The 56,833-nt window shown below is 44.2% G+C and carries 44 protein-coding genes, 1 tRNA gene and 1 rRNA gene; 31 read left to right on the top strand and 15 right to left on the bottom strand.

All coding sequences use genetic code 11. The features are described from left to right. Positions 1-1,186, bottom strand: a 16S ribosomal RNA gene (locus NZ952_01415); the annotation flags it as partial. 355 nt (positions 1,187-1,541) lie between these two features. Between NZ952_01415 and NZ952_01410 the strand changes: the two genes are divergently transcribed. The 4 genes from NZ952_01410 to NZ952_01395 all read left to right on the top strand — a co-directional run bounded on the left by NZ952_01410 (position 1,542) and on the right by NZ952_01395 (position 6,231). Beyond that, on the top strand, positions 1,542-1,883 hold the full coding sequence (locus tag NZ952_01410; protein ID MCS7119855.1) for a hypothetical protein: 342 nt from the start codon (positions 1,542-1,544) through the stop codon (positions 1,881-1,883). 49 nt (positions 1,884-1,932) lie between these two features. After that, complete coding sequence (locus NZ952_01405) at positions 1,933-2,685, top strand: nucleotidyltransferase family protein (protein ID MCS7119854.1); 753 nt, start codon at positions 1,933-1,935, stop codon at positions 2,683-2,685. Positions 2,686-2,753: 68 nt separating this feature from the next. Continuing rightward, complete coding sequence (locus NZ952_01400; GenBank protein ID MCS7119853.1) at positions 2,754-4,379, top strand: hypothetical protein; 1,626 nt, start codon at positions 2,754-2,756, stop codon at positions 4,377-4,379. A 91-nt stretch (positions 4,380-4,470) separates the two neighbouring features. Then, entirely contained in the window at positions 4,471-6,231 is a 1,761-nt protein-coding gene (locus NZ952_01395) for a hypothetical protein (GenBank protein MCS7119852.1), read from the top strand. A gap of 1 nt (position 6,232) precedes the next feature. Here the strand turns inward: NZ952_01395 and NZ952_01390 are convergent, their stop codons facing one another. Continuing rightward, positions 6,233-6,685 (bottom strand): DUF1893 domain-containing protein, encoded by a 453-nt coding sequence (locus NZ952_01390; GenBank protein ID MCS7119851.1) that lies wholly within the window; start codon positions 6,683-6,685, stop codon positions 6,233-6,235. Between the two features lie 60 nt (positions 6,686-6,745). Here NZ952_01390 and NZ952_01385 point away from each other — a divergent pair, with 60 nt between their 5' ends. Together NZ952_01385 and NZ952_01380 are read left to right on the top strand one after the other, a co-directional pair. Further along, positions 6,746-7,315, top strand: coding sequence for a nitroreductase family protein (locus NZ952_01385; GenBank protein ID MCS7119850.1), 570 nt, complete (start codon positions 6,746-6,748; stop codon positions 7,313-7,315). 94 nt (positions 7,316-7,409) lie between these two features. After that, positions 7,410-8,474: a Xaa-Pro peptidase family protein gene (locus tag NZ952_01380; protein ID MCS7119849.1), complete on the top strand. Its 1,065-nt coding sequence runs from the start codon at positions 7,410-7,412 to the stop codon at positions 8,472-8,474. Positions 8,475-8,501: 27 nt separating this feature from the next. Here the strand turns inward: NZ952_01380 and NZ952_01375 are convergent, their stop codons facing one another. From NZ952_01375 to hypE, 4 genes are all read right to left on the bottom strand, one after another. Then, entirely contained in the window at positions 8,502-9,188 is a 687-nt protein-coding gene (locus NZ952_01375) for a TIGR00296 family protein (GenBank protein MCS7119848.1), read from the bottom strand. 26 nt (positions 9,189-9,214) lie between these two features. Continuing rightward, the gene (gene psmB / locus NZ952_01370) at positions 9,215-9,829 is read right to left on the bottom strand and encodes an archaeal proteasome endopeptidase complex subunit beta (GenBank protein MCS7119847.1); all 615 of its coding nucleotides are present in this window, start codon (positions 9,827-9,829) and stop codon (positions 9,215-9,217) included. A gap of 115 nt (positions 9,830-9,944) precedes the next feature. Then, the gene (locus NZ952_01365) at positions 9,945-10,283 is read right to left on the bottom strand and encodes an MGMT family protein (protein MCS7119846.1); all 339 of its coding nucleotides are present in this window, start codon (positions 10,281-10,283) and stop codon (positions 9,945-9,947) included. Positions 10,284-10,333: 50 nt separating this feature from the next. After that, on the bottom strand, positions 10,334-11,416 hold the full coding sequence (gene hypE, locus NZ952_01360; GenBank protein MCS7119845.1) for a hydrogenase expression/formation protein HypE: 1,083 nt from the start codon (positions 11,414-11,416) through the stop codon (positions 10,334-10,336). 145 nt (positions 11,417-11,561) lie between these two features. Here hypE and hypA point away from each other — a divergent pair, with 145 nt between their 5' ends. Both hypA and NZ952_01350 read left to right on the top strand, forming a co-directional pair. Continuing rightward, positions 11,562-11,975: a hydrogenase nickel incorporation protein HypA gene (hypA, locus tag NZ952_01355; protein MCS7119844.1), complete on the top strand. Its 414-nt coding sequence runs from the start codon at positions 11,562-11,564 to the stop codon at positions 11,973-11,975. Further along, a complete protein-coding gene (locus tag NZ952_01350) occupies positions 11,968-12,696 on the top strand; it encodes a P-loop NTPase (GenBank protein MCS7119843.1) in 729 nt (242 codons plus the stop codon). The genes hypA and NZ952_01350 overlap by 8 nt, the downstream gene beginning before the upstream one ends. Before the next feature lie 35 nt (positions 12,697-12,731). On the opposite strand, the gene NZ952_01345 is transcribed toward NZ952_01350, so the two are convergent. Further along, complete coding sequence (locus NZ952_01345; GenBank protein MCS7119842.1) at positions 12,732-14,225, bottom strand: L-fucose/L-arabinose isomerase family protein; 1,494 nt, start codon at positions 14,223-14,225, stop codon at positions 12,732-12,734. A gap of 121 nt (positions 14,226-14,346) precedes the next feature. Here NZ952_01345 and NZ952_01340 point away from each other — a divergent pair, with 121 nt between their 5' ends. From NZ952_01340 to NZ952_01320, 5 genes are all read left to right on the top strand, one after another. Then, complete coding sequence (locus tag NZ952_01340) at positions 14,347-14,496, top strand: hypothetical protein (GenBank protein MCS7119841.1); 150 nt, start codon at positions 14,347-14,349, stop codon at positions 14,494-14,496. A gap of 20 nt (positions 14,497-14,516) precedes the next feature. Next, a complete protein-coding gene (locus NZ952_01335; GenBank protein MCS7119840.1) occupies positions 14,517-14,984 on the top strand; it encodes a hypothetical protein in 468 nt (155 codons plus the stop codon). A gap of 114 nt (positions 14,985-15,098) precedes the next feature. Further along, positions 15,099-16,403 (top strand): asparagine--tRNA ligase, encoded by a 1,305-nt coding sequence (asnS, locus tag NZ952_01330; GenBank protein MCS7119839.1) that lies wholly within the window; start codon positions 15,099-15,101, stop codon positions 16,401-16,403. Between the two features lie 175 nt (positions 16,404-16,578). Further along, on the top strand, positions 16,579-16,878 hold the full coding sequence (locus NZ952_01325; protein ID MCS7119838.1) for a hypothetical protein: 300 nt from the start codon (positions 16,579-16,581) through the stop codon (positions 16,876-16,878). A gap of 160 nt (positions 16,879-17,038) precedes the next feature. After that, complete coding sequence (locus NZ952_01320) at positions 17,039-17,929, top strand: hypothetical protein (GenBank protein ID MCS7119837.1); 891 nt, start codon at positions 17,039-17,041, stop codon at positions 17,927-17,929. Between the two features lie 5 nt (positions 17,930-17,934). Here the strand turns inward: NZ952_01320 and NZ952_01315 are convergent, their stop codons facing one another. Further along, positions 17,935-19,059 carry an endo-1,4-beta-xylanase gene (locus tag NZ952_01315; GenBank protein MCS7119836.1) on the bottom strand — a complete coding sequence of 375 codons (1,125 nt, stop codon included), beginning with the start codon at positions 19,057-19,059 and terminating at the stop codon, positions 17,935-17,937. Between the two features lie 438 nt (positions 19,060-19,497). After that, entirely contained in the window at positions 19,498-19,992 is a 495-nt protein-coding gene (locus tag NZ952_01310; GenBank protein ID MCS7119835.1) for a hypothetical protein, read from the bottom strand. Between the two features lie 253 nt (positions 19,993-20,245). Here NZ952_01310 and NZ952_01305 point away from each other — a divergent pair, with 253 nt between their 5' ends. The 4 genes from NZ952_01305 (at position 20,246) to NZ952_01290 (ending at position 29,904) form a co-directional block, all read left to right on the top strand. Further along, a complete protein-coding gene (locus NZ952_01305) occupies positions 20,246-22,363 on the top strand; it encodes a hypothetical protein (protein ID MCS7119834.1) in 2,118 nt (705 codons plus the stop codon). Between the two features lie 83 nt (positions 22,364-22,446). Beyond that, entirely contained in the window at positions 22,447-23,136 is a 690-nt protein-coding gene (locus NZ952_01300) for a hypothetical protein (GenBank protein ID MCS7119833.1), read from the top strand. Between the two features lie 259 nt (positions 23,137-23,395). Further along, positions 23,396-27,970, top strand: a complete 4,575-nt coding sequence (locus NZ952_01295) for a M28 family peptidase (GenBank protein ID MCS7119832.1) — start codon at positions 23,396-23,398, stop codon at positions 27,968-27,970. Then, positions 27,967-29,904, top strand: a complete 1,938-nt coding sequence (locus NZ952_01290; protein ID MCS7119831.1) for a hypothetical protein — start codon at positions 27,967-27,969, stop codon at positions 29,902-29,904. Before NZ952_01295 ends, NZ952_01290 begins: the two co-directional genes overlap by 4 nt. Before the next feature lie 54 nt (positions 29,905-29,958). Here the strand turns inward: NZ952_01290 and NZ952_01285 are convergent, their stop codons facing one another. Further along, the gene (locus NZ952_01285) at positions 29,959-31,977 is read right to left on the bottom strand and encodes a beta-galactosidase (protein MCS7119830.1); all 2,019 of its coding nucleotides are present in this window, start codon (positions 31,975-31,977) and stop codon (positions 29,959-29,961) included. Between the two features lie 390 nt (positions 31,978-32,367). Between NZ952_01285 and NZ952_01280 the strand changes: the two genes are divergently transcribed. The 3 genes from NZ952_01280 (at position 32,368) to NZ952_01270 (ending at position 36,085) form a co-directional block, all read left to right on the top strand. Next, positions 32,368-33,768: a glycosyl hydrolase gene (locus tag NZ952_01280; protein MCS7119829.1), complete on the top strand. Its 1,401-nt coding sequence runs from the start codon at positions 32,368-32,370 to the stop codon at positions 33,766-33,768. Positions 33,769-33,897: 129 nt separating this feature from the next. Beyond that, complete coding sequence (locus tag NZ952_01275) at positions 33,898-34,326, top strand: 4Fe-4S binding protein (protein ID MCS7119828.1); 429 nt, start codon at positions 33,898-33,900, stop codon at positions 34,324-34,326. Between the two features lies 1 nt (position 34,327). Then, positions 34,328-36,085 (top strand): aldehyde:ferredoxin oxidoreductase, encoded by a 1,758-nt coding sequence (locus NZ952_01270; protein MCS7119827.1) that lies wholly within the window; start codon positions 34,328-34,330, stop codon positions 36,083-36,085. 295 nt (positions 36,086-36,380) lie between these two features. On the opposite strand, the gene NZ952_01265 is transcribed toward NZ952_01270, so the two are convergent. Next, a tRNA-Asp gene (locus NZ952_01265) sits at positions 36,381-36,487 on the bottom strand. 524 nt (positions 36,488-37,011) lie between these two features. On the opposite strand from NZ952_01265, the gene NZ952_01260 reads away from it, so the two are divergent. The 5 genes from NZ952_01260 to NZ952_01240 all read left to right on the top strand — a co-directional run bounded on the left by NZ952_01260 (position 37,012) and on the right by NZ952_01240 (position 45,508). After that, positions 37,012-40,377: a DNA-directed RNA polymerase subunit B gene (locus tag NZ952_01260; GenBank protein ID MCS7119826.1), complete on the top strand. Its 3,366-nt coding sequence runs from the start codon at positions 37,012-37,014 to the stop codon at positions 40,375-40,377. After that, the gene (locus NZ952_01255) at positions 40,378-44,205 is read left to right on the top strand and encodes a DNA-directed RNA polymerase subunit A' (GenBank protein MCS7119825.1); all 3,828 of its coding nucleotides are present in this window, start codon (positions 40,378-40,380) and stop codon (positions 44,203-44,205) included. It abuts the gene before it with no gap. Next, positions 44,205-44,516, top strand: coding sequence for a 50S ribosomal protein L30e (locus NZ952_01250; GenBank protein MCS7119824.1), 312 nt, complete (start codon positions 44,205-44,207; stop codon positions 44,514-44,516). The genes NZ952_01255 and NZ952_01250 overlap by 1 nt, the downstream gene beginning before the upstream one ends. Further along, the gene (locus tag NZ952_01245) at positions 44,509-44,946 is read left to right on the top strand and encodes a NusA-like transcription termination signal-binding factor (protein MCS7119823.1); all 438 of its coding nucleotides are present in this window, start codon (positions 44,509-44,511) and stop codon (positions 44,944-44,946) included. The genes NZ952_01250 and NZ952_01245 overlap by 8 nt, the downstream gene beginning before the upstream one ends. 124 nt (positions 44,947-45,070) lie before the next feature. Then, the gene (locus NZ952_01240) at positions 45,071-45,508 is read left to right on the top strand and encodes a 30S ribosomal protein S12 (GenBank protein ID MCS7119822.1); all 438 of its coding nucleotides are present in this window, start codon (positions 45,071-45,073) and stop codon (positions 45,506-45,508) included. 33 nt (positions 45,509-45,541) lie between these two features. Here NZ952_01240 and NZ952_01235 read toward each other — a convergent pair whose 3' ends face one another. Continuing rightward, entirely contained in the window at positions 45,542-46,006 is a 465-nt protein-coding gene (locus NZ952_01235) for a hypothetical protein (GenBank protein MCS7119821.1), read from the bottom strand. 164 nt (positions 46,007-46,170) lie between these two features. Between NZ952_01235 and NZ952_01230 the strand changes: the two genes are divergently transcribed. Both NZ952_01230 and NZ952_01225 read left to right on the top strand, forming a co-directional pair. After that, positions 46,171-46,716, top strand: coding sequence for a cytidylate kinase-like family protein (locus NZ952_01230; protein ID MCS7119820.1), 546 nt, complete (start codon positions 46,171-46,173; stop codon positions 46,714-46,716). Positions 46,717-46,777: 61 nt separating this feature from the next. Then, a complete protein-coding gene (locus NZ952_01225) occupies positions 46,778-47,527 on the top strand; it encodes a hypothetical protein (protein ID MCS7119819.1) in 750 nt (249 codons plus the stop codon). A gap of 76 nt (positions 47,528-47,603) precedes the next feature. On the opposite strand, the gene NZ952_01220 is transcribed toward NZ952_01225, so the two are convergent. Continuing rightward, positions 47,604-48,611 (bottom strand): radical SAM protein, encoded by a 1,008-nt coding sequence (locus NZ952_01220; GenBank protein MCS7119818.1) that lies wholly within the window; start codon positions 48,609-48,611, stop codon positions 47,604-47,606. 153 nt (positions 48,612-48,764) lie between these two features. Here NZ952_01220 and NZ952_01215 point away from each other — a divergent pair, with 153 nt between their 5' ends. From NZ952_01215 to NZ952_01200, 4 genes are all read left to right on the top strand, one after another. After that, on the top strand, positions 48,765-50,105 hold the full coding sequence (locus tag NZ952_01215; GenBank protein ID MCS7119817.1) for an NAD(P)/FAD-dependent oxidoreductase: 1,341 nt from the start codon (positions 48,765-48,767) through the stop codon (positions 50,103-50,105). 23 nt (positions 50,106-50,128) lie between these two features. Next, the gene (locus tag NZ952_01210) at positions 50,129-50,806 is read left to right on the top strand and encodes a TIGR00289 family protein (protein ID MCS7119816.1); all 678 of its coding nucleotides are present in this window, start codon (positions 50,129-50,131) and stop codon (positions 50,804-50,806) included. A gap of 109 nt (positions 50,807-50,915) precedes the next feature. Beyond that, complete coding sequence (locus NZ952_01205; GenBank protein MCS7119815.1) at positions 50,916-52,301, top strand: TrpB-like pyridoxal phosphate-dependent enzyme; 1,386 nt, start codon at positions 50,916-50,918, stop codon at positions 52,299-52,301. Positions 52,302-52,469: 168 nt separating this feature from the next. Further along, complete coding sequence (locus tag NZ952_01200; GenBank protein MCS7119814.1) at positions 52,470-55,601, top strand: DUF4981 domain-containing protein; 3,132 nt, start codon at positions 52,470-52,472, stop codon at positions 55,599-55,601. 53 nt (positions 55,602-55,654) lie between these two features. On the opposite strand, the gene NZ952_01195 is transcribed toward NZ952_01200, so the two are convergent. Further along, positions 55,655-56,320, bottom strand: a complete 666-nt coding sequence (locus tag NZ952_01195) for a hypothetical protein (protein ID MCS7119813.1) — start codon at positions 56,318-56,320, stop codon at positions 55,655-55,657. A gap of 264 nt (positions 56,321-56,584) precedes the next feature. Beyond that, on the bottom strand, positions 56,585-56,833 hold a 249-nt coding region (locus NZ952_01190), incomplete at its 5' end, for a hypothetical protein (protein ID MCS7119812.1).

Below are 56,833 nucleotides of genomic sequence, written 5' to 3'. Positions count from 1 at the left end.
GGCCCGGGGGATTCGGGGCATACTGACCTGCCGTGGCCCGCTCCTTCCTCCGCCTTATCGGCGGCAGTCCCCCCAGTGTGCCCGGCTCAAGGCCGGTAGCAACAGGGGGTGCGGGTCTCGATCGTTGCCTGACTTAACAGGACACCTCACGGCACGAACTGGCGACGGCCATGCACCTCCTCTCAGCTTGTCTGGCAATACCTTTAATATGGCCTTCATCCTGCTGTCTCTCCCGGTAAGGTTCCCGGTGTTGACTCCAATTGAACCGCAAGCTTCACCCCTTGTGGTGCTCCCCCGCCAATTCCTTTAAGTTTCAGCCTTGCGGCCGTACTTCCCAGGCGGCAGGCTTAACGGCTTCCCTGCGGCACTGGCGTGACCCGTAGTCACGCCAACACCTAGCCTGCATCGTTTACGGCTGGGACTACCCGGGTATCTAATCCGGATCGCTCCCCCAGCTTTCGTCCCTCACCGTCGGGCGTGTTCTAGCTGACCGCCTTCGCCACTGGTGGTCCTCTTGGGATTATAGGATTTCACCCCTACCCCAAGAGTACCGTCAGCTTCTCCCACCCCCTAGCTCTACAGTATCTCCCGCAGCCCAACGATTAGATCGTTGGATTTGACGGGAGACTTGCAGAGCCGGCTACGGACGCTTTAGGCCAAATAATCGTCCCCACCACTCGGGGAGCTGGTATTACCGCGGCGGCTGACACCAGACTTGCCCTCCCCTTATTCCTCCGGCTCGCTACACCGGAGAAAAGCCGTCCTCAGCGGACGGCACTCGGGGTAGCCCCGTCACGCTTGCGCGCATTGCGGAGTTTTCGTAGCTGCTGCGCCCCGTAGGGCCTGGGCCCTTGTCTCAGTGCCCATCTCCGGGCTCCCGCTTTCACGGCCCGTACCGGTTATAGGCTTGGTGAGCCGTTACCTCACCAACTACCTGATCGGCCGTAGCCCCATCCTTAGGCGATGATGGAAGCATGGTCCCATCATCCTTTAGGCGAGAAACCATTCCAGGCCTTCTCGCCTATCGGGTGTTAGCCCCAGTTTCCCGGGGTTATCCCCGTCCTAAGGGCAGGTTAGCTACGTGTTACTGAGCCGTCCGCCGTGCCTTCACCGTGGCTGAAGGCACTGACTTGCATGCCTTAGTCCCACCCCGATAGCAGTGGGGTCCGGCAGGATCAACCGGAGTTAGGACGGTCGCGGTTAGGCTGAAACTGGAAGCACGATGCGCCAAACCCACCTTAGATCTAAGTCTTCCGACTTAGATCCGCATGTCTTGTTCCCGCAACTGGAGGTCAACACATCATTCAGAGGCTGTCCGCCTTTTTCATCCGTGTTGACGCCGCCATTAAGTTGCGGTTGCGAGCTTTAAGCTCGACGTGTTATTTGTATCTTTAGGCTCCTTAATAAATATTTATCTCAACAAGCTGCTGAGCCTTTTTGCAATTTTTTAACTGACCCTGATATTGTCTATTAGTAATGTCGATCTTATAATAAGATTTATAAATAGTGATATTGCTACTTGTTTCTCGTGGTGATAAATTTTGGCAAGTAAGGATCAGGTGATTGGAGCTCTAATATGTGTTGTATGTATTATTCTTATGATTGGATACGCGGTTCTAATATTTGCTCCCAGAGCGGTTTCATGGATGTTTCCGTGGGTATCTGCAGGGGAAATTCCTTTCTGGGCAGTTGCCCTCGTGGTCTTAATAGCGTTTTTTGGTGTGATGTTCATCGGCGCATGGATTGGTTGGACAATGGCAACTACACCTCCGCCTAAACCTATAGAGGAGATAGAGAAGGAGATAGAGGCAGAAACAAAAGAGGAAGAGAAATCTGAAGGTTCAAGTCAAACCGTAACCGGGTCCGATACAAAGAAGGCGTAAATAAACCTTTAGACGTCAATCCTTTAGAGCTTTCATTTGGAGGCAGAGTATGGGGCGAGTGAAAGGAGTAGTTTTATGTGGAGGGGAGGGGAAAAGACTTAGGCCTATCACATACTACTTTCAGAAGACGATGATCCCTATTGGAAGGTCGCAGAGACCGCTCTTAGAGTATGTCCTTCGGCTTTTCAAGTTTCATGGCATTATGGAAGTAATATTGCTTGTTGGATATAAGGCAGAGCAAATCGTGAATTACTTTGAGGATGGTTCAAGGTTCAATATTAACGTGACATATGTCTATGATGATCCGAAAATAAAGGGGACAGCTGGAGCCATAGTTAATGCGTACCGTAAAGGTGCCATAAATAGGGACGACACTCTATTAGTGTATTATGGAGATATTCTTACAAACATGAATCTAACTGATTTCCTAAACTATCATAGAGGGAAGAATGCACAGGCCACTATTGCCCTATCGAGAGGATTCTCGCTTAGGGTTGGAGTTGCAGACTTAGGAAAAGACGGGCGTATCACCAGATTTAAAGAGAAACCGGAGTATGAAAAACCTGTCAGCATCGCAATCGCAGCCCTAGAAGGTGAAACTTTGCAAAGCATGGAGGAGCTAATAAAGAACAAACGAGAACTAGACCTCATGGGGGAAGTGATCCCATATATTATGGAAAAGAAAGATAGGGTATACGGATATATTACAGACGCTTTTTGGTATGATGTTGGAAGCACAGAGGCGTATGAAAAACTCGACGCCGGAACTGTTGATAAAGCCCTTAGCTTCCTATATACTTAGAAAAAGAATTGGATTAGATATGATCCTACCACCATTTAATCGTTGGCACAGTTAGGATGGCTAAACAGATGCAGCAAAGGCTTATTCTACCTTATGCTAGTCTAAAACCCGGAAGAGATAAACCTTTTACAAATGAAATGGAAAAAGCCGCGATCGTATGTCTCTCAGAAGCAAGAAGAAAGAAGACCTCATTTATTGGGACGCCGGAAAAAATAGAGGCCATATCTAAACTTGAATATCCATTATGGCTTATTCCTTGGAAAGAAAACTGTATAATAGTTGATGGTGCAGCACTATGCACAACCGTGCTAGTAAAGGAAGAAGTTCCTAGCATTAAGAGTTTCACAGAGGATTTAATCAAGTCCTCAACATCATTAGAAACATTCAAAGAGACGCTTAACAATAATATTAAGACTTTCGCGGGCTTCGCTTCCCAAAAGACCCAAACGCTGAACTCAGTAATTTATAGCGAACATTTATCCACCTCATTATTAAGCCTCGTGAGGGAAGGATGCGCATCCGAGTGCGGGATGCCAATTTCAAATGTAGATCTTCTCAGAGTTCCTGAGGGTGAAGCGAGGGAGCGAGCATACTTGTACATTCATGAGTTGGAAAGATTGGCGGAAGATGTTGATGCGCTTAAATTCGCGCTCAGAGTACTTGGCGAGCAGACTGAGTATCATAAAGAGAAAATAGCAATAGAGATTGAGCATATATGGAGAGAATACGAGTCAATAATTTCGGAAGCAAGAGAGTTCCTAAATAAAAAGATCGAGATCATGGCTAAGGAGAAGGAAAAAGAGATCAAGAAAGAAAGAGCGCAAGCAGAGGAGAAGTTAAAGAAGCTTCTTCAAGAAGAAGAGAGGATTTCAAAGAGAATTAAGGATGTGGAGCTTGTAGTGGATGGGCTGGAAAAGCGGCGAAAAGAGCAAAAGAAAAAGTATCCAAAAAGAAGTACAAGCCGACTGGATTATAGGATTGAAGTTGAGAAAAAAACGTTGAAGAAACTCGTTGAACACCTAGGTACAATCAAGAAATCAAAGGACAAGATAAAGACCGAATATGAGAAGAGAATAGCTGAAGTAGAAACAAGATATTTGGAAATAACCGCCGAGGAAATCAAGAAAGTGGAGGCTCTGGAAAATTCTCGAAACGAGGAGATTTCAAAGAGACGAGATGAAATCAGCGAAATTGAAAGAAAAGCAGATGTGATAGAATCTCAGATAAAGAGCCTCATAGAAAAAAGAAATAGGAGTATAAAAGATTTTGAAGGGAGGGTATTGCCTTACAAAGCTGAAGATGCATTGCTGATCGAAATACCGTTCTACTTGGTCATATATGAGTCTAAAGAAAAGAAGAGGTTTGATGTTCACCCACCAGTCATGATTGAGAGCTATCGTGGGATTGTGGACAGAATTAAGAAAGCACTTTTTTCGTTCAGTCTTGAATCAAGGATGCATATGCTGCTTTCCCCAAAATCGCCAGAAATAAACTCACTAATCTTTGAAAGCATGAGAAAGAGTTTGGAAAAGGACCCATTATTTAGGGAATATGTCAGAGGAATATGTGAGGCAAAGAATCTACTTAAAATGTCGAGTTTTGGGGAGGAGTTAAGAAAAGGGCTTGATGGGCTTGAAGAGGAGGGCTGGATAACCTCAAAAGAGAAAGATGAAATCTTGAAGCTTTATCTCTGAGAACAGCCTTCAATCTCATGGAATCATGTCTGCTAATAAGTCTTTAGATTGGGAGTTGACATAAAGTGTTTGTCGGGAGAGGCGAGAGGATTTGGGAGAAGAAAAAGAGAAGGTTCTTGAACGCGCCATCCTATTGAAAAGAGCATTTCATATAATAGATCTATACAGGATTGGAAAGAGACTGAAGATTCGTTTTTTCGATCAGTTTCCAAACGGCTGGGTTATAAGAGATGAAGGCGAAGCAGCCCTCGAAATATCTTCCAACATTGATGATGAAGGCTTAAAATCTATATTTAGAGAATTTAACCCCCGAGAGTGGGCTGTTTTTAGAGGGATGTTCTATACGTTGGAGGGTGGTAAGCTAAGCCTAGAGGGTTCATGGAAAAACATTCAGGACAGTATCCAAAAATCCGTGCTGAGAATAGGCACAGAAGCCATTTCAATACTGAAGACAATGATAAAGTTGGGTGGCAGCGCATCCTTCGAAGAATTACGAAAAACTGTAAAGAAGATAGATCTACAAGATGCTTTGAATGAGCTGGAAAGGCTTGGAATAATTGCGCCATTATATAAAGGTGAAAAATACCGAGAATGGCAAATACCGAGAGAGACGCTGCCTATACTTGAGATCGAACTTGGTCTAAAGAGTAGACCTCCTGGAAAGATAACTGAGCAGGTCTACACTACAGGAGAGGCGCAGGAGCGGATTGACTACGTAGAAGAAGAGAAAAAAAGAGTTGAAGCAATGGATCGGGAACTTGATGAATACTTGAACGACCTTCTAAAGAAAAGACTTGAGGAAACTATAAAATTTGGAAAAGAATTCGGCATATCTTCATTATCAGCTTACCTAGAAGACCTATTCGGACCGCTACTGTGCTTTGATAGTCTGCTAAGCATAACACAGCAGTATGGTCTTGCAAATACAGATATTATTCACGAGCGGGGAAAGACAGGGAAAAAAACAGGATGGTCACTTGCGCTTTTTGGCGATCCTGGAACTGGTAAGAGCTTCTCTACAAGGGACATGATACTAGGCAAACCCGACGCGAAAATTGGGGCGCATGGAATACCTGGAAGAAATCGCTACTGCGGCGGAATGACGCCTGCACGTTTCATAAGAATAGGGCAGGCCTATGCTGGGAAGGTCTTCAACTTCATTGTCCCAGAGTTTAACGATTTTTTTAGATATAAGGGGATGGTTGAGCCCCTTAAAATAGCGATGGAGCAGGGTGAGATAAAATATGAGACCCATACTGGGATAATAGGTCCATACCGGTTTTCTTCATTCTTCTCAGTAAATTACAATGTCTCGGTTCAGGATCGTGGATACTTAGTTACAGTTCAAGATCCGAACTTTAACGCAATCGAGGATAGGATGCTCTGCAGACTGCATAGATTGACAAAAGAAAGGTTTATTGAGATAACGCGAAGCCAGATGAAGCTTGCGCTTGGCGCCATAGATATCGAGAAGGGATCTAAGAAGATTCGGGATCACTTGACCCTGGTATATGGAATTCAAACAGGCCATTTTCTAGTGAAGGGTAAATTCCAGCCGAAACCCATCATGGTCACTCCAAAAGTTTTCGACGTTGTATCCAAGGCGAGAGAAGCGATACTGGGAGAGATTCAAGAGGAGATTGTGAAGTTCTCCGCCAGACTAGAAGATAAAATTCTACGATTCGCATGTGCAGCCTCATTAATGGATTACTTTAGGTCCGATTTGGATTTCATACCGGTGAGTGAGGAAGCATTGAAGTTTGCTATCCAATTATATGTGGAAGAGGCTTCGGTTAGGTCAAAAGAAGCGTTTGACCCGAAAGAAGTTTTAAAAAAGATTTATCCCGACTGAATCAGCCATTTGGGGAATCATATATCGGAAAGAGATTAAGATTATCTGCAAACTTTCTTAGCATCTCGAAGGCTTCATCAGGCGAGCTTAATAATGAAGAGAATTTCTCATAGGGGCAAATATCATTCTTATGCTTGTTCAGTATAAATGGAACAAGTCTTCCATACTGTAAGTTAACATTATTCTCCTTCAGAACCTTTAATCCTTCATTGCTCATAATTTCAGCATAAACAAAATCGACGTGAGAACCTGCAAGGAGGAGTGCAGCGGCTTTTCCAACAATTCTATCTGCCACGGAAGATTTATGCATTTTCTCGCCCAATCTTTCTATAGCCGTAAGCAGACCTACAATACCAGTCGCATCTGATCGGAAGATAATTTCACCCTTTTTTACTATTGCGAGCGAAAGATTATCTTTGACCAGTATTTTTTTTGCAATTTCTATGTCGTTCATTTCAATAAATTAGAAGAATGATCTACCCAATTAATATATTTGGCGTCCAATGAGGACTTATTGATCCGGGGCTTCACCAATAGGCTTATAGGAGTCACGATCTCATTCATCTCGGTGGCATATATGGATGTTTTCGATGCTATAAGAACAAGGAGAAGTATAAGGGTATTCGAGCCTAGGCCCGTAGAGCAAGAAAAACTTTTAAGAGTTCTAGAAGCGGCAAGGCTTGCGCCGTCAGCTGGCAACAGACAGCCCTGGCGTTTCATAATTGTAACAGATCAAAAAGTGAAGGAAAGTCTTCGACCGCCTCATCGAAGAGGACCAGTTCTGACGGCTCCAATTATAATCGTCGGATGCGCAATCCCCAGCGAAAGTTTTCCCGGTACAGACTTCTGGAAAATCGATGTGGCAATCGCCCTACAAAACCTTGTTTTAGAAGCGTGGGAACTGGGTCTTGGAACTTGTTGGCTTGGCGTCTTCCATGAAGAAGAGGAGATAAAGAAAGTCCTCGGACTTCCAGAAGGTGCACGCATAGTTGCAATGGTTGAACTCGGCTATCCAGCTGAGAGAAAGGGACCTGTGGTGGATCGAAAACCGCTGGATGAAATTGTACGTTATAATCACTGGTAGCTGAGATAATTTAGACTTGAATTCCAAATACACAACATTATAACTCATTTTATCTGGCTAAGACAGCATGGTATGGTGGCGGAGGAAGACTTGTATGGGAGACCGCATCGAAGCACTAAGAGAGAAATTTTCTTGCAGAAACCTCGATGGTTTCCTGATCATGAATGTTAAGAATATGCAGTATTTTACCAACTTCTCCGGTGGTTCAGCCCTACTTATACCTGAAGACGGAGACTGTATTCTTTTTGTTTATAGCGTAAATTTTGAAGCCGCCAAAGAATACGCAAGGGACGTTTGCGTTGAACTTCTTAGAATCGGCGAAGACTTAGAAGAGATACTGAGCCGCAGAATAATGTCTTTAGGTCTTGAACGTATAGGATTCGACACATTGAGAGCTGACTCGTATCTCAAAATAAAGAAGAGTTTGAAGAAGAGGGCGCTTGAGACAGGAGACAGTATGGTTTGGGATCTACGTAAAGTTAAAGACGAATCTGAATTACAATTTATGATGGAGGCGGCTAAACTCGCATCTCGCGCTATGGAAAAAGCTGTTGAAATCTTGAAACCAGGACTTAGGGAACGTGAAGTGGCTGCTGAGATCGAGTATGAAATGAGAAAAGCAGGCTCAGAAGGCTTCGCTTTCGAATCAATTGTTGCATCCGGTTTGAACTCTTCATTTCCGCATGGAGGATGTGGCGAGAGAAAGATGAAAAACGGTGATCTCGTCGTAATAGATATAGGCGCAAGGGTTCAGGGATACTGTGCAGACCTCACACGGACATTTGTCATTGGAAAGCCAAGTGCGAAACAATCCGAGGTTTACAGGGTTGTAGAAGAGGCACAGCGCATAGCAATTGAGAGGATTCATCCCGGTGTAGAAGCCAAAGAAGTTGATAAAAAAGCTAGATCCTTAATTGAGTCTAAGGGGTATGGTGAATATTTTGTGCATAACCTGGGGCATGGTGTGGGCCTAGATGTTCATGAGCCGCCAACTATCGGGCCTAGAAGCACAGACACACTGTCTTACGGAAATACTATAACAATCGAGCCTGGAATATATATTCCGGGATTCGGTGGCGTGAGAATTGAGGACACGTTAGCGGTACTGAATGGCAAGACGGTGAAATTGACGAAGACACCTATTTTTCCGCTTGTTTGACCTTCCGCCTTTTTTTGTAATATTATTCTACCGCCTAAGAAGCGATTCGAGTTTGGAAGCCCCATTCTTTTCGCGTAGATCCACAACGACGACTCTGCCATTAGGCTCTATCTCCTCTGCAATAATACAAGAGAACTTGTAGATCTTTGTCCCCTTCAGAACCCAGCAATCAGGGGACAGTCCAGCCTTCATGCAGGACTGGCATAGGAACTCTTCTGCGTCCCATCCCCACTCTATCGGCACCTGAGGAAGAAGTAATCCTCTATAGAACCCTCTCTCAACTATAAGCCCATCTGACCCAATATTGATCTTGGATGGATACTCGGTTGGAGAGGAAACAGATATTAACTCTGGATTTGTGAGCACGCTTATCTCAAACAGTGTACTGTCCAGCTCGGAAATAGAGACAGGGGGGAAACGGGGGTCTCTAGTTGCAGACTCTACTGCTGCCTCTATAACCGCGCGGACAAGCGGATATGTGGGGTAGGGAAATCCTATGCATCCCCTAAGACTCTTCTGCCCGTTTGAAATACTATTTAAGGTTACAAATACGCCTCTTGGCTCCTGAAACTTTTCAGGGGTGTCTGGAGGCGGAGAAATGATCTCACCATATCTGAGGGTCTTGTCTACAGCCATTCTGGCCAGTTTTACTAGAAACTCACCTTCTGAATCTGAAAGGTTGAATGGTTCAGTCATCTGCTTCGAGGTCTCCATTCAAGGCATAAAGTAGCTCACTGAGACTAGAACTTGATGGATTCCTCTTGAATACCGTCCTTTGTTATGATTAGAAAGTCTATGCCGTCTCCGCTCATTGCATCTCGGCTTATTGCTGATTTGATTGCGCGTGTTACTAAGTCTTTCCCCTCTTCAACTGTTAGGTCATCTCTGTAGCCATCCTCAAGCGTCCCCATAGCTATCTCTGCTCCTGAACCCACAGCCGTATACTTATCCTGAATATTTGAACCGAGAACGTCGAGCACGTACATGGATGGTCCTTCATCATCTACTCCCGCAACGATCGTCTCAGTTATTAATGGGAAGAGTCTACGGTTGAAAAGAAGGTTCGAAACCATTTTTGCTGCGGACTTCACCGATATTTGACGACCGGACTCGAGTCTATAAAGATTTGCATAGGCGCCTACCTCGCGTATGAGGATCTGCATGTCGGATACTAGACCAGCGCAAGCTGCGCCGATGCTTTCCGTTATTTTGAAGACTTTTTTCCCAGACTTACTCATAACGAAAGATCCGTATGAAACCCTCTTCTCCGAAGCGAGAACTACTCCATCCTTACAGACGACTCCAACCGTAGTTGCACCTGGAACATAAAGATACTGAGTTTGATCTCCACTCAATATAACTTCCCGCTCCTTCGAATCTTAATTCAAGCATCTTTTAATAGGCATCTAATTAACCAGACGTGGGATTATTAAAACTTTATTGCTTTCCGCACAGATTATCATCTTGGCGTCAGTAAAGTATTTTTTCGCTAATTTTCACTCGGTTCCCAACTACTGGTATTCCCTCTTGCTCAAGAAGTCTTCTTCTGAAAGAAACTTCTTCAGGGTCTCCGGCAATTATACCATCTGACCGCACAACCCTGTGGCAAGGAATCGTCCTTGGCAACGGGTTTCGATGTAAAGCGTTTCCAACTGCTCTACAAGCTTTTGGTCTACCAATCCTTATCGCTATCCTCTTATAGGTCGTCACTTTTCCCTTTGGTACATTCAAAGTAGCCAACAAAACATCTCTCTCAAATGACGAGAGAGAAGACAAACACCTGATAATCATGTTCTCTTCTTGATTCAATTCATTCACCCAGTTCTCTTATAATTCTATATAGTAAACATTTCTTACTCTCAGCATATTCTGGGAATAGGATCCCCCATCGGTCTTAGTACTATCCTTTTGCCGCCCACAACTGTTCGCATTGCTACCCCCCGGAACTCGGCAGTTGCTTCTCCAATAATTTCCGCATATTTCCCTTCTTCAGTCGACCTTAAAAGGTCAAGAGCTTCCTCGGCCTTTTCTGGGACAATTCCTATCACAATCTTTCCCTCATTCCCGATTTCTAAGGGGTCCAAACCCAGCATTTCGCATGCAACTTGGACGTCCCGCCTAATAGGGATCTTACTCTCCTCAATCATTATGCCGACATTTGATTTCTCTGCAAACTCGTTTAGAGCATCTGCTAATCCTCCACGGGTTGGATCCTTCATTGCAACAACTCCCCCAACTTCTCCGAGTAGACGATCGATAAGGTGATTCAATGGCTTAACATCCGATCTTATATCGCCTCCAAATTTCAACTCCTCTTGGGCTGATAGTACGGCCAAACCATGATCCGCTATCGTCCCAGAAATTATTATCTTATCGCCAGGCGAAATATTTGAATCGAGAATCCAGCGTCGTGAAAAGTTTTTCCTGAATCGTCTTACAACTGAGAGATTTATGTCTAGATATTCGCTTCTGAAACCGATCCCTGAAACATTTATTATACAGCCGCCTAAGCTACCCTTCTCAACAACCTTTAGGTCCCCTGTTATAATTGCAGTGCCCGCCTCAAGGCAAGTTTCACGCATACTTGTAAGAATTTTATCCAGTTCGTCCATCCTAAGTCCCTCCTCTAAAATTAGGCCGCAAGCCAAAGCTTTTGGCTGGCCCCCCATCACAGCAATGTCATTGACTGTTCCTGAGACTGCAAGCCGACCTATGTCGCCTCCAGGAAAGAAGATTGGTTTAACAACATGAGTATCACTCTTCAGTACGAGGTCTTCAATGACTGCTGCATCATCCAAAGCCTCTAAGGGCACATCTGTACTCAGCATTCTGCTCGCACCGCTAAAGTGCTTAATTATGCGATCTTTGATCAAGTCATGCATGACTAAACCTCCGGCCCCATGTAACATGGTTACGTGCTCGCTTCTTGAGACAGCCAACATATACCACCTCAAATGCTCTAGATTCTACTTAAACTAAGAATATTCTGGATTAAAAGATATTTCAGGCGGACTGCTTCACGAAGATTTGGTTTACCCATTCATCCTCGACGTTAGTCTTAAATAACTTAGTGTTGGAGTAACTCATATGCATGAGTGGGCCCTTGCAGAGGCGGTCCTAAACGCATTACAAGAAATCGCCGAAAGGGAGGATCTTGAGGAAGTTAAGGAAGTTGTCCTGCAGCTAGGGGAACTCCAACAAGTAGATGAGGAAATATTCATTTTCGCTCTCTCAAATCTCAAGACGTGTAAGCTTAATAGGGCGGTTTTCAGGATTGAGAAAGAGAACGCGGAATTTGAATGTCGATCATGCTCTAATTTCTGGTCATTTAAAGATGTTAAGATGGATGAAGAAGCCCTAGAGGCCATCCACTTCATTCCAGAAATCGCTCACGCTTTTTTAAGGTGTCCAAGATGCGGTAGCCCGGACTATAATATCGTGAAGGGGAAAGGCGTCTGGGTCAAGAATATTGTGGGAAAGAGGAAGAGTGGAGTTGATTGATCCAAGATCAAGAATTATAGATCATAGACTGAAGAACGTTGATAGAATAATAGGCGTGGTTAGTGGTAAGGGTGGGGTTGGAAAATCCCTTATCGCAACAGTATCAGCTTTAGTCCTTGCTGGGAGAGGGTTTGAAGCAGGCTTGTTTGATTTAGACTTTACAGGGCCGTCGGACCATACAATCATGGGCGAAGTTTCCCTAAAGTTTAGCGAGGATAAGGGAGTTGTCCCCATAAAAGTTAATGGAGTAAAGTTCATGTCTATCCTTGCATATTCAAAGAATCGTCCGCTTCCACTAAGGGGTGCAGAGGTCTCTGACGCATTGCTTGATATGTTAGCAGTGACACGCTGGGATAGTCTAGACCTGCTTTTCTTGGATATGCCGCCTGGCATAGGAGATACTTTTCTGGATATTGCACGTTACCTGAAAAGAACAGAATATCTGGTAATAACCAATTCTTCACTCCTCTCTGTCGAAACGGTCAAAAAACTTCTCAGCTTACTTCTTGAAACCGGTTTGCCAATTTTAGGTGTTATTGAAAATATGAAGATTGGAAAGGTTTCCAGAATAAAGAAGATTGCAGAAGAGTTGGGGACTAATTTTTTAGGCGAAATAAGTTTCGATCCAGGGTTGGAGGAAAGAATCGGGAGGCCCCATGAACTTTTGAGATCAGCGTTTGGTAAGGAGCTCTCGGCAATCCTAGAAAATAAGATCTTATGAATGTCTAACTAGCTAAGCGGAATTCTTGATCCCTATTAAACTCGCTTCCAAATTGGTTGTATATAGTTTTTCCCCTCTGGACCTAGTACTACCGGCTCGATGCCAGCGATCTCGCAGAGGTAGATAAGCTCCTGCATATAGTTGCCTGCAACGCCCAATATGTGGTTGCATGGAAAAAGCTTTATGAATTCCTCAAAACTAGAATTTAGCCTAGCGTGGACGTGCGGCCATGTCGGATTTGTCTCTGCATTTATAGCTTTTCTCTCTTCAGGAGGCAACTCTACTGCCTCCCCGAGAACTATCAGCATATAAAGCCTGTCATCCCATAGGCCAAGGCGAGCAAAGGTGATTTCTCCGGGTGCCGCATCGAATTCGACTGACGCTCCTCCCGCCTTAAAATAGTATTCTAATGCAGGATGTAATGTAACCTTCTTGAAATTCTCTTTTGGATCCATACTTCTAGAAGCGTACCAGCTCGCATGATTTCCTGAATTGCAGAAGTCCCACAAATCTTTATCTCGGTGATAGAGTCTGACGTCCATGAAGAGGACAGGTAGGCCACCACTAACATATTTTAACAACTGCATAGTTACAGCTGCTAAGGAATCCGCCTCTGTTGCGCAGACTGTAGGTTCCTTAGGACCATTCCAATCATATGGATCATTCAGAAGCATTTCTGGGACGTCGCCTAAACAGACATACTCTGTGAGTTCTCTTTGACCCTTTAGACCGCAGAAGTCAAATCCCTTTTCCTCATTTACCTTCTTTATTGCCAGGTAAAGTCGAATTTGCGTCTTTAGCGTCTCTCTTGTAAGCATTTTTCCATCATATCTTATACGGTCCCCTAAGAGATCCTCAAACCATTTAAGTCCTCTTTCAACTTCTTTCTCGTCGATTGTCTCCATAACCTTTACGAGTAAGAGCTGATCTATTTGGCTAACTGTCACACCAAATGTTTTGATTATGGGGACAAGATGGAAGTACCCTGTCTCCATACCCATTGAGTGGCCGCCGTACATACCATAAACCTCATTTTGAATGTTTGTGTAGGCTTGCGCGGCTCTCACCCAACTAATTACCTTTGCGCGTGTCTCAGGATCGTTCATGTCCCCGACTATTCGGTGAGTTCGGATCCCCACTTGCCTTAACGCGCCATCAGTTGCAAGCAATCCAACATTTCCGGGATACTTTCCGCTATTGTTTGAAAGGCAAAGTATGGGCTTGTTTCTTCCAATAGTATTTATGAAGGGCCAGACAAGGAATGGAAAGTCCCAGACATAGTAGCATAGGATGATTGATCTGCAGCCTGCTCTCAAAAGTTCCTCACCAACCTTTCTAGCCGACTTCGGAGATGTTATGGTTTCGGACCCCACAACGACTTCTGGTGAAGTTCCATCAAGATTCTTTACGCCGTTTCGGATTATTTCAGCCCATCTCTGAACATTCTCCATGCATTCTCGGCTATTCGCTCTCCAAACATGTTCTCTCTCATCGTTAAGAATAGCCATCCCGATTGGTGTTGTCTTCATACTATCACCGAAATAGCTAGTTTGCATCAAATATGATTTAACGTTTTTCTAATGTCAAGAATCTAGGGGAATGAAACATAAGGCTTTAATATGCTTATCAACCATGATGAAAGCAAATAGTTTGGGGATGAGATCTTCCGCCTTCAAGAACATTGTTCACTTTGCGGAATCGAGTACCATATTAGACTTCTGGTCCGCTGCTCCAAATGCAATCTTCTATACTGTGGAAACTGTAGCGTACACGGTGACGATGGATCACCATTATGTCTAGGGTGTGGAAAGAAACAGATAATGCCCAAGTTATCCCATTATAAATACTTCAAGTTGGGTGAATATCTAGCGAAGATTGGCAAATACTGTGATGAGGTCACACTATCTTTTTCGAAAATTGAAGAAATAATAGGGCAAAAGTTGCCAGGTTCGGCTGGAAATAAGAGCTGGTGGAAAAATAGTTGGGTTAATTCGCATTCTAAGGCGTGGATGACGGTTGGCTGGCATGTATCCTCGGTTGACCCGATATCTTTTAAAGTGAAATTCGAGAAGGATCAATGTGAGAAAAATGGAATAGACATCGATAGGAAGAGAAGAAGGGATAGATCATCCGAAGAGGCGCTCAAAATGCTAGCATATAAGGTTAAGCTGCGGCGGAGACGTGAACCTTCAAAGACAAGGATCGCGATGGCTCAGGCTCGACTGAAAAATATCGAGAGGAAAAGATTGAGACCCAAGTTCTGGAAAGGTAAGAAAAGGCAGATGTAAATTTGCGGACGGAAATATCACAAGAAACCAACCGTCTGCACATTAAAAATGCTTATAGAAATGCTTTCTTATACCAATCTGTAGAGCATAAAATTTGTAATGAGGTTTCCCTAAATGAGCATGACAATCAGCGTATCATCCATACTTAGAGGAGAATATGCTGACAAGGCGGTCGCGATTCGAGGATGGCTAGACAATAAGCGCTCCAGTGGTGGTATACATTTCCTTCTGGTTCGTGACGGAACCGGATTAATCCAATGCACTGTTAAGAAGGATGTTGTCGGCTCTGAGAAGTTTAGAGAGATTGGAAAGCTCACGCAGGAGTCGACTATTGAGATTACCGGGATGGCAAGAAAGGATGAAAGGGCTCCTGGAGGATATGAAATACAGGTTCAAGATCTAAAAATCTTTCATCTCTCAGATGAGGGGTATCCTATTGCGAAGAAGTATCACGGCCCAGAGTTTCTGCTTGATCATCGTCATCTATGGATACGGAGTCAGAAGATGCAGAGAATATTACGTGTAAGAGCTAAATTCTTAAGTGCTGCGAGAGAATGGTTTAATGATAACGGATACACGGAGTTTAATGCTCCGACACTGATTACTGCAGCGTGTGAAGGCGGATCGACACTTTTCAAGGTTGAATACTTCGGTCAGGAAGCATATTTGAGCCAGAGCTGGCAATTATATGCTGAGGCGGCAATAGCAAGTTTAGGAAAGATATACACAATTGCACCGTCCTTTCGTGCAGAGAAATCGCGTACCCGCAGACATCTCACTGAGTTTTGGCATCTAGAAGTTGAGGTGCCTTGGTGTGACCTAGAGGGGATTATGAAGGTTCAAGAGGATCTTCTTTCATACATTATTGATTCGCTATGCAATATGGCTGCTGAGGATCTTCAAGCATTAGGGCGCAGGACGGAGGATCTGACTAAGATGAAGCCACCGTTTCCTAGGATAACTTACGACGAAGTTGTCGATATTCTCCGCCAAGAGGGCTTAAACTTCAGCTGGGGAGATGATCTAGGATATGTAGAAGAGAAGAAGCTGACAAAGAAATTTGATAAACCTTTTTTCGTAACACACTTCCCCAAAAGTGTCAAAGCATTCTATCACAAGCCAGATCCTAGTAGACCGGAAGTAACATTATCGGTAGACCTGCTAGCGCCGGAAGGATATGGAGAGATCACGGGCGGGGGGCAAAGAATCGACGACTTAAATGAGCTGCTCAAGAGGATTGAAGACGAAAGACTAAATTCTAAAGATTATGAGTGGTACATAGACCTCAGAAAATATGGATCTGTACCGCACTCAGGCTTTGGACTTGGTGTTGAAAGAACAATCGCATGGATTTGTAAGCTAACCCACATTAGAGATGCAATAGCCTTTCCAAGATTAATCAACAGGGTCTACCCATAAAAGATTCCGTGGACGAAAATGGTTAACATTATTTCTCCTTAGAGTCATTGCCGTTAGACAAAAAGTAGGATTCACAGACTTATCAAAAGCCCGCATTACCTAAATGCTATATGAAGGTTTCTTGATAATACTTAAATTAAGTATTGATGACGTTTGATGTTGAATGGTGACGGATATGCCCCGAATTATTAAAAAACTACAGGGTGTCGCTTTAGATGTTGAGAGGACCGGAGAATTTGTGGTCGATGAGGAGGGGGAAAAGTGGGAGAAATGCATCTTCACCGTAGAGCTAAAATGCTTCTCGAAAAGAACTCCGAACGAAAAATTGCCTGAAGGAATAGAAGGCAAAGAAGTAAAGATTGTAAGATACTGCTGCTTCGACTGGCATTTCAAGCTCGGAGTGATGAAAACTCTAGATCCTAAAGAGACAGAAGACGTGCTAACGGGAAACCCATGCGAAACAGTTTGGTGGTAATAGTCTCATCCAATCACCCTGCAGTGTTAGAAGCTTCTTATTTACAATCATCATTTGCTATTTAGTTTTAGAATAGGTAATATCGGTAATTTGAATGAAACAGTTTTTATACTTCGGAGACAATCATTTAGTTGTCTAGCGAAAAGGTTGTTGCGAATATTTGGCATGGAGAAACGGGTCTTTAATCATTATCTCCATTATTCTGATTATCATTGTAAATTTTGTAGAGGCGGGCTCGGGAAGCACTCCCAGATCGAATAAAGCGATAGTTATAGATCCGTTCAATAGAGAGTTTAGCGATCTGGGCAGTTACTATATGCCGCTATTCAACGTATATAACATAACCATTCAGAGTATCATATATAATCTTGAGCGGGCAGGCTACTCTGTGGATTATTATAAAAATGAAGATGTTACTTTAGATCTTCTCAAAAGAATTGACAATGAGGGTTACGGTGTTATTTACATTAATACTCATGGCTTCTTAGACTCGAATAAGGTCGTGATCTTCACACGGGAAAAGAAAGAGCTAGGGAAAGAGGAGATTTATAAAGACGACATTGAATCAGGCCGTATAGGATGCTTCGAACTGGATGAAAGCTTAAAGGGATATTACTACATTACCCCTGAATTCTTTTACTTTTACGGTACCGACGGCCAGTACAGTGATGCATTAGTATTTATAGATGCATGCTTCTCTGGCAATAACTCTAGCTTAGCCGATGTTTTTCTAAAGCTTGGCGCTAAATGCTTTATCGGCTGGTCTTGTCTTGTAGGTGTGGAGCATGGTGTAAAAATGGATGGTCTATTTTTCCACATTATTTGCACGCGAGGTTTAACAGTTACTCAGTCTTTAGCATTCACAGTTCCGGATCCGGTAAGCGGCGCGAGGCTCGTGTATTTTGGGGATGGGGATCTTCGTCTTAATGAATTGAAAATAGATGAGAATCTAAATGTGGATATTATTTTTTACGCAGCGGCGATAATTGTGCTAGGGGTCGGCGTAGCATACAAGATACTAAGATTGTTTCAGGCTCGGAATGTTCCGTAGATGATCTAAACGTTTCTTTGGCTGGAGTATTCGATAAGTTTCTGAAGAATATAGTAATAGGCTGGTTTAGGCTCGTATCTCTCATCAAAAATGAGCGCCGAGCCATATCCGCCAAATGTGCTTGGTATCCACGAATAACGATCTGTGAACCCCCACATGACAAAAGCTGTACATTTCTCAGCAGAGAGGCATACGTCTAAAATGTCTCGATATATTTCCGCTTGCTTGATCAAATCAGACTGTGAGGCAGGCGTTCTCAGACGCACGTCCATCTCCGTTATGTGTACTTCTAGACCAAGATTATTTAAGCGCCTTATATTAGCGGCAACACTTTGCGGGGATGGAGGAGAGTCTGCGCTTATGTGCATCTGGAGGCCAACACCATGGATTGGCACCCCCTTCTCTAAAAGTCCTTTAACCAAATTGTATACAGCATCTGACTTTACACCTAAGCCCTCAGCGCCATAGTCATTATAGAACAGAAGCGCATTTGGGTCGGCCTCATGAGCCCACCTGAAAGCCAACTCGATATATTCTGGACCAATATTCTGTAGCCATATTGTATTTCTTAAAGCACCGGAGTCATCTATAGCCTCGTTCACAACGTCCCAAGCATAAATTCGTCCTCTGTACCGACCAACCACTGTCATTATGTGATCCCTTAGAATCTGAATCCACTCATCTCGAGTGTACCGTCCTGCTGTAATCCAGCTGGGAAGCTGAGAGTGCCAAACGAGAGTGTGCCCCCGCACCTTCATACCATGCGCTTCAGCAAACTCAATCACCCGATCTGCTCCTGCAAATGAATATACGGTGGGCTGAGGATGGACTGGTCCGAACTTCAAGACGTTCTCAGTCGTTACCATGTTGAATTCACGTTTAAGCGTTTCAGCATAATCCATAGTTAGGTAGTCGGGTTCAACTGCTGCACCAATATATATTCCGCATTTTTCAGCAAGTGTTCTCAATGATGGCGCAAACTTTCTCAATTGTCCAACTTGAGATTCAAGGTTCGATATTCTTGTTTTCATACCTTCCAATTCTCCCGTTCTTGCAAAGTATCCCAAAAGAACCCCTACTATTATTCCAAGAATGGTTCCACGTGCCAAATCCATTTTCGAGAATGGCATTGGAATCCCTGAGTTTTATTTATTTCTTGATGATAATATAAAAAATTTGTCTAGATTAAAAAATATAGCTGTTAGTTATGCTGGACAGAGGGCGACTTCCTAGCATGATTTGCGAAGTTGTTAGCTAGCAGAATGAAACTAGAAGAATCATATCGAATTTTATTTTAGGCTAAGTTTTTCACAGACTTCACACTTTATTTAATAAATATGTCTTAAATAAGGACAGATATTATCCTGGTTTGTCGCAGCGATCTCGAGAGCATGTGAATAGCTGGAAATGCGGAAAGACATAAGTGTATGCAGGTTTTCCTATGAGAGAACAGTTGGGATCCATCTGCTTGTTATATGGTTAAAATACATTATGAAATGCGCCAAAAAAAAGAAGTAATTATGGTCTCGGGTTAGACATTGCTATGATTTAAAGAAAGATATTGGATTTTATGTTACCATATTGGCTACACGTATCGAGAATGTTTGGGTACGGGTTATTCCGCCGCCTGTCACTATCAGATCGAAGGTAAATGTGGGCCAACCAGATGCTTGTAAATACGTATCCCAAACAGTTGAAGGTGCCAGAAAGCTAATAGTTACACTTGCATATCCCCCGCTAGGCACATTAACTGTTTGAGGGCTTATTGTAATATCGACACGAGTGGGTCCAGTATACCCTGAAGGCCACACTAATGATCCTCGACTGATCGTTACTGAGCCACTAAAACCGTTAACGGACTCTATCCTTATGGTTTTAACTGTGGGGTTCACGTTGTCTGTCTCTAGATCAAATGAGAATGAGCCCGTTATCTTAATGTCAGGTTGAGCTGGTGGTGGTCTAGTTGCGAAATAGATAACAACAATTATGGCAATTATGGCCAAGGCAATTATGCGTGCAATATTTGTTCCGCTTACCATACCTCTTTTCAAGAGTTTCGACAACCCCTTTCACCAATTCTTTTATGATGATCAATTTATATTTAAAATTTTAGCAAGCTCCCTTGAGTTCTCATGCTATTCCGTTTCAATATATATTTTCAAATAATTATCTATTGTGTTTACCTTTAGATATAGCACGTTAGACGATCAATTTTTCACCTATCTATTTGAAATATGCATATGTAACATGGTAAGGTAGCATGATATAATAAGTTTTATAAACTCAGGCTGGGAAATATAATTATTCGGTGGAAAAATGTCAGAGATAATCGAAGAGAAAATCCGGCCAGTGACCTATCTTATCGGTGTCGTCTGTGTCGTTATATTGTTGGCGTTCATAGGCTACTTTACGCTATTCACAAGAGCTGGTGCATGGTTTGACTTCAAAATGGGCGATGTCTGGACTAGAAACTGGTGTACTGAATTTACTATGGTTCTTTTCCTTCCGTTGATAACTTCGGCTGTAGCAGCACTGATAGGACCAAGAGTTAGAAAAGGGGAACTAATAGTTATCCTAGCCATGATGATGGCGGTATGGATGTTTCCTTTGTACCAAGGTCTTATGTGGACAGTTACAATGTTGGGCGTTGCGCGGGGTGCATCCGCATTCCACAGGTGGACGCTTGGTTATGGTGCGGAACGCAATTGGATCTTCGGTCCTGACCCTAATGTTGCTGAGTACTGGAACTCTTGGATGTATGGTGGACCAGTACCTTGGGATAAATGGATTCCATCCCTTACAGTTAGTATACTGACAGTGATGCCCCTGCTCTTGTCATATGTCTTCTTAGCTTCAATATGGAGGAGAATGTGGATAGACATTGAAGCCTTACCATATCCTTTGGCAACAGCCAACTCGATGGTTATAAACCAGGTATACGAAAAGACAGAGAAAGGGACACCTAAAATCTTAGCGAATATCTATCTTTGGATTGGATTTGTTGTAGGTTTCATCCTGCTCATTCCATGGTGGGGCGTAGATACTCTTCCATGGCTTGGTCTAAGTAGGTGGCCTGAACACTGGGTCTATCCGCCTCAGACAAATCTGTCGGGGATGCGCAATAGCTTAGGCCTTTATAATGTTTGCTTAACATTTAACATGCAACCCATGTGGGTAGCGGGAGCCTTCCTAGTGCCGACAACCACCCTGCTCAGCTATATCGTAGGCGCCTTCTTCGCATGCTACCTTTTGCAATGTCTCCCGGTCTACTTGGGCATATGGGAAGCTGGATCCTATGGCAACGATGTCACAACCAATTGGAGAGGCTTTACGGGGCCAATGATGCAGGCTTGGACGCGTGATTGGGGCGCTAGAGCCTTCTCAGCCTTTGGCGCAATGTTCGGCCTAGTATACTTCCCACTATGGATTCATAGAGCAGAAGTAATCGATATGATCAAGGCAGTGTTCGGCAAAGGGAGCCCTGAGGTTGAGAAACGAGAGCCAATGAAGCTAAGATACCTAGTCATCGGATATATTATTTGTGTGCTATGGTATGTCTTCATGTGGGATTTCAGAACAACCGGTGGCAAACAGTTTGGAGTCTTGCCTTACATTGCTGGCATAATTTGGGTAGTGGCAACGGGCTGGATGTACATGATAGGATCGGCGAGAACGGAGGCAGAGTTCGGCGTATTGGTGAGCCCAATAAACTGTAACATGTTCGCCCACAACTGGAACGAGGGGATGAAAACTTACTGGTTCGCGGATACAGGGTCACCATTCTACATAAGCGACCTGAAGACGAGATATCTAGTATTGAGCGCTGATGTAAGCTGGTTCGACCAGGTCTTCAGAGCCGCGCCCTTCACATATCTGCTGCACTACTTCAAGATAGCCTCCCTTAACCGTGTCCACGCAAAATACATATTGATAGGAGCAATCATCGCAACAGTTGTTGGAGCGGCGATCACACCGCCCATGCTACTACAGTTCTGGTGCATGTATGGCGCAACAAGACTGAAAGAGTTTGCATATGACGGCTCGCCAAGCAATTACTTCCAGAGAGGTCCGACATATGGCAGCACTAATGTAGTTGGAGATTACTGGCGAGGAGGCGTTATTGCCCAACCCGTGGCGGGTCAGTGGGTGCAGTTTGTGGTTACCGCCATCGGAATAAGCTGCATCTACATCTTAAGATCAAAGTTTCCATGGTTCCCGCTGAACGCTGCTGGTGTGGCCCTAGGTTTCTTATGGGTCGTCGATTTTCTATTCTTCCCAAGTATCATTGCGTTGGTGCTAAAGTGGATTATATTAAAGGTTGGCGGATTGAAACTATACGAAGAGAAAGCAATGCCGCTCATGGTTGGGGTCGCAGCTTCGCTTGGTTTGGCAGTGGTTGTAAACAATGTTGCAATAGGCTTGTCTCCACACTAGAATGACCCTTTTTTTCCCTTTTTTTGTTAAAACTTATATCGATTAAATACAATTTATAATTAAAATCTAGGGTCACATTGGGAATGATGGGCGGAAAAGAAAAACCATTCATCATAAGAGTCTTTGGTAGACACATTCAAAACTATACTCTTACTAGTGGAGGTACAATTTTAGCCGATCCAAAGCCGCCATCTTTTATTCATGGCTTAGCCTTTAGACAAAGTGTTGTAGGCATCTTCGGATTTGGTGAGACTAAGTGGCATATTATCGGTATTCATGAGATGTTTAAGAAAAGTGAAATGAATGACGAATCTGTGAAGTTATACCGAATGCTCAAAGGTATGGAATGTGTAATAGAGGTCAAAGGAATATTAAGGAAAGAAGTGGTCTTCAAACCTCATCCTGATCTTGATAGGCTGAAGAAATATATTCCAATGCTTGAGATATCCGAGAGATTGTGCAATATTCTTAAACAGAAAATGCGGGTAGTTGACCTCATAAAATCAATTAATCCCTCAGATCTGTCCATCTGTCTGTACTCAGGACAAGTAGGAACTGAGACATTAAGTGAAACTGACACTGCAAATGCTTCAATATATCAAAAAATTGCGGCATACTACGAGAATCCTGACCGTGTCACATGGCTTGTCAATTTGTCAACCCTATTCCAGGAAATGCCATTCATAGAGAAGAAGGCGAACTCAATTATTCAGCTCTTCAATGAGATCTTCAGAACTGTTGGGGAAGAGTTTCAACCTAAAAAAGGAAATTGAGCACACTAGAAATTAGAACCATTTCAAAAACTTAAGACCATACATATTACGTAGTGAACTTAAATTCAAAATCTTGGAAAATCTTTTTATTCTAGAAAACTGTCAATATTTAGATCTGATAAATATGGGAACCCTTTTCTTCACGAGAAAGTTATTTAATTCGTCTAGCATTATAGTTTGCTTCCTCCTGATTCTTGTAACATTTGTTTCAATTGGGGGGGCTCTACGCTCGGTTTCTGGATCATCGTACATCGGACCTATGACCACTCCAACCTTTGACTATGTCACACCTGCTCTTAAAGCTCTGAATATAACAGAACTACGGGGTCACGTAGCAACGTTTAGCAATTTTGGTACGCGATTCACGGGGTATCTGGGCAATTACAAGGCAGCTGAGTACATTTACAATGAGTTCAAAAGGTATGGCCTGAGAGATGTAAGCTATCATTATTATAATATAACTGTACCGATAGATGAAGGTGCATGTCTAATACTTCCGAACGGGGATAATGTCACTCTTTTCCCATTCATGCCAAATATGGTTAGTCCAGTGCAGACGCCCCCTGGCGGCATCAGTGGTAGACTTATCTATGTAGGCGAAGGAGAGGTAAAGGATTTTAACGGAAAGAAAGTCGAAGGCAGCATAGTCTTAATGAAGATGAATAGCCAGTACAACTGGCTAATTGCAGCGAAATATGGCGCCAAAGCCGTCATCTTCATAGAGCCTGAGGACTCAAGCATACAAGAGTTCAGCATGAAGGTTTTGGATACGATGGCGTACTACTTCCCTAGACTCTATGTAAAAGCAGATGATGCTAAAAAATTGATTGGCCAAGAAGGCTCAATCGTAACACTGTTTTCAAACATGAAGTTTAGACAGGTTCAAGCAAGAAATGTGATCGGATATTTGCCAGGCAGCACAGATAATTATATCCTGATCACGGCTTCATATGATAGCTTCTCATATGTTCCATCCCTTGCGCCTGGAGCCCGTGAGGCCATAGGCATCTCCGTAGTTCTGCAGCTGGCCAAATATTTTGCAAGTCATAGGGGTTCCAATATGTATACGCTAGTTTTTATCGCGTTCTCAGGTACAAACCAAGGTGTCTCAGGTTCAAGATGGTTTGTGAAAGACTATATAATTGACAGATGGGAGAATTGGGGAAGCAGGGTTCACCTACAAATGAACTTCGATATAAATGATGTAAATCGCTTCATTATGCCGAATGTTCGTGGAGCTGCCCTTTGGGGCTGGGGTGAAGGTCCAGGTTCCTTCTTTGATGCAGCATCAGCGTTCCACAAATGGTTCTTTACCGTAATACTTCCGGATCTAGCTACCAGGTTGAACATGCCGGAGTTATCATATGATCCCAATTCTGAGACTTCTGACAAAGCTAGGATCACAAGGGACGCGTTAGGATCAAAATTTGGGATAACATGGTCAGATCTAATTGGTGGACCATATAGATACAGTGATAGTGACCCCCTCGTAAATTTGGGTGGTCCGGCATTTACATGGGCAAGTTATCTGGCTTTCGAGAAGTATACATATACGCCTCTTGATACCCCTGATAAACTGGATTGGGAAATAATAGAGTATAAATTGAGAGCCATATATCCATATGTTTATGTAATAGTGAATACTGATCTTGGGGTTTCCGGCTCAGCTCAGGATCTGATTAGGAAGTGGCAACCTGGATTTGCGGCAGGTGACAATCCGAAGTGGACTGATGTCGAAGGCGACATCAATATTTATAATGTGACAAAGGCGTGGTATGACCCTGTTCCAAACGCTCTTTTCATTTATAGGATATGGCCGCCTGACAGCGGAGCCCTATCTCAATGGCAAAACTTCCCATGGGTCTATGTTACTGCTGATGAAAAGGGTCATGTATATATACCTGGATTGATGCATGGGCAGAGATTAACAGGAAAGATAGGTGGCCTTCCATATCAGGTCCGAGCTTTTGTTTTGAATGAGACAACAGGACAGATAACTCATGCTCCTGGGTTTGGCCCATATTGGGGACCATCATCCGCTGTTGGAGGAGGAACAGGTGCAGGTAGAACTCAGACCACTTATGTGCCAAGCGGCTTAGGTGTAAATCCACAGTCCTTTGGATCATACACTCTCTTTGAATGCGGCAACATTGTCCTATTCGATTTTTGGGATATATATTATAGAAATGGGCCACAGGATCAGGCGGCCCAGATATTAGTGAACGAATTTGCTACTCATTCGGCTGTAGAGACATGGAGTTGGGAGGGCTATATGCATGGTGGGCAGGGACTGAGTGTCGCAGTTCTACATGTTCCTGCAAATACGCCTCTAGAGATACTAACTCGAACCACTTACACTCTACTATACCCCTTCATGGCGTTGACGAACTCCTCAGCAGATAATCCCCTAGGCGCAGGCTATGTGGTGGGAATAGGAGAGCAGATAACAATTACTCATACAACTCTAAAAGCGGCGATTGATTGGCGCGGCCAGAATCAGATGCGGGAAGGACGGCTGCTGCGCTCCGGGATTGCACCTCCAATTTCTTCTGCTGGGTCGGAGGAGCTCTTTAACAGAGCACTTCGCGCCCTTCAGACATATAATTATACTGAACTAGAAAGTTTACAATATAAACTATTAATAACTGAAAGAGAACGTTACCTAGAATTAAGAAAAATGACTGAAGATTCGGTTAACGCTATAACATTCTTCGGAGTCGTTCTTGTGCCGTTTGCACTAATATTTGAGAGGTTAATAGCTCAAACAAGAGGAATAAAGCGTATCCTGACCTCTATAATTGGATATGTTGTACCATTAATAATCCTGTCTGGGACGCATCCAGGATTCGTATTAGCAAGTAATATTCTAATGGTGATAGTAGGTTTCGTAGTCTTGTTAATGACCGCTCCATTAATAGGAATAATTTACACCTCATTCATAGATGCCGTGAAAAGAATGAGGGAGAAAGTCATGGGGGTCCATTGGATCGAGATGACAAGAACAAGCGTTGCTCTTCTCAGCTTCTCGTTAGGCGTCAGCAATATGAGAAAGAGGCGACTCAGAACATCACTCATATTGGTCTCCATTCTATTAATCACTCTCGGCGTCGTTCTGTTCACGTCAACAGGTGCATTAAGAGCTATAGTGCCTGGCGTACAAGCTTGGCCCGCCACATATACAGGCATATTTGTTCATCAGTGGAATTATGGAAACGCGGCATTTGGGGAGTATGAGGGAACAGGCTATTTCCAGACTGGGCCACAGTTAGGGAAAGTATTGCTAACAGAGCTAGAGGGCCGGTTCTCAGATGTTGCAATACTCGCCCCAAGAGCATGGGCTTACATGGGAACCATTGGGAGAGGTTGGTACTTAACAACGTTGGATGGAAGTAGATGGTCCAGCACTCCAATATTAGCTGTTCTAGGAGTTACGCCGCAAGAGGTTAACGTTACAATAACTTCACCCAACGCAGGATTAGTGGAGGGAAAATGGTTCGAGAAAGACATGGATCCCTATGTTGCGATTATCGGTACTCAACTACGAAAGGAACTTGGTGTTCGAGTAGGAGACAAGATCAAGCTGAGCGGCTTTACATTTACGGTGATAGGAGTACTGGATGAAACAATATATAATAAGATTGTCGATCTCGACAACCGTGCGTATACGCCGATGGATACTAGGCTCCCAGGATACGGGTCAAGACTTTACTTCGGTACAAATCCAGAAAAACCTGCAACTGATGTATTCGAGCCCGAGATAATACTTATCCCATATAAGACCGTCCTTAGCGCCTTTAAGGGAATGATTGTGAGCGTTGCAATAAAAATGAAGCCGGAATACGAGAATAACAAGACTCTCATATTAGGTATGGCTGAAGAATTTTATAAGGAGACGATACACTCTGGATATTCAATCCCGCTTTACATAGGATTCAACGGAACAGTTTACAGTCTTTTCCCACAGAACATTATGACGCTTGCTGGTTGGGAGACCCAGTCTATCCCTCTGGTCATAGCTTCAATGGTCATACTAAATCTTATGCTTGGAACAATTGAAGAAAGAAAGCGAGACATCTTCACCCTAAGCTCTGTAGGGCTCTCCCCATTCCATATAGGATTCCTATTTTTCGCGGAAGCCATCACCTACGCTATTCTCGGCGGCGCAGGAGGCTATCTTGCAGGTATGATTTTTGCATCGCGTGGGGTCGGAATCCAGCTGAACCCCGGGTCAACTATGGTGGTAAATGCCGTGACGCTCATGATGGGGGTCACGATCGCAGTCACGATATACCCCATATTTGTAGCATCGAAGCTTGTAACGCCATCGCTTGAACGTAAATGGAAGATACCTTCGCCGAGGGGAGATATTTGGGATGTCACACTTCCCTTTACAACGACACGCGATGGGGAAGCTAACGGAATGCTAGCGTTCTTAAACGAACTTGCAGAAGTTCATATGGCCCCGGATTCAGAGGTGTTTCGCACAATTTCTCCGATACATTACATTGAAGAAGATTCCCCGAAACTGCTGACTAGAACATTACACTTTGAGGCAACACTTGTTCCCTATGAGCTTGGCATAATCCAGGATACTAGGATCAGTGATGTAAAAGAAAAAGATGTCGGAAGACATATGATTCGTATAGATATGAGACGCACAGCGGGACCAAAAGGGTCATGGGTTACGTTTGGAAGAGAATTTATTGATCTACTAAGGAAACAAATATTACTATGGCGGAGTTTCTCAGATGAAGAGAGAAGAAAATATGAAGAAAGGATCTCGGAATTAGAAAAGAAAAAATTGGAGGTAAAAGGAGGTGGAGTCTCTAGTTGACGTCTAGAGAATCCAGTGATGAGAAAAAAGGATCCAATTCGTCAACAACTACTCTTATATCCTTTTTTAAAGGAGGCCTCACATGGCGGTCGCTACTAGCATTAATGTACATAGTTTTTGTCTTTCAGCCTGGACTTGCCTATTTACATCTCCAGATTGGCGGAGTTCCAGTTATGGGCGCAATCCAGTGGGCTACAATCCTGCTTTTCATTGAGATATGCTCTATAACCGGAAACCCCTTAACAATAAACGAGGCGATAATCATATACCTTGCATCTGGTCAAACAATAAAATACTGGTGGTTTTTAGCTCCTGAGATGGGTGCTCTCAGCCACCCTGGCTGGATATACCAAGCCTACCTTAAATATTCTCCATACTCTCAAGCCTTTGGAATTGCTGACAAAATCCCATCATTCTATTCACCGTCCTATGAGGTCTTTATGGCTAGGACTCTTATACACCCAGAATGGATGCCAATATTATTGAACACAATAGCCTTTTACGTTGCGGCTATGTTCGGCGACATTTGCTTGACAATATTAGCCTATATACTCTATGCCCGTGTGGAGCAGCTGCCCTTTCCGACAGCTAGGCCAGTAGTAGAAGCTACTGAGACATTAATTCAAAGAGACTGGAAGAGAATGGGAGCAATGGTGGCTACTGCCTCATTCGCAGCAATATATGGCTTAATAATATATGTGGCACCGCTTCTAAGCACAGTTCTTTGGGGCGTAACCATATCTATAGTGCCAGTGCCATGGGTCGACCTCAACAGTTTTATTCAACTTGCCCTCCCTGGAGCCTCCTTTGGCATAGCTACAGATTTAGCCATTATGACTGTTGGATTTATAATACCCTTTAAGGTAGTCTTGGGAAGCTTAATTGGTTCAATTACGGCTTATCTTGTAGGCAACTACTTGCTCGTATCAAATAAGATAACGGGGCTTGCAAACGAATATGTCTATGGAATGCCGATACAAACTCTATGGCAACGATCCGTCCTCCACGTTTGGGCTATGCCAATGATAGGAATGGGCATAGCTGTTGGGATCATGCCCCTAGTACTACACCCAAACATCCTGAGAAGGACTTTTAGCGCATTGAGGAGATTGAAGACAGAATCTCCCCTTGGTTTCTCTGTCTGGTGGATCATAATACCGTTTATTATCGCAACTCTGGGGCTATCGCTTTTCGATTGGTGGCTTGCGCCGGATTGCCCACTACCTATATTGATATTCTTAAATGTTGTTTGGCCATTCATTTCGATGCTAATTGTTGCCAGAGCTCAAGGACTAGGAGTATCAGTTGGTGTACCCTACATGAGGGAAATGACGTTTAGAGCATCCGGCTATCCAGGTATAAACGCATGGTTCGTGCCGATCTATGCACCTTCACCTGCGGCAGAACCCTTCAAGATATGTGAGATGACGAAGACTAAGCTCATGGATTACGTAAAGGCGCAGTATATAATCTTCCCAATAGCGTTGATCGCTGGCTTCTTTTTCATGCAGTCACTTTGGAGCATCGCGCCTATCCCCTCCTATGTTTATCCAGGCGTTCTGATGTCGTGGCCTGTTCAAGCAACCTTTCAATCTCTATTAGTGTCACCAGAAGCAGGGGTGTTCTTTGAGCCTACCAGAATCCTATATGGCCTCCTGGCAGGAAGCATAATATATGCAGTGGCTGATCGCGTTGGATTCGCAGCCACAGCTGTAGGTATCGCTAGCGGGTTATCGTCAGCTCCACCATATCCCGTCGCCACATTTATCGGAGCCATCATCGGGCGGCTGATTGCTAAGATGATGGGAAAAGAGTGGTGGGATAAATATAGAGGGGTTATGTACGCGGGTGTTCTCCTAGGTGAAGGTATCATGGTGGTTGCTGGAAGCGCAGTTGCGATAATTGCCAGAGGAATGTGGGCTGCACCATATTAATCAGAGAAGGTCCACTTTTCTTTTATCTAAAAATTATATAGTTTCCGAATTACGTTAAGCCTCCATCTCCCCTATGAGAAACTTGACGTCGAAGGCTTTAAGATCTAATCGATCGCCCACTCTCTGACCTGACAGAATATCTTTAAACTCTTTTCCCTCACATGGGATACTAATAGAATTCTGGGTGTGGTTCAACGCGAAGACGATTCGGCAATCCAACCTCCTTCTTTCTGTGGCTTCGAATCCTGTAGCAGAAGGCATGATCGACTTGGCTTTCCCCTGACTAATCAGCCAATCGACTAGATCAAGATAGAATCCCTCCTCAGCAAAAATTCCAATATACATCGCCGTACCCTTTCCGTAGCGGTTGACTGTTGCGGCTGGTTTGTTATCATAGATTCCAGTTCGATAATTGGCTATTACTGCTGCCTTCTCTGGTGCCAGCATTTCAGCCCATTTCCCACATTCATAAGCCTTCTGTTTTCCAAGCCAGTTTTCTGAAGTCTCAATCCTGATTTTTTCTTCGTCAGGCACACCTGTATATTCTTCTATTGTGACTCCGAAAACGTCTGATAAGGCGCCAGGCAGGGTTTCCTCTACAATAATATTATTCCAGTTCTTCGCGCCTGTCCTTGGGGTTGCAATTAATGTTCCGCCGTTCTTAACATAGCTTCTAAGGTTTTCCTCGACCTTTTTGTTCATCAGCATCAATGAGGGGACGAGCAAAACTCTGTATTGACCTAGTTCCTCGGATTCGGGATCAACGAAATCGACTAGCACATTCCTCCTATACAGTGCGCCATACAGATCTAGTGTGGGTTCCCAAGCCGATCTGCCATAATAATTCATATCTCCGAAAGTGATTTCGAGGTCCCATGCCCAGAGGGCATCATAGACCAGCGTTATTGCAATTTCAGGCTTAAGTACTGTGCCTTCAAGATATGGCGCAAGTTTGTGGATTTCCTCGGCGGTTCTCTTGATCTCATTATACCTTCTTCTCGGAACCCCGTCATGGTCGAGGATTCCGTGCCAATACTCCTCAGACCCAAACCTGCAGCTTCTCCATCGAAAATAGAGTATGCCATCAGCGCCTCTAGCTATTGATTGGAAGGTCCAAAGCCTAATCTGGCCTGGAAGCGGTATTGGAGCTTGACTGGACTTAATTGCTCCGGACTGAAGCTCCATTATCCAGTAAGGCTTCTTCTTAAGGCTTCTCATTATGTCGTGGCTCATCGCCATGTGGATAAGGTTAACATACGTTTTGCGCCATGGATAATAGTCGAAAGAGACGAAATCAAGAGGCTCAGCGAGCTTAAAATAATTAAGCCATCTATACATGCCCATGAAATTGTGGGTTACGAATTGGTGCGGCGCATACTTACGGATTATGTCCACCTGCATTTTTTCATACTTAATCCAGCAATCGCTCGTGAAACGTTGCCACTCTAGACTGAGACTTGGACTCTGCATACTCAAGGGCGGTTTAGGCGGATAGATCTCATCCCAGTCACCGTACTCTTGACCCCAAAAGATAAGCCCGCATTCCTCATTCACTCTATCAATAGACTCATACTTGGTTCTTAACCACTCTCTAAATGCGTTAATACAATTGTTGCAATAACACGGATCGCCAGCAAACTCATTGTCAACCTGCCATCCTATAACATTCCTATTTTCCCTATAATGGAAGACCATAGCCTCCACAATCCTCTCTGAATGTTTATTATAGTGTGGATTATTGGGGCAGTAGTTTCTCCGTGTCCCCTCCGGCGCTCTCCTACCATGCCCATCTACTCTGAGAATGTCGGGATGAGCTTTTACTATCCATGGCGGAGGAGCAGCAGTAGGTGTTCCCAGAATAATTCTCATACCGTTCGAGGAAAGCATGTTAATGGCTTTGTCCAACCATTCAAAATTATATTCGCCCTCTCTAGGCTCCATCTTGCTCCACGCAAACTCAGCGAGTCTCACAACATTAAAGCCAGCATTCTTCATCAATGCGACGTCTATGGGCCACCTCCTCTCAGGCCAGTGTTCTGGATAATAATCGATCCCGAATGGAAACAATTTCAACCCAACCCGACGAGTATCTCAACCATATTCACAATTTCGAGTGCGGATATATTTTTTTTGGGTCAGAATGTTGAGCATACACAAAAGAGTAGCTCCATTCCGTTATAAAACATATTTCAGAATCTAGTTAAAGATCCGCTAGTAAATCCCCGCACAACTTCTCCAGTCTGATGACAGCGCCCAATCCTCAGGCAACTATCAAGAGAGATACTGACAAGTTTTATGGATTTTAACATCAGCCGCATCCTGAAGATGAGACAAAATCTATCTACGCGAAAATTTAGCCTAATAATTTAAGGCTTAACTAACGAATGAAGGATTAATATAACTGGGGAAAATCGAATATGTTAATGTAATGGGATATGCAGATCTATATTGTGAGGCTCAAATATGAGTGGTAGGAAATTAGCAATATTAGTTGCCGTGTTAATCTTGGTCTCGGCATCTGTTATGACGTACTGGATAATGATGCGGACAGGCGAAAAACAGGATGGAACTGTATCCCTGACGGTTGACGGTTCAAGGAAATATCAGGTCATAGAAGCATTTGGGGGTGCAGGCGCATATTATGAGGGTCTCTTGCGAAATCTGATGGAACCGAAAAGAACGGAGGCTACAGATCTCCTTTTCTCCGATCTCGGCATCACAATGTATAGGTTGAGGGTTTGGACTCAGATCGAGAAAGTAAATGACGATGAAGATCCGAACCACTTTAATTGGAGTGCCTTTAACTTCAGCACTGATTTAGATCAAGTCTGGAATGCGCTGGAGGCAAAGAAGAGGGGCGTAACTGAGTTTGTCGCTTCGGTCTGGAGTCCCCCGGCATGGATGAAGAGTACTGGAAACGAGACAGGTGGAGGATACCTGTTGCCGGAAATGTACGACGAATTTGCAGAGTGGTTGGCCGCGTACATAATAGGCTATAAAAACTTTCATGGGATAGAGATTAGTTGGATAAGCATACAGAATGAACCTGATTATACAGCCAGTTGGGAGACCTGCACCTATTCGCCTGAACAGTTAAGAGATGTTATAAAGAGGGTTGGCGCAAAATTTGAGCGTGAGGGAATAAATGCGAAGATATTGATGCCCGAAACCTCAGGTGTCTCCGCAGCGGCAACTTACATTTCAACAGTCATGGCTGATCCGGGAGCAGCAAAATACGTTGACATATTTGCCTTCCACAACTACGATACATCATTCTTCGCTCCGGATGAGAAAATTGCCTATATGCAGGCGGTGGCAAGGCTCGGCGCCCAGTATGGGAGGCCTATCTGGCAGACGGAATACAGCTACTTGGGAACAGAGGATGCGGGAACATACAAAGAAGCAATATACACAGTACAGCACATCCACAACGTGCTAACCCATACAAACGCATCAGTATACATTGTGTGGGAACTTTTCTGGTACAGAGGAACAGGGCTGATAAGCATTAGACAAGACGGCACCAACTATGAGATTACGCCAAAATACTACGCAGTCAAGCAGTTCTTTAAGTTCATAGCGCCTGGGTCAAGAAGAATATTGGCAACCGCAACAAACACGGATGTCTTAGCATCGGCCTATATAAACGAGGAGAATGGAAGAGTGACAATAATCGCAATAAATAGGGCCAAAACCTCATTCAACGTGACGGTTACATTGCAAAACCTAAACGTTAGATCGTTTCATCAGTATCGGACATCCTCATCTGAAAACTGCACATACCTTGGCAATATAATAGTCTCAGAAAACTCGCTTAGAGCCACGCTTCCAGCCGAAAGTGTGACAACTCTTATTTCAGGATGAAAATTAGTCCTCTCCGGCTGCGAGATCCCAAGAATAATAGGAAACAAAGCATGCGGAGTTTTATCCCGAAAATGCAGCTTATTGGATATGCGAACAGAACAAGTTTATTAGTGTTTAGATGTTCTAGAGATGAGAGCTTGGGAGATGCTTCACATGATTAAGCGGCTTGCTGTTGTAGATGCAAATAAGTGCGTTGGTTGCCAGCTCTGCATGCTTGCATGCACGAGCAGGTTTGGCTATGCTGGACTGAACAAGAGTGCAATTAGCGTCAGATCTTTAGGTGGTGTTGAAAGGGGCTTCACCGTAATCGTTTGCAGATCATGCAGAGACCCTCCATGTGCTAGGGTATGCCCTGTCGAAGCTTTGACAGTGAAGGATGGAGGCGGCGTGACCTTAAATTCAAGCAAATGTATAGGTTGTGGGCATTGTGTAAATGCATGTGACATAGGCGCGGTCATGTGGGATTCAGAATGGATGAAACCCGTAATATGCGTGGGCTGCGGCTATTGTGCCAGTTTTTGTCCTCATGGTGTCCTCAAACTGGAGGAGGCAATTTAGAATGGTTGAATGGGTTAAGACCCTCTCCAGAGTGCTATACATAGATCTTACGAGAAAAATGTGCTGGGTGGAAGATAGAACAGATCTTTTTGAAGAATGGCTTGGTGGAATAGGGGTTGCAACGCAGCTATATAGAGAGGAGGTTTCAAAAGAAGCTGATCCTCTTGGTCCAGAGAACGCTGTGATATTTTCTGTCGGTCCTCTCTCTGGTCTATTTCCCATGGCTTCGAAGACTGTAGCCGCCTTTAAGTCTCCGCTTGATGGATACTTTGCCGAGTCTCATGCAGGAGGAAGATCCGCGTCAGCGATTAGATATGCTGGATACGGGGCTATTGTGATTAAAGGGGCAAGCGACAGGCCTGTTTATTTAGTTGTGGAATCCGAAAAGACCAGGTTTAGAGATGCAGGTGCATTATGGGGAATGAATAGTCTAAGTGCTGGAAGAGTTCTGAGAGAAGTCACAGGAGGTGCAGGCTTCAGAACTATAGCGAGGATAGGCAGGGCTGGCGAAAGGCTGGTTCACTATGCATGTGTCACAACAGAGACCTACAGACATTTCGGTCGGATGGGTCTGGGGGCAGTATTCGGATCAAAGAATCTGAAAGCTTTAGTTATCATAGGAAGCGGCGGTTTCAAACTCCCAAACGTCAGAGCATACAGGGAGACCTATAGGAACCTTTGGGAACTGGCGGTAAGGTCTCCGGTAGCGAAGAAGTATCATGACTTGGGAACCGCAGAGAACGTGATGCCGCTCAATGAGATAGGCGCGCTTCCGACAAGAAACTTTTCTTCAGGAAGATTCGAGAATGCAGAAGATATTAGCGGCGAGGAGTTCGCTAGAAACGTCCTTGCAAGAAGGGTTGCATGTAGCATGTGCCCTGTTGCATGCATACACGTTGCTGCGATAAGGGAGGAGTATGAAGATGAGAAATATTTCTTCAAGACGGAGTTCGTCTCATATGACTATGAGCCCATATACGCCGTAGGAAGCAATCTCGGTATATGCGACAGATTTGGTCTACTAAAGATTTTTCATGTTCTAGAAGCGGAAGGGGTCGATGTTATATCTACTGGAGCCGTCCTGGCGTGGTGTACTGAAGCTCTTGAGAAGGGTATTATAAGCGAGAATGAGACTATTATTCCGCTTAGGTGGGGAGACTGGAAAAACTATATCAAGGCAATTCAATACATAAGCGAGCAGGCAAACGACTTCTACAAGACGGCTGCTAAAGGTGTACAGGCGCTAGCATCAAAATACGGAGGCCGCGACTTTGCAGTATCATTCAACAATGTAGAGCCCGCGGGCTATCACACCGGACCACTATTTATTTCCTCACTTATAATAGGGTTTAGGCATTCCCACCTGGACTCAGGAGCATACTCAATGGATCAAAAGATCATTATGTCAGGTGGAAAATTACCTAGCACTTCCGAGGCGGCAAGGATTATTCGGGAAGAAGAGGCTTGGAGGCAAGTTCTTAACTCGTTAGTAATATGCCTATTCGCAAGAGGACTATATGGAAAGGAAAATGTAGTAAAGGCCTTAAATAGCTTAGACTACAACCTAAGCGAGGACGATTTAACAAGGCTAGCCTGGAAGATCTATACAACAAAAAATAAACAAAAGATTGAAGAGGGCTTCGATCCTCTCGGCATAAAGGTTCCTAAAAGGCTACTTGAGACCCCAACACCATTAGGCAGTATCAACGAACAATACATACGGGAGGTGGTTGAGAAAATATTTGATAGAATAAAATGATTGCATAAAGCTTGTCGGTTTTAAGAAAATTTTATGCGGGATACGCGCTTATGATTGCTGAAAAATAAAACCTGTGAGGCGAAAATGCGCGGCAGAAGCAGGCTAACAAAATCAATCTATAAACAATAGCAATACAAGACCACTAGAAAAAAATTGATAGCCGATGATTACGAGACTGTGAAATATGATGACCTTATAGGTTCAGAAAATAATCAATTGTTAAGTGACATTTCCTTCAAAAAAGAAGCCGTTGCGCCCAGCCTGATTTTTATAGAAGGAACTAACAATTAGGGTTTGGCGCCCTGGCCGGGATTTGAACCCGGTTCTCGTCACAGAGGTTTTCCTCCGTGATGTCTAGCGGGCGACAGCCGCTTATACTAGGCCGGACTATACTACCAGGGCCCGGATAATACTACGTTCAAAGCGTCAATATATATTTTTCTTACTATAGTGATGCTGGTGATCAAAATTTTGAGAACACATAGGTACTTTATCATGTTCTCTTACAAATCATGATCTTTGTATATTTTGTAGGGTTGTCTCTCCCTACTGTTTCCCAATAGATCCAGCAGATTAAAGGTTCAATAGAATTTTAGATTAGGGTGACAAAGTTCTATTTCTTGGTTGCGAATTTTACTGACAAAATGTTACTAACCGTGATTTTTCGCGGCGAAGTATGTTACTCTGTTCCTAGGCCTAAAAGTTCATGTGGGATTGCTGGAAACGCTGCACATAAAGGGTATCACGCTGAAACGGTAACGTTTATAAAGACCAAGTGTCGTTTACTCTTTAGCTCTCAGAAGGCCTCAGGACGATCATGAGAACTTTAGCGATCGATGAAGATTCGTCTCTGGGAGGAATGCCGCTGAGTTACCGCTCATGTAAGAATGTAGGAGTTTATGTTCGTGAAGGGGGAAGGACATGGTTTGATTAATTATGAAGATGCCAATCTAATTCAGAGGGCTTTTTTCGAGGACAAGGGACTGGTTCGGCAGCATCTAGATTCTTATAACGCCTTTGTTGAGCATGGGCTTCAGGAGATTATTAACGAGGTTGGCGAGATAGAGATCGAGGTGCCTGAGGGTCCATACAAGATAAAATTTGGTAGAATATATGTTGTGCGAGAGTCGGAGAACGACGTCATTTATGGACCATATGTTACGGAGGTGGACGGCACAAGGCATGAGATTTACCCTCAAGAGGCGCGCTTAAGAAACTTGACTTATGCTATGCCTCTTTCTGTGGAAATGACTCCCGTGATCGACGATAAGGAGTTTGAGAAAGAGCTAGTCTATATAGGCGATCTGCCCACAATGTTGAAGTCTAAGTACTGCCTTCTTTCAGGTCTTTCAGAAGAAGAACTCATACGTCAAGGTGAAGATCCGCTAGATCCCGGAGGATATTTCATAATCAACGGTTCTGAGCGTGTAATCGTAGCGATTGAGGATCTGGCCCCGAATAGAATTCTTGTCGACATTGACACGAGGGGAGTTAATCCCATTTACCAGGCTAAGGTATTCTCAACCACAGTGGGTTTCAAGGCTAGAATAGAAATGAGAATGAAGGCTGACGGTTCCCTGCATGTTTCTGTTCCTGGCGTACCATCAGAAATTCCATTCATAATCCTAATGAGGGCTCTTGGCATCGAATCCGACAAGGAAATTGCTGAGGCCGTGTCTATAGACAAGACGATTCAGGGCGAACTTGAACCCTCCTTTGAGGAGGCTAGCGGAGTAGACACTGTTGAGGATGCTTTGCTATTCATTGGCAACAGGGTCGCTCATGGACAGGTCAAAAGTTACCGTCTTCAGAAAGCTGAAGCAATTCTTGACAGGAACTTCCTTCCCCACATTGGAAGAACCAAGGATAGAAGAAAGTTTAAAGCATATTTCCTTGGTGAAATGGCTTCAAGGGTTATAGAGCTTAAGCTTGGCAGACGAAAACAGGACGATAAAGACCATTTTAAAAATAAAAGATTAAAACTTGCAGGTCCTCTCCTCGCGGATCTCTTCAGAATTGCATTCAGAAACCTATGCCGTGATATAAAGTATCAGCTAGAGAGAATGGGGTTAAAGAGACGTCTGATAAGCGTCTCAGTTGCTGTTAGACCAGGCATAATATCGGATAAGCTTCAACACTCCCTAGCTACAGGAAATTGGGGGAGAGGTAAGGTAGGAGTCACTCAGCTGCTCGACAGAACTAACATGCTGTCAACATACAGTCACCTGCGGAGACTACAATCGCCTCTAAGCCGCAGCCAACCGAACTTTGAAGCGAGAGATCTGCATGCCACGCATTGGGGAAGATTATGCCCAAATGAGACTCCTGAGGGTGCAAACTGCGGACTCGTCAAGAACCTTGCCCTGTCGGCCACGATATCCGTGGGCTTAAACGAAGAAAAGGTTAAGGAATACTTGTTTAGAAGGGGTGTCATACCTTTTGAAGATGCAAGCGAAGCTTTACGTTCGTCTGGAGCAAAAATCTTCCTTAATGGATGCCCGATTGGCTTTCACATCGCACCGGGGGAATTAGTTACAGAAATCAGAGAAGATCGTAGAAATGGGGATATATCGCATGAGATCAACGTCGCCTACTTCTCTAAGGAGTATGGGCAGAATGATGAAGTTTACGTGAACTGTGACGAAGGGCGGGTTTTACGTCCGCTGATTATAGTAGAAAACGGAAGGCCTAGACTCACACCTGAGCATGTGAGAAAGATAAATGATAGGGAATGGTCTTGGGAGGACCTTGTCAAGAATGGTATAATCGAATTTTTGGATGCGGAGGAAGAGGAGAATGCGTTGATAGCGGTCAGTGCTGAAGAATTGACAATAGAGCATACACATCTTGAGATAACGCCATACTCGATTTTAGGAGCCTGCGCCTCAATCATACCTTACCCAGAACATAATCAGTCACCAAGAAACTCTTATGAGTCCGCAATGGCAAAACAGGCGCTGGGCATATACGCGGTGAACTTTCCATTAAGGGTCGATTCAAGGTCACATATACTCCATTATCCCCAAAAGCCGCTTGTACAGACAAAACCTATGGATGTGATAGGATATAATATCCGCCCTTCAGGGCAGAACTGTGTCGTAGCTGTCATATCATTTGAAGGATACAACATGGAGGACGCATTAATCTTCAATAAGGCTTCAATAGAGAGGGGTCTAGCCCGTTCGACCTTCTACAGAATATACGATGCAGAGTGCAGGCAATACCTCGGCGGGCTTAGAGATCGCCTAGTTATTCCTGAGCCGGGAACCCGCGGATATAGAGGCGAACAATACTATCGTTTCCTCGAGGAGGATGGAATAGTTGGTATAGAATCGGCTGTATCAGGCGGAGATGTACTAATAGGAAGAATCAGTCCGCCACGTTTCCTTGAGGAGTACAAGGAGTTTGAGGTCAAAGGTCCAACCATGAGGGATTCATCAATTGACATGAGACCCTCCGAAAATGGCATAGTTGATGCTGTATTCATAACTGAAACAAATGAGGGAAGCAGGTTAGTCAAAGTCAGAGTCCGCGACGAACGTATTCCGGAACTCGGAGACAAATTCGCCTCTCGGCATGGACAAAAAGGGGTCATAGGGATGATTGTCCCTCAAGAAGACATGCCCTTCAGTGTTGACGGGGTTGTTCCAGACATAATAATCAATCCCCACGCTTTTCCATCAAGGATGACGATAGGGCAGTTCCTAGAATCTATTGCTGGTAAAGTAGCGGCGGTAAAAGGGGAATACGCGGACGGAACACCATTCATAGGCGATGAGGGTGAAGAACTTGAAAAGTTACTCATCGAACATGGCTTCAGTTATACGGGGAGAGAGGTTCTCTACAACGGTATCACCGGAGAAAAATATGTCGCAGACATCTTCATAGGTATCGTCTACTATCAAAAACTCCACCATATGGTGTCTGACAAGATACATGCGAGGGCAAGAGGACAGGTGCAGATGCTGACGAGGCAACCTACAGAAGGCAGAGCAAGGGGCGGAGGGTTACGCTTCGGGGAAATGGAGAGGGATTGCCTAATCGGGCATGGAGCTGCAATGCTTCTCCGCGATAGGCTTCTGGAAGAGTCGGACAAGTATATTCTCTATATCTGCGAGAACTGCGGATACATCGCATATTATGACATTAGGCAGAGAACCTACGTTTGCCAGATCTGTGAAGAAAAGGCTAGGATCTCGCCAGTGGAGGTCTCATATGCCTTTAAGCTTCTTCTACAGGAGCTGATGAGCTTATGTATTTCGCCAAGACTCAAGCTTAAGGAGAGAGCATGAATGTCAATTGAAGAGACATTTGAAAAACTGATAGACGAAATCCGATTTGGAATAATTTCGCCGCAAGTTATCAGAAAGATGTCTGTGGTTGAAATAAAAACGGCGGACACCTATGATGAGGATGGAGCCGTAATTCCCTCAGGACTGATGGATAACAGGCTGGGGGTACTTGAGCCCGGCCAAAGATGCAGAACATGCGGCAATACTGCCGCAAGATGTCCGGGGCATTTTGGACATATAGAGCTCGCTGTCCCAATAATACATGTCGAATTTACAAAGAAGATTCATGACTTATTACAGGCTTTCTGCAAGAATTGTGGACGCATACTCCTGCCAGAGAAGACAATAACGAGAGCGAGGAGACAGATTGAACGAGTTAAGAAGATTATGGGATCAGTCCCCTCCCAATTCTACAATTCTGTTCTTGAAAAGGCCAAAAAGACTAGAGAATGTCCATTTTGCGCGACCAAGCAGCATAAGATAGAGTTTGTTAAGCCCACAATATTTTATGAGCATCTAGAGGAGGGCGCACAAAGGCTAACTGCAAGCATGATTCGAGAGAGGTTTGAAAGGATCCCTGATGAGGACCTCGAACTGATAGGATTTGACGCCAAAAACGCTAGACCGGAATGGATGATTCTCCAAGTCCTTCCAGTACCACCAGTCTATGTAAGGCCATCAATAACACTTGAGTCGGGAATAAGATCCGAAGACGATCTAACACATAAGCTTGTAGACATAATAAGGATAAATGAACGCCTCAAGGAGAATATTGAGGCTGGAGCTCCCACACTTATCATCCAAGACCTTTCCGAACTTCTAGAATACCATGTCACAACATACTTTAATAACGAGTCTTCCGGGATCCCGCCGGCTAGGCATAGGTCTGGGAGAGCGCTCAAGACACTATCACAGCGCCTAAAAGGTAAGGAGGGAAGGTTTAGAAGCAACCTATCGGGTAAAAGGGTAGATTTCTCAGCCCGTACAGTGATAAGTCCAGACCCAAACCTTAACGTGAATGAGGTTGGAGTGCCGCTTACCGTAGCAATGAAACTTTCAGTTCCAGAGAGAGTTACAGAGTGGAATATTGAGGAGATGAAGAAACTTGTCAGGAACGGTCCTGAAAATTACCCCGGCGCATTATATATTGTTAGGCCTGACGGAAAAAGGGTAAGGCTTGAGTTCGTCACCGACAGGGAGAAAATAGCGGAAGCTTTGGAGCCTGGCTACATTGTCGAGAGGCACCTCAGAGACGGAGACATCGTTATATTTAACAGGCAGCCGTCACTGCATAGGATGTCAATAATGGCGCATTATGTTAGAGTCTTGCCTTACAAGACTTTCCGATTAAACCTCTGCGTGTGTCCGCCTTATAATGCGGATTTCGACGGAGATGAGATGAACCTTCACGTTCCACAAAGTGAAGAGTCGCAAACCGAGGCCCTAATACTGATGGAAGTGCAGAATCACATTCTATCACCCAGGTTTGGAGGTCCAATAATTGGCGCGATAAGAGACTTCATAACCGCTGCTTATCTCCTCACGAAGAAGACGACCCAGTTCACAAAGAAAGAAGTATGCGAGCTGCTAATTTCTGCGAATTATGAGGGCGAATTACCTGAACCTGCAATCAAGGAGCCGAAAGAGATCTGGACGGGGAAGCAGATATTCAGTCTATTCCTCCCAAAAGACCTGAATTACGCGCTAAAAGCAAGCATATGCCGCAACTGTGATGTATGTATACGTGAAAAATGTCCTTACGATGCTTACGTCATAATAAAGAATGGGAAGCTTCTAAGCGGGGTAATAGACAAGAACTCGATAGGCGCCGAGAAATCTGAAAGCCTTCTCCATAGAATAATAAAGGATTACGGAACTGAAACTGGAAGAATCTTCCTTGACAAGATGAGTCGACTATTGTCAAGGTTCATAACCATGAGAGGTTTCTCCTACTCATACAAGGATCTCGACCTCTCCTCTGACGCGAAATCCAAAATCCAGCAGACCATCAAGCAGGCCGAGAAGAAGGTTGAATCCTTCATGAAAGCGCTACAGGAAGGAACACTGGAGCGACTTCCGGGACAGAGCCTGATAGACTCTTTTGAGATCTACGTCATGAATGAGCTTTCAAAGGCTTTCGAAAAGGCAGGAAAAATCGCTGACGCGGATCTTGAAATGGAGAATTCCGGCGTTATAATGACCAGGAGTGGTGCAAGAGGCTCATTAATAAACATCGGTCAAATGTCTGCATGCCTAGGTCAACAATCGGTTCGTGGAAAAAGAATTGAGCGTGGATATGTCGAGAGAGCTTTGCCCCACTTCAAAATGAGAGATGCCTCGCCGAGGGCAAAAGGTTTTGTATACTCCTCATTCAGAGATGGGCTGAATCCTCTTGAATTCTTCTTCCACACAATGGTGGGCAGAGACGCATTAGTCGATACGGCTGTCAGGACCCAACAGAGCGGGTACATGCAGAGGCGGCTGATAAACGCGATGGAACATCTTCGCGTCGAATACGACGGAACAGTCAGAAACTCTGCAGGCGACATTATCCAATTTAAGTATGGTGAGGACGGCGTTGATCCCGCAAAAAGTGACCATGGGAAAGCTGTGAACGTTGCTAGGCTAATCGAACAGATAGAGCTGATGATGGAAACTAGGAAAGGAGCAAGAGAGGATTATATAGAGAAGCGGCTTGAAGAGGTCAAAAATGAGTTAAATCCACTTCTTGTTGAAGAGCTCAGGAGGAACCTCTACAAATCCAAGCTCTCTGAAGAAGGCGTAGACCTAGCTGTCAAACTTACCGTTGAACATTATAAGCGTGCACTAGTCGAGCCTGGCGAAGCAATTGGAATAGTAGCCGCTCAATCAATAGGTGAACCAGGCACACAGATGACGCTGAGGACTTTTCACTACGCTGGTGTAAGAGAGCAGAATGTCACATTAGGTCTTCCACGTCTGATAGAGATCGTTGACGCAAGGAGGGAGCCGTCGACACCGACCATGCTGATACATCTAGACCAGGATCACAGGAAAAGCAGGGAGAAAGCGACAGAGGTAGCGAGAAAAATCTTATACACAACCATCCAAGATGTTGCGGAAAGTATACTGCTAGATGTCGAGACGAACAATATAATAGTTAAGCTTGATAAGAAGAGGATGGAGGAGCGTGGGGTCACACATGATGACGTCATCAATGCGCTTGTTTCTCCTAGATTTTCTGTAGAGGTGAAGGGAGAAGCTATTACTATAGGGCCTAAAAAACAACAGAATCCGAAGAAACTGTTGGAGCAGATATCAGCTTACCATATTAAAGGAATTCCTGGAATAAAAAGGATCTTGGTGACCGAGGAAGAGGGAGAATGGGTTATCAGAACAGAGGGCTCAAATCTATCTCAGGTGCTAGAAGTAGAAGGTGTTGATCCTAAAAGGACGCTGACGAACAACATTCATGAGATAGCAAAGACGCTTGGCATCGAAGCGGCGAGGAACGCTCTGATAAGGGAGGCGAGCAGCGTACTCGAGGAACAGGGATTGGACGTAGACTTGAGACACATAATGCTTGTCGCAGATATCATGACTGCAACTGGCAGCGTACGTCAGATTGGAAGGCACGGAGTGAGCGGGGGCAAGGCAAGCGTGCTTGCAAGAGCTTCATTTGAGATCACGGTTCCTAACATTGTCGAAGCGGCGGTCAAGGGAGAAAGAGATGTATTGAAAGGTGTGACAGAGAACGTCATAGTTGGACAAGCCATACCTATAGGGACGGGTCTCGTAGATATTTATATGTCTGCTAATGTGATGGAAGGTGAAAGGGGGGCAGAATAGTGGCTGACCTAGACAATTCAATCGTTATGGCTGTAAAGACAGGAAAAGTCGCGTTCGGCGCAAACTCCGCGTTACAGGGAGCAGCGACAGGAAAGGTAAAACTCATCATACTCTCATCTAACTGCCCACAAAAGATAAGGGATAAAATTGAATATTGCTGCAAACTCTCCGATATCCCCATCGTCGTATCGCCGAGGACAAGCATCGATCTCGGCAGGCTCTGTGGCAAACCTTTCCCCTTGTCAGCAATCGCGATAAGGGATCCAGGTGACTCGGACATCTTAGAGCTAGCGGTGAGCACCCTTGTTTAAAGGAATAAGGCTGACCAATACCGAGATAAAACACATCGCTCTCTTCGAAAGCATTACGGGTGCAACCGTCCGCGACTGCATCATAGATGAGGAGTTTAACCGCATCATATTCGTCATTAAAGAAGGTGATGCCGGAATCGCGATAGGGAAGGGTGGAAAAAATCTCTCCCTACTCGAAAAAATGACTGGTAAGAAGCATGAGATAATAGAATTCTCTGAAGATCCTGCCCAGTTTATCAAGAATGCGCTCAAGCCAGCTAGAGTGAGAGAGATACGCATATCTGAGAAACCTAACGGTGAAACTGTGGCATCTGTTCACGTGGATCCTAGAGATAAGGGGATAGCGATCGGCAAAAATGGAAAAAACGCTGAAAAGGTGAGACTCCTAGCAAAGAAGTATTTCCAAATAAGTAATGTCTCAATAGTTTAGCCTACAATCTTGTTTTCCAGATTAAATGAGATCATAGATCTACAAAATTTTTGGCAAATAAATTGGAAAGATAAATATAAATAATAGGAGATAGGTGAATAATAGGATCTGTTGAGGAAAAAACATGAAAAAATCCCCGAGAGGGTTATTCGCCGCCAGGAAACTCAGACAGAAAAGGAAGAAAATGAGATGGAAGAGCATAGACTATAAAAGGCGAATATTAAAGCTAGACGTAAAATCCGACCCGCTCGAGGGCGCCCCGATGGCTAGGGGAATAGTTCTTGAAAAGGTTGGGAGAGAAAGCAAACAGCCAAACAGCGCTATAAGAAAGTGCGTCCGCGTCCAACTGATAAAAAATGGAAAGGTCATTACAGCTTTCCTGCCAGGCGATGGAGCTTTGAACGTAGTTGACGAACATGATGAAGTAATAGTCGAGGGTATCGGCGGATCTGAAGGAGGAGCCATGGGAGACATTCCTGGAGTAAGATGGAAAGTGGTCACAGTAAACGGCGTCTCACTAAAAGAGCTGGTTTTGGGAAGAAAAGAGAAACCTTTGCGCTAAGTTTACATTCGAACTTTGAATGGCTCAAAATTCTTATATCTGCCAAGCCATTAATGATAATTTCTCTATTATTCTTTGCTTCTCCTTAATGTCCCCATATTCAATTGGAAAATGCTTCCTTACTGGAAGCACAATTACGTGAAGGATCTTATTCTCCGGATCATCCCACAATTCAATAACATCTCTTTTCTCCTGAAGCTTGGACTTCATTTTTACAACTTCATAAATCTCATCAAAATCCTCATTGGTCTTTGAGAGTAGAATTCGATTATCCAGTTTCAATGCATAAACATCAATCTTTTCTCTATCTATATAATTGCTGACTACCCTGTATATGCTATTTATGTCCGTTTCAATGTCTGTGATGGCTCCATAATTACTGCCAGACTTCAGAAAGCTTTGAATTAAGGTTTTAACTAGCTTGTCGATATTAGGAGTCTTCTCTTCAAACTCTCCCTCAACCTTCTTTTTCAGTGGTGAATCTTTCTCTTCAACCATTCGATTATCACTGGGACAGATCTTAACAGAACGCACGTTTACACGCTAAAGATAAAAGTTGATTCCGAATAAAAAATTAATGGCGTGATTTGGATCAATGCTCAACGGTAAGATTTTTTAGCAGTAACATCAATATCGTTTTGGTGTGAGTGGAGGTTTATAGAATGATAATAGCCCTATCTGGCGAGTTAGGAGCCGGTTGCACAGAGGTTGCAACTATACTTTCAACCAAGCTCGGAATAAATTTCATAAACTCTGCAGCAATAATCAAGAGCATAGTAGTGGAGTTTAGAGGAGTTCACCCCACAGAGTCATTTATGGAATTCGAGCAGCATGTAGCATCAGGAGAGATTGATCTGGACAAAATGATTAGAAGTAAGATTGACGAGTTGATTAAAAGAGGCGATCTAATTATCGAGGGTCGATCCGCATTTATGCTTCTTGATAAACCTAACGTCTTTAAAGTTCTTCTAGTAGCCCCGAAAGAGAAAAGGGTGAGACATATAGCTAAGGCCAGAAATATAACTATCGAAGAAGCAGAGGAGGCAATTCGTGTAAGCGATAGTGAAAGAAAGCATATGGTTGAAAAACTCTTCAAGAAAGATTGGCTTGACCCCAATAACTATGATCTGGTAATCAATACGGGCACGAGAACTCATGAAGAGGCAGCTGATCTAATTCTCTATGAAATCGGAAGAATGAAGAAGTAAGTATGGTTCGCTGAGAATCGATAGATTCATCACTATTCATCAAACTGTATGATGAGCGGATATGGTTTACTTCGTCGTATATAGATCTTCAGAAAGCCTTAAGGAGAGAGTAGAAATAGCTCAAAAGCTGCGGATGCTGGAGTGTAGAAGGATCTGCCGATCTTTCTGGCAGGTGGAGAATGAAAAAATAAGCGATGTTATGAGGGTTCTTCGAAAAAATTCTCCGATAATCTTGAAGAGGATACGGGAGAAGAGAAAACCAAGGTTTGATAAAGATGGCATATCCATTGATCTTGGAAGCTTGGTTATTGTTGCCTATCATTTCCCGAAGGATGTTAATAAGGGGCAGATTGGAAACCTGCTAAGAGCTTCCCCATGCATTCGCCTATGTCGCGGTGTATATGCATTCTCTCAATTCCAAGACATTCTCGACGGAGATCGGAGCTTAGTAGATGCAAGGTCTTTTTTAGACCTAATCCGGCGGATTGACGAAAATGCTATTATGATTCCACGCGTTGTCGTGGTGAATGAGCAGTCCGTGCAAAGAATGTTAGGTGATGTTAGAAAGCGGATTGAGAGAGAAATAGACGCAATAATTGAGGGTTATAATGATCTCATTGCAAGAGTTAGAAATGGAGAAATTGATGAGCAACTTGCTAAAAAGATAAGACGAAAATTTAAACGAAGGTTTATTTTAGTCAAGAAATTGGCTTCTTTTTATAAAGAGTGGATGGGAATTGATTTTGCTTATGCCCTAATGAGACCATATGCCGCTATTCGGAAGGTTCGTCTCATAGCCGATTCGAAGTAAAACCCCTGCCATATTCGAAATTGTGTTCTCGCCGCAAGTTTGGAGAAGATGGTGATTTTTAAGGGAGCCCATGTTCTCAAAGATTCTCATAAAATTCTTTAGGCCTTAACTCGAGAAACTCTGAGGTCTGTAAGGAAATATGCTTTCTTATGTCAACGCACAGGTGGCATTTAGATATATAGCCATCTGGTAAGCTTCGGTAATCAAACTCATTAACGGCCATTCTGTAAAGTTTTTCCAGCCCGTTAGTAGAGAGTAGACATGCGATTATTGGGTGTTTATCAAGATCTATTTCTCGGCAAAGTGATTCCTCTCCTGTCACATTGCCTAGAGAGAGACCGCCACAGTAACCCGGTATAAAGTTCCCGTAACAATCGATGTGAACATGCCATTGACGGGTCAACTCATTTAGGCAGGATTCATGGAAAAAGACTTCAGATTTGAATTTTCGGAAAAACTGTGCAAGTTTATAGCAAGCTCTCCCCATCGGAAGCAATTCAACGTTTGTCAGACCGCCTGGGCCCGCACATTTCAAGTATTCCTCTAACCGCAATGTTCCTTTAACTCCTAGAATCATGAATTGGTGGAGGAACATCTCCTGATAGACTATCACGTTATCGCCAAAAACCTCTCGGGCCAGCCTAATGGTTCGAAGAGTTCTGTCGAATGGGATATGCTCGAGAATGAAAGGATTGACGCTTACGAGAATACCGTCTAGACCTGCATCTTTCAGTATAATCATCTTGGATCTGGCGGTACTGTCATCCATGCTCCAGAAAGAGTTTGTTTCAACAAAAGTGGAGGGAATGTTAAACTTGCTGGCAATCCTGACAAGTTTAACTAGGAGATTGAAGTTCAGGAAAGGCTCTCCGCCAGTGAAGTGGAGACCATAGTTAATGCTAACCCTCCTTCGCCCAAACGGGCTTACCTGAATCGTTCCCGATAGACTTTTAATAATCTTTTCAGCATCAGCAGTATTAATCCACCCATCCTTCCATTTAGGGGAACATGCATACATGCAATGCTTACACTCGCATGTGCAAGTGTACGATAAAATAATGCCGGCTGAAACAGGTTTCGGCAATATTAACCTCATCTTGATAACCTTTCGTTTTCTAATTTCCCATATTATTGGGTGGTATATGTGTTTATCAAAAGTTGATAGATGCTAGCTTACTGCATGATTTATAAGTTTTGATGAGTAAATCCAGAGTGTTAAAAAGTTGGAGAAATCTGATTGGAGAAGTATGAGTCGATAGTTGTTGGTGCTGGTACAGCTGGATGCTTGGCTGCAAAAACATTGGCCACCGCTGGATTTAAAGTATGCATCCTCGATCAGAAGGAGATGTCAAGGATCGGCGCCAAGGTCTGCGGGGATGCCATTGGAAAACATCACTTCGACAATCTTGGTATACGGTATCCAAGAGGTGATGAGCTTGATGGCGAAGTTGAGGGCGTTAAGATTTATTCTCCAGACCGGGAAACCGTATTCAAGATTTCGGGTGAAGGATTGACAGGATTTATGGTCAACCGTCACGCGTTTGGACAGAGGCTTTTAATGGACGCTTTAGACTCAGGCGCCATACTATTGGACTCAACCCGTGTCCTGGAGCCTATTGTCAAAGACGGGTTCGTGAAAGGAGTTAGGGCAAGAAGATTAGATAACGGATCTAAAATTGAAATTGGTGGAGACGTAACAGTGGATGCGAGCGGGGTCTACGCAGCTGTCAGAACTAAGCTCCCGCCAGAGATTGGGGTGCCATTAAGCGTTCCACGAGAGGACTTAGTTGTCTGCTATAGAGAAATTAGAAAAGTTGAGGGGCAAGATATGGAAGCGGGATTCCTGGAGATCTATCTTAACCAGGAAGTTTCGCCAGGCGGGTATTACTGGATCTTCCCTAAGAAAGACTTTAAGGTTAATGTGGGCCTTGGTGTAGCTGCAGTGAAGGGATACCCAAATCCGAAGACTAATCTTCAAAAATTCGTAATATCGATGCCGCTCTTTAAGGGATCTAAGCTCTTGGATGGTGGCGGAGGCTGCGTGCCGACTAGAAGACCTTTAGATTCTTTTGTCGGTAACGGTGTAGTTGTGATTGGAGATGCAGCATGCCAAGTCAACCCCATTCATGGGGGAGGGATGGGTCCATCGATGATGGGAGGAAAAATAGCGGCTGAAGTCATCTCCGAGTCTTTACAGGACGGCTGCCCAAGCCTAGAGAAATTATGGTCCATAAATGTTAGGTATATGAGAACTTACGGCGCAAAACAGGCTGGGCTGGATGTTTTCAGACTTTTCCTTCAAGGATTGTCAAACGAGGATCTCAATCATGGTATGAGGTGCCGCCTTATAAAAGAGGATGACGTACTATCGGCTAGCATGGGAGAAAATATACGCCTAAACATAACTGAGGCCGCTCGAAGAATCTTTCAAGGGCTGGGTCGCCCATCTTTACTTGTAAAACTGAGGAAAATGGCTGAGGAAAGCAAGAAAGCCAGAGAACTCTACCTTGAATATCCAGAGGATCCTAGTGGGCTGCCCTCATGGAAGATGGAGGTCAGCAGGATATTTTTTAGATAGGATAAATCCTTTTCGGGATTGGAATGAGGGTTGCTGCGCTGATAAGTGGTGGGAAAGATTCGTCCCTCGCTCTATATAGGGCCATTAAAATGGGCTTATATGTTGAATGTTTGGCGACAGTTATACCTAAAAGAGAGGATAGTTTACTCTTCCATTACCCAAACATTAACTTAACAAGTCTTTTTGCTAAAGCTTCAGGAATACCATTGAAGAAGACAGTGTCTAATTCAAGAAGCGAGAAGGAAGAGATCAATGACCTGAAGAATCTGCTGCGGGATCTGGATGTCGAGGGTGTAGTCTCAGGTGTGATATCCTCAAGTTTTCAGAAGCAGCGTATTGATCGAGTATGCTGGGAACTTGGTTTGGAATCGATCACTCCTCTTTGGCAAGTGGACCCAATGAAACTGATGAATGAGATTGTTTCTTCGGGGTTTGATACGATAATTACGGGTGTATATGCATATGGTCTAGGTGAGAATTGGCTTGGAAGGAAGATTGATGAGCAATCTCTAAAAGAACTCGTCGAAGTTGCTAAGAAATTCAATATATCTCTAGTTGGGGAAGGCGGTGAGTATGAGACATTCGTGACGGACGCGCCGTTTTTCAACAAGAGAATTAGAATCTTGGAGGCGGAGACCTTCTGGAAAGGTTGTGCGGGAAGTTTGATGATCAAGCAAGCAACCCTTGTAGATAAGAGATAAAGGCCAATCGATTTTTAATCATACTCTTTATGTACACTGTTGTACGCAAAGGCTTAAATATGGCGTAAATGTGCAAAAATATGCACTAATGGTCATGAGGCGATAGAAGGTGGCGCCGAAAAAGATTGTATTGGACGAGGAAAGCATACCGAAGAAGTGGTACTGTATTCTCCCAGATCTTCCCAAGCCTCTTCCACCCCCCATTGACCCCATGACAAGGGAGCCAGTGAAACCTGAAAAGTTGATGAGGTTGTTCCCAAAAGAGTGTGTGATGCAGGAGGTCAGCCAGGAGAGATGGATTAGCATCCCAGAGGAGGTTCGGGAAGTTTATAGGGCTTGGCGGCCAACCCCACTCTATAGGGCAGAGAAGCTAGAGAAAGCTCTGGGAACACCTGCAAAGATCTACTACAAGTATGAGGGGGTAAGCCCGCCAGGAAGCCATAAGCCAAACACGGCTGTTGCACAAGCATACTATGCGAAGAAGGATGGGGTCGAGAGGCTTACTACTGAAACTGGTGCTGGTCAATGGGGATCCGCATTAGCATTTGCGTGCATGATGCTTGGGATCAAGGCTACAGTCTACATGGTTAAGGTTAGTTATCTTCAGAAACCATATAGAAGAGTCCTTATGGAGTCATGGGGCGCAGAGGTTTATGCCAGCCCCACTGATAGGACGGAGAGCGGCAGAAGGATCCTGAAGGAGGATCCAGATTGCCCTGGAAGCCTAGGAATAGCGATAAGTGAGGCTGTTGAGGATGCTGTCACCCATGATGATGCTAAATACTCGATTGGAAGTGTAGCAAATCACGTTCTTCTCCATCAGACGATCATAGGATTAGAGACGCAGAAGCAACTGGAACAAGTAGATGATTATCCGGATCTAATCGTCGGCTGCATAGGCGGGGGAAGCAGTTTTTCAGGATTGTATTGGCCCTTCTATTATGATAAGGTTTCAGGAAAAGCTCCGAAGGATGTTCAGTTTCTTGCAGTGGAGCCGACTGCATGTCCCTCGATTACAAAGGGCTTCTACACCTATGACCATGGGGACACGGCGAGATTGACCCCGCTCTTCAAGATGTATACGCTAGGGCACATGTTCGTGCCGCCCCCAATACATGCAGGTGGTCTACGTTATCATGGAAAAGCACCGACACTATGCCTCCTAAACCGTGAGGGAATAGTGAAAACTGTAGCATACAATCAGGTGGACGTGTTCAATGCTGCGAGCATATTCATTAAGGCTGAGGGGCTTATCCCAGCACCCGAGCCAGCGCATGCGATAAAAGCTGTGATCGACGAAGCGTTAAAATGCAAGGAAACAGGTGAGGAGAAGACAATACTCTTCTTACTCTGCGGCCACGGATACTTCGACATGCAGGCGTATGATGATTATCTCAATGGAAAACTAATGCCATATGAGTATCCTGAAGAGAAGGTTAAAGAGGCAATGCAGAAGCTCAAGGAGCTCTATCCTTGGCTGGAAATTGAGAAATAAGCTGCCTGAACTTTGAACTTAGTTTAATTTACATCGTATCCCCATATTTGATTTAGAATTGCCGTGAGACCTAATCCTTAAAAAGTAAAGCAGTACACATCTTATCTAATGCGAAAACCATGTAAATTGCGAGAATATACTGTATAACATGATGGGTGGAGTTCTATAATGATTCCAGAATGGGAGAATCCAAGGGTTGTCGAGATAAATAGGGAGCCAGCTCATGTTCCATCAATTCCATATAAAGAAGAGAATACAGCTCTATCCTATGAGAGAGAAAGGTCGCCGTGGTTTCTACTCTTAAATGGAGAATGGAAATTCAAGCTCGTACCTAACCCTTTCAGTGTTCCACAGGACTTTTATAAGCCTTCAATCGATGAAACAGGCTGGGATACTGTTCCAGTCCCCATAAATTGGCAGATGCTTGGATACGATAAGCCCATATACACAAATGTGGTATACCCATTCCCAGCTAATCCTCCTTGGGTTCCACATGACAATAACCCGACGGGTTTGTATAGGAAGACTTTCGAGGTGCCGGAAGACTGGCTTAGCCGTCAGGTCTTCATAGTTTTTGAAGGGGTTGACTCAGCATTCTACTTGTGGGTTAATGGAGTGATGGTTGGATACAGCGAGGACAGCAGACTACCTGCCGAATTCAATATTACTCCCTACATTCACTCCGGTGTGAACACCATCGCCGTAGAGGTGATCCGCTGGTGTGATGGGAGCTACTTAGAAGATCAAGACATGTGGCGATTAAGCGGTATACATAGAGACGTATATGTCTACTCGACTCCAAATGTTCACATAAGGGACTTTTTCGTAAGAACCGAGTTTGATAATGAATACAGAGATGCAAAGTTTCGGGTGTTGGCGAAGATTAGGAACTACTCGGACAAGGAAGTTCAAAACTATATCATTGAAGCGAAACTTTTGGATTCCAATGGGAAACCAGTCTTTGAAAGTCCATTAGAAGGGAAGATCTTGAGGATAAAGGCAAGGAGCGAAGTTGTGTATGAATTCGAGCAGAAAGTTGTTAATCCGAGAAAGTGGTCGGCCGAAGACCCATACCTCTACAATCTTCTTTTGACGTTAAAAGATGATAGCGGTGCGGTACAGGAGGTTGAGAGCTGCAAGGTAGGGTTCAGACAAGTCGAGATCAGAGACGGTCGGATCTTAATTAATGGCGCTCCAGTTTTATTTAAGGGTGTTAACCGTCATGAGCACGACGATGAGAGGGGGAAAGCTGTAACGTTGGAATCTATGATAGCGGATATAAAACTTATGAAAAAGTTTAACTTCAACGCGGTTAGAACTTCCCACTACCCAAATGATCCGAGATGGTATGATCTCTGCGACAAGTATGGCATATACGTGATTGATGAGGCGAACATCGAATGTCACGGGATAGCATGGTTCAGACCGCCGGCCAAGAAGGACGGCATCCCAATTGATCCGGCACATGATCCGGAGTGGCTCCACGCGTTCATGGAACGATGCGTAAGAATGGTTGAGAGAGATAAGAACCATCCATGTGTGATAATATGGTCATTGGGAAATGAGTCTGGGTATGGACAGAACCATGATGCTGCGGCAGGCTGGATCCGTGGCTACGATCCTACTAGGCCTGTCCTCTATGAGAGTACCGCACGTGTGCCAGGGAAGGTTTCATCAGTTGTCGATATCATAGCCATTATGTACCCATCCATTGAGAGGCTTACGATGCTCGCTGAAGACCCTCAGGAGGATCGGCCAATAATAATGGTTGAGTACGCGCATTCTATGGGCAATAGTACTGGAAATCTTAAGGAGTATTGGGAGACCATAAGAAAGTATAAGCGTCTCAGGGGAGGCTTCATATGGGACTGGGTTGATCAGGGCCTGAAGAAGAGAACGGAGGATGGTGTAGAATGGTGGGCTTATGGCGGCGACTTCGGCGACACGCCAAACGACGGTAACTTCTGCATAAACGGTCTAGTATGGCCTGATAGAAAGCCTCATCCAGGGATGTGGGAGTGTAAGAAGATATTCCAACCAGTCGAAGCTGAGCCGATTGATCTACTAAATGGGAAGGTCAAGATAATTAATAGATACGACTTCACAAGCCTTGATATAATAGACATATCTTGGGAACTCCAAGTGGACGGTGAAATCGTCCAGAAGGGCGAATTACCAAAGGTCTCAACCCCGCCTGGAGGGAGTGAAGTTCTTATTGTCCCATACTCTAGGCCGGTATTGAAGCCTGGATCAGAGTGCTGGCTTACATTGCGATATAAACTCTCAAGCGACACAATGTGGGCTGAGAAAGGTTACGAGATCGGCTGGTCACAGTTCCAGTTGCCAATAAAGGCGCCTGAATGCGATGTTTTGAAGCCTGAGGAGATACCGTCTATTAGCTTAGAAGAATCTGAAGAATTTGTGACAATAAGAGGTGAAGCCTTCAACCTAAGATTTAGCAGGAAGAATGGAACGTTTACGTCGCTCATATACCGCGGCCGCGAACTGATCAAATCCGGTCCAAAATTGAATGTCTGGAGGGCCCCCATCGACAATGATGTTCCCAGAATGCTTCCTTTGTGGCTGAAGTTTGGTCTTGACAGACTGGAGCACAAGGTAAAGGATGTAGAGGTCAGAAAAGTTTCTGGGGGTACTGTTGTGATCCGTGTAGACTTCAGCGCGTGTGCATCGGGCATTGCGGACGGTCTAGAGTATACATTGGTATATAGAGTTTATGGGACAGGCGACATAATTATAGATGCGGATATCCTACCTAGTCCCAATCTTCCTTCATTGCCAAGGGTTGGACTGCAGCTGACGTTGCCTGGCGAATATAACAACTTCACTTGGTATGGTAGGGGGCCCCATGAGAACTATTGTGACAGAAAGGTGGGGGCCCCTGTGGGTTTATACAGCGGAACTGTTGACGATCAGTACGTGCCTTATATAAAGCCTCAGGATAATGGGAATAAGACCGATGTTCGATGGGCTTCATTAATCGATCCCATGGGATATGGACTTGTGTCCATCGGAATGCCGCTATTCGAAGTTAGTGTCCATCATTTCACAACAGAAGACCTAGGCAAAGCGAAACATACGCATGAGCTCATCAGGCGTGATGACATAACCCTAAATCTTGATTACAGGCAAGCGGGTTTGGGCGGAGGAAGCTGCGGGCCTGACACACTGCCACAATACCAGATAAAACCTGAGCGGATGAAATTCAGTATAAGGATAAGGCCAGTATCGCCGGATGATCTGCCTCCGATGGAATTAATGAGGCAGAGGCTTCCAGCATAACTTTCAAGCCATTCATTCTACATTTTCAGCTGTAGGAGTCTAAGATGATGGTTCTATCGTCTTTTAGGTTTTTCTGTCTTTCCAACGATTCTCATATAAACTTCCCGTTTCCTCAAGTACTGTAGTAATGCCAGTGTGCTCACCACTGCTGAGACCGCTGAGACTGCGATTGCCCCGTATATAAGGTAAGTCAGCCATGAAAGCGTTGATTGGACACCGACCATACCTGAGGATAAACTATTAACCAATGCTTCAAGATCCGCAACTCTCTCTCTAAGCATATCGGTTATGCTCCTCAGTTCAGAAATTTCGTTTCCAAGGCTTTCAATCCTCTCCCATATGGGGATAACCTTGAAGGATTTCTGGGCAGTTCCATTGGAAGCTGCAGAGAATAATTGAATATTCCAGTCGCCTGGCTCATCAGTCAGCCTCAGCATGTAGATCGCCTGGGCTGAGTAGGTTCCATTAATATCCGCTACAGCCGACACATTGGCCTTCAAAAGACCTGAAGGATCAAAGATTCTGATCGATAATGACGCGTTTGGGTCCGCTGTTCCAAACACCGAGATGTAGTCGCCAATATTGTAGACCCCCTTATCCGTCTGGATTGAGAGAGACCCAGCATGGTTGATTGTTGACCCAATAGAGAGCATGAGAAAGAACACTAATGCTATTGTTCGCATTAGAAGAGAAGTCATCGACTTCAAATCGCATTTCATTCTAAGTCCTCTCCGCCCATAATTCATTAAGTACCCTAAAAAGATTTTCCACAATAATCCTCAATTCAGATTCGAGGATTCTCCTGTATAACATGGCTACTGTGCTGTTGGTTGCTGAGGGCTCCTTAATGTAGCATAAAGCTTAATAAAAACCGCTCAAGTAATTGCTCAAACATAACAGGAGTCGATTATTAATTTTGTAGTTCTAGTAGGAGAGAACAAAATAATGTGATGAGAACAACGTTGAATATACTGCGTCAAATCTCATAAAAAGCCGGAACCAGCTCCGACATCTAAAACTTTCGCATCTTGCGGGGGACTCGGCGTTGTAAATAAAAATTCGTGAATGGTGTTGACTATTTTGTTTACTCCCTTTTCTCCAAAATAGTCTAATATGATTTTGTCTCTCTTTTCAGCTTCCTCCGCTGTGAAATACTGGACTTCCTTCGCAAGTAACTCGGGATTGGGAGCATTCAGCTTTCTGAAAAGCTGTTCAAGCTGCAAATTCTGAAA

The sequence above is a fragment of the Candidatus Bathyarchaeota archaeon genome (assembly GCA_025059045.1).
Classification (GTDB): domain Archaea; phylum Thermoproteota; class Bathyarchaeia; order Bathyarchaeales; family DTEX01; genus JANXEA01.
The sequence above is the reverse complement of the archived record's forward strand: the minus strand, read 5'-3'. Positions and strand labels throughout refer to the sequence as shown.

Coding starts and splice junctions, on each gene's coding strand:
- NZ952_01300 (MCS7119833.1), top strand. CDS start 22,447: ATGATGGGCGGAAAAGAAAAACCATTCATCATAAGAGTCTTTGGTAGA.
- NZ952_01380 (MCS7119849.1), top strand. CDS start 7,410: ATGGGAGACCGCATCGAAGCACTAAGAGAGAAATTTTCTTGCAGAAAC.
- NZ952_01225 (MCS7119819.1), top strand. CDS start 46,778: ATGGTTTACTTCGTCGTATATAGATCTTCAGAAAGCCTTAAGGAGAGA.
- NZ952_01345 (MCS7119842.1), bottom strand. CDS start 14,225: ATGAAGACAACACCAATCGGGATGGCTATTCTTAACGATGAGAGAGAA.
- NZ952_01240 (MCS7119822.1), top strand. CDS start 45,071: ATGAAAAAATCCCCGAGAGGGTTATTCGCCGCCAGGAAACTCAGACAG.
- NZ952_01280 (MCS7119829.1), top strand. CDS start 32,368: ATGAGTGGTAGGAAATTAGCAATATTAGTTGCCGTGTTAATCTTGGTC.
- hypA (MCS7119844.1), top strand. CDS start 11,562: ATGCATGAGTGGGCCCTTGCAGAGGCGGTCCTAAACGCATTACAAGAA.
- hypE (MCS7119845.1), bottom strand. CDS start 11,416: ATGTTGGCTGTCTCAAGAAGCGAGCACGTAACCATGTTACATGGGGCC.
- NZ952_01325 (MCS7119838.1), top strand. CDS start 16,579: ATGCCCCGAATTATTAAAAAACTACAGGGTGTCGCTTTAGATGTTGAG.
- NZ952_01335 (MCS7119840.1), top strand. CDS start 14,517: ATGCCCAAGTTATCCCATTATAAATACTTCAAGTTGGGTGAATATCTA.
- NZ952_01235 (MCS7119821.1), bottom strand. CDS start 46,006: ATGGTTGAAGAGAAAGATTCACCACTGAAAAAGAAGGTTGAGGGAGAG.
- asnS (MCS7119839.1), top strand. CDS start 15,099: ATGAGCATGACAATCAGCGTATCATCCATACTTAGAGGAGAATATGCT.
- NZ952_01295 (MCS7119832.1), top strand. CDS start 23,396: ATGACCACTCCAACCTTTGACTATGTCACACCTGCTCTTAAAGCTCTG.
- NZ952_01305 (MCS7119834.1), top strand. CDS start 20,246: ATGTCAGAGATAATCGAAGAGAAAATCCGGCCAGTGACCTATCTTATC.
- NZ952_01270 (MCS7119827.1), top strand. CDS start 34,328: ATGGTTGAATGGGTTAAGACCCTCTCCAGAGTGCTATACATAGATCTT.
- NZ952_01275 (MCS7119828.1), top strand. CDS start 33,898: ATGAGAGCTTGGGAGATGCTTCACATGATTAAGCGGCTTGCTGTTGTA.
- NZ952_01210 (MCS7119816.1), top strand. CDS start 50,129: ATGAGGGTTGCTGCGCTGATAAGTGGTGGGAAAGATTCGTCCCTCGCT.
- NZ952_01255 (MCS7119825.1), top strand. CDS start 40,378: ATGTCAATTGAAGAGACATTTGAAAAACTGATAGACGAAATCCGATTT.
- NZ952_01195 (MCS7119813.1), bottom strand. CDS start 56,320: ATGAAATGCGATTTGAAGTCGATGACTTCTCTTCTAATGCGAACAATA.
- NZ952_01390 (MCS7119851.1), bottom strand. CDS start 6,685: ATGAACGACATAGAAATTGCAAAAAAAATACTGGTCAAAGATAATCTT.
- NZ952_01315 (MCS7119836.1), bottom strand. CDS start 19,059: ATGCCATTCTCGAAAATGGATTTGGCACGTGGAACCATTCTTGGAATA.
- NZ952_01230 (MCS7119820.1), top strand. CDS start 46,171: ATGATAATAGCCCTATCTGGCGAGTTAGGAGCCGGTTGCACAGAGGTT.
- NZ952_01375 (MCS7119848.1), bottom strand. CDS start 9,188: ATGGAGACCTCGAAGCAGATGACTGAACCATTCAACCTTTCAGATTCA.
- NZ952_01200 (MCS7119814.1), top strand. CDS start 52,470: ATGATTCCAGAATGGGAGAATCCAAGGGTTGTCGAGATAAATAGGGAG.
- NZ952_01400 (MCS7119853.1), top strand. CDS start 2,754: ATGCAGCAAAGGCTTATTCTACCTTATGCTAGTCTAAAACCCGGAAGA.
- NZ952_01405 (MCS7119854.1), top strand. CDS start 1,933: ATGGGGCGAGTGAAAGGAGTAGTTTTATGTGGAGGGGAGGGGAAAAGA.